Origin of the sequence: Bradyrhizobium sp. CCGB12 (genome assembly GCF_024199845.1) — a bacterium.
In the GTDB taxonomy this organism is placed as follows: domain Bacteria; phylum Pseudomonadota; class Alphaproteobacteria; order Rhizobiales; family Xanthobacteraceae; genus Bradyrhizobium.
Genome location: NZ_JANADO010000001.1, coordinates 3619673 through 3676088, shown reverse-complemented (window position 1 = coordinate 3676088; position 56416 = coordinate 3619673). Strand labels below are relative to the sequence as shown.

Below are 56416 nucleotides of genomic sequence, written 5' to 3'. Positions count from 1 at the left end.
CGCGCTCAACTCGGTGTCGAAAGATGTCCTTCGGAGGCTGCACTTGGCGTGCAGCCAAATCGAAGGTGGAATGTCCGAGAAAAATGCGCGTAGTCGCGGAAGCCGCAGGCATAAGCAATCTCGGTAAGCGGCTGGTCGGATTTTAGCAGGTTCCGTCTATTCAGAAGCCGCGCCGCGTGGTCTAGGCGAAGCGACTGTATGAACCGGCTGCACGTTGTTCCGCGCGCGGTAAAAAGCTTCTGGAGATAGCGTCGTGAAATTCCCGCTTCACCGGCCACATCTCGGAGAGAAAATTCGGGATTGGAGAAGTTGTTCGTGGCGATGCGGCATATGCGTGTGAACAACTTGTCGGTATGAGAGGTGGCGGACGGTAAATCGGAGCTAGCGAACAGAGCGCCGATAAGATCGTAGATCGCGAGCTGCATAAAGGCATCAGCTGCGCCGGCTGAAATATCGCCTTCGCCAAGCGCGTCGGAAACAAGACGGAACAGGCTGCGGCTCGCGGGTGTTGCACCGTGGCAGTGCATCCCGCCGTGCGGCTCCCGACCCAGGTGGGAAATTAGCGCACGTCGTGGCAGGGACAGAGAAAGCCATCGGCAGGACGGGTCACCGGAGATCAGACTTACTGGTCTGGCCACATCGACAAACCCGATGTCACCTACAGAAAGCGTCATTACGCGGTCTTTCTGCATCAGGGTCGAGCGGCCAGAGATCTGAAACACTGCGTTGGAGTAGTCACTACATTCTAGGCGGGGGTCCCGATGCATCCGTTCGAACCGGCAGACGCTGAGGCTTGCAAACGTAGTTTCGAGTGTAGTGATCCCCCACAGGCATGAGCCACGCACCGAGCCTCTAAACCCTTTGGAGTCGACGCGCTGAGAGCTGAGAACGCCGACTGACCGGATGCCGGTCAGCCATGTCTCGCAATCGGATGTTGGCCCGATGAGAAATTCGCTTCCGCTGGTCATGTTTCCGTCCTTAGCGCACCGAGGAGCAAAACGACCTGTTTACTCCAAGTCGGCGCAAGGCTGAACGCTGCAGCAGCGGTACACTAAAATGTGTTTCCAAGTCGCTGCCAAAAACAGGAGCTCCGGCTCGTTCAAAGAGTGCGCATTACCGCATTGGAAAGGGCGCGCCAGCCACTCCAGAGTCATGCTCCATTGTTCTAAATATTGGTTGCCCGGGAGAATGGTTGGACCGGCACAGCGGTCCCAGCCTGATGGCTCTCTGGCTGCAATAGAGTCAAACTGCTGCGGTCAACACGTTGATCGTCACCTGCAAGTGTTTGGTCTGCAGCATCATGCAAGAGGCCTCCGACGATGTCTGACAATCTCACTCCGAATAATCCTCGTTCGAAGAACACACCCGATGTCCAGGAGGTGTTCTCGCCGCAGGAGCACGTGCGTCCGACGAACGAGTATCTCACGGAAATTTCCGGCAGTGCGGGAGACTACTGTCTCATTCGATGTACCCTGCCGGCGGGCGTGGTGGTGCCGATGCATAGTCACGCCGATCGAGAGACGTTTTACGTGCTGTCCGGGAAGATAGATGCTCTGAGGGAAGATCGGTGGGAGGTGCTTGGACCAGGCGACGTTTTCGACGTGCGAGACGGGGCCAAGCATGCGTGGAAAAACGCGTCGCAGGCGGCCGCTTCGATCATGTGCGTGACGACGACGGAGATGGCCCGATTTCTGCAGGAGATATCGATCTCACCCGCCGGCTCGTCGCCGGAAGAACAGGCTCAGCGTTTCCTCGACCTTGTCCATGCAAAAGGATATTGGTTGGCAAGTCCAGCTGAGAATGCGGCGGTCGGGCTAGACGTCAACTGGGGTGGGCATCGCGATTGACGGCGGTGCTCTCCTAACACCGCAATCCGGGAATGGCGCCGTGAGCGGCCGCGATGGAGTGCATTTGCGTTCAAACCTTCGGCGCGCTCTCGGTCCAGCGCGCCATCATCGTGTTGGAAGGTAGGGACTCCTCGACGAGCTTCCTCGCGGTCTCCACCCCCGCCACGGGAAGCGTCTTTGGATCCAGCAACCCGATCTGCACCAGCACCGAGGCTTGGTCCCAGTAGATGTGCTCATTGTAGAGCTTGTCGCCACGGAAGCGTACGATCGCAACCAGTGGAATCTCGACATACCTGCCTGTCGGGGGCACGCCGGGGAGCATCCAGTCGATTTCGACGTCATGGGTGAAGCAAAACAGCATCTCGTCGACGACCCTGTCGGCGCCAATGGTGCGCGAGATGGGGGTGAGCCTGGTGTCCTTGGGCGTCTTCGGGATGAAATGATTCTTATAGAAGCGCAGGAGATCGTGGTAGCCAACACCGCCGGTCATGGTCGGGATGTGGTTGACGTAGGGCTGGGCCACCATAGTGCTCATGGTCGCTTCCGCCGAGCGGGTCGCAAATTCCAGCTCGGTGTGCTTGTCCCACAGTGACGAAAGATCGTAATGGGGGCCGAGAACTTTTCGGAACATCGCGATCGAGCGCGAGTACGCGATCGAGGTCGCCGATTTGTTGAAGCTCGCACGTTCTGGTGCCGCAAAGGCATGGTCGCAATCGGGATAGAGATACAGCTCGACATCCGGACGATTTGCAAAGATTGCCGTGATCTGCATTCGCACTTCGGCAGGGACAAGGCGATCGAACTCGGCGAGGTGAAATACGACCGGTCCCTTGATCCTCATGGCCTCTCCAAGTTCGGCCTCGATACCGACGCCATAGTAGGAGACTGCGCAGTCGACGTCTGCGCGCGCTGCGACGAGATAGGCGAGCTTGCCGCCAAGGCCAAAGCCGAGCGCGCCGACCTTGCCAGTGCATTCGGGTCGCGCCCGCAGTGCCTTCAATGCGTCGGCGGAATCCTTGATCGACTGGTTGGCGTCGAAGTCGTGATAGCGGTCCATCGCCCTGTCGAAATCGCCGTCGCGGTCGGCAAGCTCGATGCCCGCTCCCATACGCCATAGCAGGTCCGGCGCCAATACCACATAGCCTTCCTCGGCATAGTAGTCGGCGAGGCTCCGCATCGAGGCGTTGACGCCGAAAATCTCATGCAGCAGCAGAATGCCGGGACCAGAGCCTGAAGTGGGAATAGCGAGATAGCCTTTGAAGGTGCTACCATCTGCGGCCCTGATGTCGATCCATTGTTCCGGCATCGCATTGTCCTTCGTGTCAAGTTTTCGCGAAAGTGCTCATAGAGACGTTCACAAGATGAGCTTCTTTGCGGCGTCGCCGCTCTTTACACCAAACTGTGCTTTTCAATTTGCGGCAAGTGACTGCAAAGCCGAGCGTGGTCACGGCCAATGCCTCGGACAGTTCCTGTAGGTCAAATTTGATCGGCTCGAGTCTTGTCCGGCTCAGGAAGTGCGCGCCATCCTCAATGAGGACGAAGCCGCGGCAATCGGCGACACCATCGGCGGTCTCCTTATCATGGAAGTGCGCATAGCGGGCGTCGGCGTTGCTTCGCTCACGGCGATACATCCAGCGTAGATAGTGCACGCTACGACATCACTTCAACGTCGAGCGAACGCGTTACTGTTGTCACAGCACTTGGAAATGACCTTGAGGCTCTCCCGTTCTTCGCCGCTTCAAGTCTCGTCGCTGCCGTAACGAATACGCACGATTGGCTCACTTTGTAGGGGCTCACTTCTGCGTTTGCGGGCGGATCGGCTACGCGATGCTGTATTGGGCAAATCGGCCTCTTGCTCGCTCGTCTGGAACGACCGAACGATTGGCATTTCAATGATCGTTGTAGGGCTGATGGCAAAATGACTTGCGTGAGCCGAGATCGGATCCTTTGCGACAAATTGTGCGGCGCGCGCATACCTTGCTCACGCGAGAAGCTGCTTTATCGCTGGGCCGCTCGCGGCTAGTCTCGTTCGTCTGTCTGGGCGTCATCCACTTTGCTCTCGTCGCGAGACAGGAAATCGGTGCGTCGCTCACTTTGGAAGGAAGATCGGATGAGGGCGGTAATCGTCGGTGCGGGGATGGGTGGCCTGATGACGGCATTGGCGCTGCGACAGTCCGGTGTGTTCTCGTCGGTCGATGTCTACGAGCAAACAAAAGTGCCCAGCACCGCGGGTGCCGGATTGAACATTCCGCCCAACGGGGCGCGGATATGTCGTTGGCTGGGCGTCGACCTCGATGGCGGGGATCCCAAGGGCTCCGATGGGGCGATCGACGGTGGCCGGGCGGCAATTCTAGAATCGACACGGCAGTTCAACGCGGATGGGAGCGTGACACAGAGGCCGTTCGATCATGTCACTGCCGCGGGTGACAGCGCTGGGTTCCATCACATGCACAGGCTGGACCTGTTGATGTGCCTGTACAAGCGGGTGTTCGAATTCGGTCCCGGCAGCGGGGCACCGTGCCCGATCACCTTGCACATGGACTGCAGGCTGACACAGTTGAGCCAGGCCGCCGGCGAGGTGACCGCCACCTTTTCGAATGGCCGAGCCGCCACCGGAGAGGTCCTTGTCGGTGCAGACGGCATCAACTCAGCCACGTTGCAACTGGCGTGGCCGAACCCGCGTCCCAAGCGCTGGACCGAGGTAACCTGCTTTCGTGGCCTCATTCCGCGGGCAGTGGTCGCCTCGCTCCGCAAGGCAGACGGTAGCCCGCTGGGCAACAATCCCATCGACTCCTTCAGCATGGACCGTCACCGGAACGACAGGAGCGGGGCAACGACATATTGGGTTCGCGGCGGCGAGTTGTTGAACGTGTGGATCGCCCGCTATGAGCCCGACGCGGCTGCGTTCGAGCGGGAGGAGGGCGACTGGTTTCCCGTCAGCCGGGAGGAGATCCTTCGCGAGGTGGGAGAGGCATTCGAGGGGAGCACCAGTCGCGAAGACCTGCTCGCACTGGCGGGGGCGATCGTTCGACCGACCAAATGGGGCCTCTACGATCGTGATGCACTCGAAACCTGGGTCCAAGGCCGCATCTGTCTTCTTGGAGACGCGGCGCACCCGATGCTTCCCACATTTGGCCAGGGCGCTGCGCAGTCCTTCGAGGACGCCGCCGCGCTCGCCAGCGCCTTCGCCTTGCATAAGCGAGATGTCGCGACAGCGTTGTTGCACTACGAGCGCGTGCGGCATTACCGCGCCACCCGCTTCCAACTCGGTTCCAAATTCGCCTTCGATCACTTGCGGGCAAAGGACACCGCTGAGCAGAAGGCGCTGCTGGAGAAGCTCGACGAGCGTGTGAGTCCGGCCTTTGCCCACGACAAGCGCGGCGGCGAGGACGACTCCTGGATCTACGCGTATGACGCCCGCAATATCGGCGCCGAATTGCCCTACAAGAGATTGGGGCCGTGGGATTTCCGCCGAGCCGCCAAGGCCAACTACGCCACGATGACCGGTGCGCTGTGGAAGCCAGCTTCTCCTGCCAGCGCTCCACGCTCCGTCACGCGGGAAGAGGTCGCCCGGCACAACACGCGAAACGACTGCTGGGTCATTATCTCAGGCAAAGTTTACGACATCTCCGAGTGGGCGCCTCATCACCCCGGTGGCGCCGGAATTGCCCGAATGTATGCCGGCAAGGAAGCCACGGCGGAATTCGGGGACTACCATAGTGCCGAAGCTGTCGCGCACATGGCTCATTTCTGCATCGGCAACCTCATTGAGGCTCCCGCCACCCTACCGTGACCGGGCACGATGACAGCCCGGCATTTCCAGCGTGAGGCAGTGCTCGTCTTCCGCAAGTGACCCACACGGACATTGGTGTCGGAATCGAAAAGAAAGCAATATGCTGATCCGCTAGCGTCGGGGGCCGACATGAATCGCTTTATCGCCGCCGCCTTCTTCAGCCTTTTAGCTGCGCACTCGGTTCAAGCTGCCGACTCCGGCAACACGGTGATGCCAACGGGACAGGCTCTTCTGACATCAAAAAGCGCATCGACGCCGATGAGGCTTTCGATCTTGTTATCGTGGGCGCGCCAGACATCGATGAGTCGAAACAAACGGAACCAGGTATACGAGTTCGGCGGCATACTCGTACTTGACGTACCGCGGGCGACCGATGTGGATGCCGTGCCGTCGTATGAAATTGCCCTTCACAATCACAAAGGATCCCCTCATGCCTGACAAATCTGCAAAGGGCATCGATCGCCGCGATCTGATAATGGCATCCATTGCCACGGTCGGCTCCGCGGCCGCCGTCGCCGTCAACGCTAGTGCTGCGAATGCCCAAGGCGCAGCGACACCCCCTGTCAAGCCGACATCAGGAACGGTCTATACCGGCGATGTTATCGAAGGCAAAAGGGTCGTCAGCGCGCTCGACGTCAACGACCTGGAGTCCGGAAAGAAGCACCTGTTGTATTTTCAGGGCGTTGAGATGCCAACCGGACAGCACTGGTATGTGTCTGTGACGGTCGCGAAGGGAGCAAAGCCGGGCAAGCGCGGCGTCCTGACCAGTGGCGTACATGGCGACGAGATGAGTTCTGTGCACACGGTCCAGACCGTGATGAACCAACTCGACCCGGCGCAGATGTCAGGCACGGTGATTGCGGTCACGGACGTGTCCCGCCCGGCCCTGGAAAGCATGCAGCGCAGATGGCCCAATCAGGGCAGAGGCATCGATCTGATCGATATGAATCGGGAGTGGCCCGGGAACGAGAACAGCGCCACGGCACCCAGCCGACACGCCGGGCTTCTGTTCAACCGGCTGCTGCGGCCGAACGCCGACTTCGCGATCGACTTCCACACTGGGACGACCGGATTCGAAGTCACCGCATTCAATATTGGCGGTATGGATGTGCCCGAGGTCAAGGCGATGGTCGAGCTCTATCCCGTCGGCCAGATCTTCGACAATCATGTATATCCCGGTGTCCTGCACAACGCGTTCATGGACGTGGGCATCCCGTCCTTCACGCCAGAAATCGGCGCTGCGCGCGTCCTGGACCTTGAGATGATCTCGCTCTTCGTGGAAGGCACAATGAACGTCCTCAAGCATCACGGCATCGTTGCCGGGCCACTAGGACGTACAGGCAAGGACGTGGCTGTCTTTGTTGGTAACAGCGCCTACCCAATCCTGGCCGCCGCGGGCGGTCTCGTTGAGCATCTGGTCAAACTCAAAGACAAGGTCGAAGCCGGGCAGAAGGTTGCCATCCAGCGCAATAGCTTCGGCGAGGTGATTGCGGAATATACAAGCGGCGTGGCCGGAGAGATAGCGGGCCAGCGCAGCGATGCAATGTCCGAGCCCGGCAACCCCTTGGTATTCATCCTATTCAACAAGCCGGGGCCGAAGGACGTTCAAGTCTATCCCGAGTAGTTGCCGCGACCTCAAGGCTGGCGACGCGACTTTCACTGTGGCCGTTCACGATGGTTCATTCGTCCTAGGGCAATGTCAAAAATTGGCCCATCGCGTCATTGGCGGTGCGACGGAAATTGGAACGGTACCGCGGCCGCCCATTACGATTGCAACGAACTTCGGCTGTTCGGAAATCGAGACGTAAAACGGGAAGTCTATAGAGGAGAAGTCGCAGTCAGGGACGAGAGGAATGCCAATGGCGGAAGTTATCGGCGCAAGCGATCTGGTCGCTCTCGCCGCTCCTGAGGACCTGCCGGTTCTCAATGTGGCAGACCTCGACGCGGATCCTCACGGCATGTTCCGCAGGTATCGCGCCGACTATCCCTTTGTCGGACATGAAACGGGAGCTTTTCTCGTGCTCCGTCATGCCGACATTGAGCGGCTCGGCAGTGATTCCCGCATAGCCGCATCCGAAACGGTCCACCCAGAATTGTTCGGTGTCACGGAGGGAGCGCTCTTTGATCTCTTCGATCAGGGAATGCTCACCGCCAATGGCGCCGTTCACCGTCGCCGGCGCTCACCGTTCTCAAGAAGCTTTGCGGCGCGAACGATAGCCGGTCTGCGGCCGCATATACGGCGTTCCTCGGAGGAGTTGATCGAGAGCTGGTATGCCGATGGTCAGGTCGAATTTGTCGGTCAGTTCGCAGCTCAGCTTCCCGCCCGCGTCATTGGCGATCTTCTCGGTTTGCCGCGGGCCGACATCCCATCCTTTACAGAACTTGTTTACTCAGTGACACGATTCATCAGCTCCAGCGTACTGCCGGACGAAATCCCTGAAGCAGGGGCGGCGTGCCAACAGTTGCGCGATTACGTGGAAGAGACGCTCGAAGACAGGCGTCGCGCCCCTCGCGACGATTTCCTCTCGGATTTTCTGGGGAGGGCGGACGCAGCGGGTGAACTATCACCTCTCGAGATCATATTCCAGATCGTTCAATTGATCGTCGGCGGCACCGACACGACTCGCGTCGCCATCGTGGTGCAACTGGCGCTTCTGCTCCAGCACAGGGAGCAATGGGAAGCGGTGTGTCGCGATCCCTTGCTCATTCCGGGCGCGGTTGCGGAGGCGATGCGATTCGAGCCGAGCGTGGCGTCGTTCGTCAGGGTGACAACTGAAGACATCGAGGTTGGCGGCGTTGTTCTTCCGGCCCGGCAATTCGTCATCTTGTCAACCATGTCCGCCGCGCGTGACGAAGAGGCCTATGAACGTCCCGATGTGTTTGACATCCGTCGAACCGACCAACCCCGGTTACTTCCCGCCTTTGGTGCCGGCGCCCATCGTTGCATCGGTGAAGCGCTGGCGCGTGTCGAACTCGAAGAGAGCCTGGCGACGCTCGCGGCCCGCATCCCGAAGCTTCAATTGGATGAAGCGCCTGCGATCAAGGGGCACAGCGGCATCCGTCGCGTCGATACTATGCGGATATCCTGGCAGCCGTGAAATCCGGATGAGGCATCAGCGTCAAAGTCCGAAAATGGCCCGTGGCCGACTTCAGCTCTTGGCCTCGTATGGTCCGCTTGCGAGAGCTGAGCGGAACAGCGCCACGATGCCCGTCGTCGGCATCCGGAGGGCCTCACACGCGTTCGCTGAGGATGCAAAATGATGATCGGCGTAAATCGTCCTGCCATAGCAAATGGACGCCGCTCTTCCTTTGAGCCGCGGCTGGCAGACCCCTGGGGGATTTAGGTTAATGGAGGATCCTGGCGGCTTCGGCGATCCGGACCTTTTCTCTCAGATCTTCAAGTTCCTCAATTGCGTCCAACAATCTTAAGAGCTCACGGGCAGTATGTGTCAAACTGGATCTTGGACGTCTTAAGATACGAACTCGTTGTCCCATTGGTGCACGCCTCCATGCTTGGGTAGGTCCAATTAGCAAGGAGCGTGCCTATTCGAGCGCCTCGGTGGGGCCGGTGGCCCGCGGCGGGGCGTAGGCGGTCGGAAATTTCCCATCTGGGGCGAGCTCGTTTGCCAGGGGCCGTATGGGGCTAGTCGAGAAGGCAGTGTCACTCTACTGAACCATGAAACGAGAGTGGTAAGGCAGACTGGCCGCGCCTATGGCTTTCGGCGCAGTCGTGTTTGCACCGAGGAGAAATTGGACGTCCGGCAATTCCTTGCGGAGCCTCTCGCACAGGTCGCGTGCGAGTACGGGCGGCGCGTAACTGGACAGGACGACCGACTTGAAGTTCACAAAGCTCAACAGTGATCGCACCGATTCGAGGATCTGCTGGGAGCAAGCTTGCTGCCATTGTGTGTAGAGCTCGTCGGCCGCGGCCGGAATCTCCGATCCTATGTCGGACAAGGCGAGGCCCCGCTTCTTCAGTCCCTGGTGCAGGGCCAGCAACCCAACGTCGTGGCTGAGGTCGGATCGGCCGCTGTGGATCTGATAGTTCAGGATCAATCGGCTGTGCAGACGTGACCCCAGATAGAAGAAAAGGAAATCGGAGAGTGAGCGCGCCATGCCAAACAGGCTCTCGCCTCCGGCGGCAGCGGTGATCTCGTTCTGGATGTAGACGGATAAACCAAGCTTCCTTTCGATATTTGCTTGCGCGTCCGCCAGATCGCGTCCCAACAGCTTCCTGATGCGACCGCTGACATTGCCATCGTCAGGCACCGCTAGGCCGACGCCAGCAACCCGCGTCCGACTGGCCGGCGGAAGGGTCAATAATCCTTCTTCAATCTTTGCTGCGATTGCAGCCGGCGACTCCTGCAGGGACGAATAGAGATGTGCCGCGTGATAGCGAACCCTACCGACGAAATCGATCAGAGCGACATTTGCGGCATCTTCACCAAAACTCACCCCGACGGAGAACGCGCCTTCCGGATTGAGCGAGAGTGGAATGGTCGGCGGCCCGACGCGTCCTCGTTGGGCTTCACCCTTGGAGACCAAAGCTTCCTGTTCGAGCGAACGCACGATAACCGAGACGGTCTGTGCCGAAAGCCCGGTCTTCTCGCCAATCTCCAGCCGGGAGATGCCCGAACTCTGCAGGAGCAGCGACAGCACCAGACGCTCATTGTAGCTTCGTACCGTAGGCGCGTTAAGGCCACTGGCGCGATCCGCGATCCGTAGCGGGTTGGGGGGCGCAAATCGCATATCAGGCAAGGGAGGTGCTCCTCATATCGGCAGACCGTCGCACGAAATCGTTGTCAGCTCTTGCGCTGTTGGGTCGGCCAGCCGATTGCCTCGATCTCCTGCGCGAGCGCAGCGCCGAGCGCCCGGTGAGCTTCAGCATTCAGATGAAATCCGTCGGCCTCGTCGCAACTGCAGACCGAACCTGCGTTGAAGAAGTGCACGCCGAGCGAGTCCGCCATGATCTCGAATTCGAGCGCCAGTTGTCGCGACTTCTCCGGCGCGCCAGCGAAGATCGATTTCCATTCCTTGACATCGTCGAGGATGGGAGGAGGGGCAACGATCATGATCTCGGGCACGCTACCGCCGGGGCCCGGCGCCAGTTCGCGTAGATCATAGATCAGGCAGCCGATGCCCATTGCCACTTCCGACGCCGGCTTGTTGAAGCGGATCTTGAGGTCGTTGGTGCCAAGCATGATGATCACGAGATCGAGCACGGTATGACTTTGCGCGCACGGTCGCAGATAGCTGCGACCGTTCTTGTGGGCGCCTTCGATCGGATCGTCGTGTACGGTCGTCCGTCCGCTCAGGCCTTCCTCGATGACGTACCAAGACGGTCCCAACTCGGACTGAAGGACGCCCGGCCAGCGCGTATGCCGGTCGTAGCGCTCGAGCGGACCCCGACCAGGAATCTGGCCATGCGTATTGGAGTCTCCGAAACATAGAACGGAGCGCATCGGCATCGCTCTGAATCCTCATGGTTTTTAGGCTTCCGCATCTTTGGTCGCGGCGGCGGGTAGCCGCAAGGGCCAATTGATCATTCAAGATGAATAATTATTGACAGGCGGATTTGGCTATGTGCAAGTAGCGCTCGCTGGTTTGCTGCTCGCAGCGCGCCGGCATCGGGAGATAGGGAACGCCGTTGGCGCAAGCTCTTCGCGAAGAAGAGCTGCTCACCTTTTGATTGCATCACCCCACGTACGTCGCATCAGCGCGGCGGGCGCGCGGCGACCTGCGTCCTTCTCCCCGGCGAAGCAAAAGAACTCGGCACGTCATGTGCGAAAAAGGAGGATTCGATGCAGCAGGGAATGAGGGCACTCAGGCTCGGTTTGATGGCGACGATTTGGCTCGGGGTTGGAGCGGTCCAGGCCGAGGAGGTCAATCTCATGCAGGGCGTGACGCCGCGCCCGGGCGATGAACGCATGACGGCGCCGGACCAGTTTAAGAAGAACGGTCCGTGGAAGATCGGCATGAGCCATTTCGGTGTGAACGCCAACACCTGGACTGTCCAGATGGCGCACGACGCGGAGGCCGCCGCGAAGCTCGACAAGAGAATCGGCCAGTTCATTTTGCTCGACGCCAACATCAGCCAAGCCAAGCAGGTTGCCGACATCGAGGACCTGATCGCGCAAAAGGTCGACGCGATCATCGTGACGCCGCTGACCCCGACCTCCGCCGATGCCGGCATTGAAAAGGCCGTTGCCGCCGGCATCCCCGTCATCGTCCACACCGGCCTGACCGAGACCGACAAATACACAGTCGATATCCAGGGCGGCGGAGTCCATTTCGGCAAGGTCATGGGCGACTTTCTCGTCAAGCAGCTCCACGGCAAGGGCAACATTTGGGTGCTGCGCGGTCTTCCGGCGCATCCCGAAGACATCAACCGCTATAAGGGCCTGCTCGAAGCGATCAAGGGCACCGATATCAAAATCGTCGCTGAGGATGCCGGCAAGTGGCAGTACGATGTCGGCAAGCAGGTCTGCGAGACCTTCTATCTCAACAACCCGAAGGTCGACGGCATCTGGTCGTCGGGTGCCGACATGACCCGCGCCTGTGTCGACGTGTTCCAGCAATATGGCGCGAAGATCCCGCCCATTACTGGCGAGGGCAACAACGGTTTCTTCGCTCGCTGGATCGAGCTGGGCTTCCCGTCGATCTCGCCGGAATACGGTCCAGAACAAGGCGCTGCCGGCGTGCGCGCGGTCATTGCTCTCTTAGAAGGCAAGCAGCTCCACAAGCGCTACATCTACGAGCCAGAAGGTTGGGGTATCGAGAAAGCGAAAAAGTACTATCGCAAGGATCTTTCCGCCAATGCCTGGTTTCCATCCAGCCTGACTGAGCAGGATCTCCAGAAGTATTACGGCAAGCGCTGATCGCGACAGCGCCGGCGGGATGGCGGTACTATCGCCGGCGCTGCGTCTTTCTGTACTTCCTTGCGTCGGATCGAGACGATGACGATTGAACCACTGGTCCAAATGACGTCGATTTCGAAGTCATTTGGTGGCATCGCCGCGCTTGAGAGTGTCGACTTTCAACTGCAGCCGGGCACTGTTCACGCCCTCATGGGCGAGAACGGCGCCGGTAAGTCGACGCTGATGAAAATCCTGGCCGGTGTCGTTCAGCCGGATGACGGCATGATTCGGAAGGCCGGTCGAACCGTTCACTTCGCGTCACCGCGCGAAGCGCTCGATGCCGGCATCTCCACCGTCTTCCAAGAGCACTCGCTGCTCGCCAATCTCTCCATCGCCGAGAACATGTACCTCGGCAAGGAGCCGCTCACCATCCTCGGATCAGTCGACGACGCGCGCATGGAGCGAAATGCGCGCGACACGCTCCGTCGCCTCGGCCTGAACCTCGACCCGGCGACGCTGGTCGGCAATCTCTCGATCGCGGAGCGGCAGTTCGTGGAGATTGCGCGCGGCATCTCGGCCAATGCGGACGTCGTCATTCTGGACGAGCCGTCGGCCGCGCTTAACGCCGCCGACGTCGAGATTCTCAACGCGCAAATCCTTAACCTGAAGCAGCAAGACAAGGCGGTCGTCTACATTTCGCACCGCATGGAGGAGATCTTCAAGATCTGCGACACCATCACCGTTCTGAAGGACGGACGGAACGTTGACACCATTCCTGTGGCTGCGATCACGCCGAAGCGATTGATCGCGATGATGGTCGGGCGCGAGCTCGCCGAGCTGTTTCCGCCTAAACCGCCCCGGGGAGAGGGCGATGTCGTTCTGTCGATCGAAGGTCTCCGCCTGACGTCGGACTCGGTGCCGTGCTCGATCCTGCTTCGCCGTGGCGAGATCGTCGCGTTGGCCGGGCTCGAAGGGCAGGGCCAGCGCGAGCTGGTGAGATCGCTGGTCGGACAATATGCGGCGCACGAGGGCCGGATGCGGATCGGCAGCCGCGAGCTCGCCTTGCCGTTGCCGGAAGACCATGGCATCCGCCTGTTACAAGCGCTCGGCGTCAGCTTCGTGCCGGAGGATAGGAAGCTCGAAGGTCTATTTCTCGATCTGTCGCTTGCGCACAATCTCACCATCGGCCTGCACAGCCAACATTTCGAGCTGGCGTCCGCCGGCAGCCATCGCGACGTGATCGCGAACTCGATCAAGAACCTCTCGATCAAGGCGGCCACGCCCTATACGCCGGTCGGCACGCTTTCCGGCGGAAACCAGCAGAAGGTGTTGCTCGGGCGCTACCTCGCGCTCGGCGCCGACATCCTGCTGATTGAGGAGCCGACGCGCGGCGTCGACGTCGGCGCCAAGGCCGAGATCTACAAGCTGCTTCGGTCCTATGCGAATGCCGGCGGCTCGGTCATCGTGCTCTCGCGCGAAACGCTAGAGTTGATCGGTCTCTGCGACCGGCTTTACGTCATCCACGACAAGCATGTCGTTGCCGAATTGTCGGCCGAACAGGCCACCGAGCACGCCATCCTTGAAGCCGCGCTCCATCGCTGAAGGATCGAGACAGATGTCGAAAGTCGGTCAGATCTTCGTCCGCGCCAATTCGCGGCACGGCCTTTGGACAATTCCGCTGCTAGTCGCTGTCTTCTGTTTTGCAGGCCTTGCGGCATCGGCAGCCGATTTCGTCAGCCGGCAGAATATTCTCAATCTGTTTGCGCAGGCGACCCCGTTGATTCTGGTCAGCATCGGCCAGATGATCGTGATCCTGGTGAAGGGACTTGATCTCTCTGTCGGCTCCGTCGTCAGCCTCACAACCGGAATCCTGTCCCTGAATGCACCTGTTTACGTCACAGTGCCGGCAGCGATGCTGACCGCGGCGGTGGTGGGGCTTCTCAACGGCGTCGCGGTAACGCGCTTCCGGGTTCATCCGATCATCGCGACCCTCTCGATCACGGGCATTACGCAAGGCGTCGCCATGTTCGTGCGGCCGTCGGCCGGCGGCACGGTGGCACCCGAGATCGTCGCGCTCGTCAGCGGCCAGCTGTTCGGCGTCTACATGCCGGTGATCTGGACGATCGCCGCGATCCTTGTCGGATGGAAGATTGTACATGCGTCGCGCTTCGGCTTGCACCTGTTTGCCATCGGCGGTGGCGAGACGGCAGGCACATTTGGCATCGCCGAGCAGCGCAATACGCTAGCGGCCTATGTGCTCAGCTCCTGTTTCGCCGCGACCGCCGGCATCTTCCTTGCGGGCCGGATCGCCTCGGGCGATCCCAATATCGGCACGCAATATGCGGTGGATTCGATCACGGCGGTGGCGCTCGGCGGCACGCAGCTCGCCGGAGGCATCGGGAGCCTCCACGGCACACTGATCGGCTGCGGGCTACTCGCGCTAATCGCGAATGGCATGAACCTGCTCAACGTGTCGGCCTTCATCCAGACGGTCGTGAAAGGCGCGATCTTGCTTCTCGTCATTGCGCTCCAGCCGCGCAAGAACATCGGCCTGTAGATCATGACCTCCCGCTCGAGCCTGTTCCGCGCCACGCTCCGGATCCCGCCGTCCTGTATTGTCTTCGTCGTGTTGCTGGTCACTCTCTGGGTGCTGCGGCCGAACATGATGAATCCCGCGATCCTGGGCACGTTCGCCCGTCAGGTGGTGCCGCTCGGCATCGTCGTGCTCGGCCAATTGCTGGTGATCTCGTCGCGGTCGATCGATCTGTCGGCCGGCGGCATTATCCTGCTCGTCAACTATCTGATCTCGTCCGGGCTGCTCTACAGCTGGCCGCTACCGCCGATCATTCTGCTTTGCCTCGGCGTCGGACTGGCGGTCGGTCTTGTCAACGGGCTCTTTGTCGGTAAGCGGCGCGCGTCGGCCGTCATCGTCACGCTCGCGGTCAACATCGTGCTGATCGGCCTCGTCGAGTATCTCGCCAACGGCAAGCCACCGGGCGACGTGCCTGCTGAATTCCGCGCGCTCTACAATCTGCGACTCTGGACGATCCCGGCACCGGTGCTGTTCTGGGTCGCGCTCGCCGGTACAATGAGCGCGTTTCTCGGTGCCTTCGTGTTCGGGCGCTTCGTGTGGTCGATCGGCAGCAATCCGACGTCGGCACATTTCTCCGGCGTGCCGGTCGAGCGGGCCGTCGTCATCGCGCACGTGATCTCCGGGCTGATGTCCGCGGTGGCAGGCCTTGTGCAGACCTCGTCGATTGCCGTCGGCAGCGTGCGGTTCGGGCCGGAGCTCATCATGAACTCGATCGCGGCGACGATCCTCGGCGGCGTCGTGTTTGGACGGCCCGCGGAGGTCTGGGGCCCGTTCGTCGGTGTTCTCTGCTTTGCGCTGCTGTTCGTCGTCATGACGACGATGGGCGTGCAGGAGCCGGGCAAGCTGATCGTGCAAGGCCTGATCATCCTGCTTGCCGCGATTTTCTACGGTCTTCGATCCAAATCCAACTGAGCGAGGTCATGATGACGCGACGTATTCTGTGCTTTGGCGATTCCCTGACCTGGGGATGGATTGCCGTCCCGGAGAGCTCCCCGACGACTCGTTTTCCCTTTCACGAGCGCTGGACCGGCGCGATGGCTGCGGCTCTCGGCAATGGATACGAGATCATCGAGGAAGGCCTCAGCGCCCGTACGACGTCGATCGACGATCCCGTCGATCCGCGCCTCAACGGGTCGGCCTACCTTCCGGCCGCGCTTGCGAGCCACATCCCGCTCGATCTCGTCATCCTGATGCTCGGCACCAACGACACCAAGAGCTACTATCATCGCACGCCCTATGAGATCGCGGTCGGTATGTCGAAGCTGGTCGCCCAGGTCCTGACCTCCGGCGGCGGCGTCGGAACGAGCTACCCGGCGCCGAAGGTTCTGGTCGTGTCGCCGCCGCCGCTTGCCGATTTACCGGATCCCTGGTTTCAGGGCATGTTCGAGGGCGGCCGCGAGAAGACGGTTCAGCTCGCGGCACAGTACAAGGCGCTCGCCAGTTTCATGAAGGTCGAGTTCTTCGATGCCGGCAGCGCGATCACGACGGCAGGCGTCGATGGCATTCATTTCACCGCGAAGAACAATGTGGATCTTGGGGCGGCCCTAGCGAGAAAGGTGACCGCTGTCCTCTCGAACTGATTTGAATAGACCAGTCTCGATACCTTAGCGACCGCCTGCGTGTCTCTGCGCGTATCCAGCGCGCGGTAGACCGCTGGTGCCGCCTCGCACCGGGCTTTCCCTGTAAACTCTTCTTCTCTAGAGAGGGGCGTTCATCGACCGACGCAGACCCAAGTGCCATTGCCCAGCGTGCCGCACGGTGACCTTCCGCGGAATGAGCGCTTCAAGAGTGATCACTCTCAGCTTTCTGCGATCGCGCGATGGACAAGCGCGACAACCTCGTCGGCTTCCTGTTCGGTGCTGTCAAAGCGGGCGACGAACCGGATAACTTCCTGGCCCCGTCGCGCGAATTGCAGCCCGCTCGCCGCGAGCCTATTGATGGCCAAAGCCGGCAGGCTGACGAAAACTAGATTGGCTTCCACTGGCGCAATGAGCCGAACGTCGGGCAACGCAGCGAGACCCGCTCCAAGACGCACGGCCGCGGCATTGGCCTTCGCCGCGAGCCGCAGATAAAGCCGATCCTCGACGTAGGCGAGCAGCTGTGCAGACGCAAAGCGCATCTTCGACCAAGTCTGGCCCGCGCGGCGAATCCGATAGGACAGGGATTCGACAAGATCCTGGTCGAACACCACGATCGCATCCGCCGACATCGCCCCGTTCTTGGTCGCCCCGAAGGACAGGATGTCGACGCCGGCGCGCCAGGTCATGTCGGCCGGGTTGCAACCGAGCCGTGCCAGCGCGTTGGCGAACCGGGCGCCATCCATGTGCAGCGACAGATTCCTGTCGTGAGCGATTGCTCCGATCTCGGCGATCTCGGCGAGGGGATAGATCGTTCCATATTCGCTGGCCTGAGTGATCGACACCGCATCGGGCTGGGAGCGGTTGCGAACTCCCCAGGCCGCCCGGCCCAGCGCTTCGCGCAGGCTCGACGGCTCGATCCGAAAGTTTCGGCCGGACATGGCGATGAGCTTCGCGCCACCGGTGAAGGCTTCGGTTGCGCCGCCTTCCGCCGTGTGGATATGTGCCTCTTCGTGGCAATAGATCGCGCCATAAGGCCGTGCGCAGGTTGCGAGCGACAAGGCATTGGCCGCCGTACCGGTCGAGACCGGGAATACGGTGACATCGGTCTCGAACAACGTCGAGAAGCGCTCGTTCAACAGCCTCGAATAATCGTCGTCGCCATAAGCGGCGGCCGGGCCGCGATTGGCCTCGCCGATTGCTCGCAGAATCTCGGGGCTGATCGGCGCGACATTGTCGCTGCGGAAATTCGGGAGCGTCGGGGCTGCTTCGTTCATACCGTCCTGTCCTGCCGTCATATCACGGTTGATTCCTGCTTGTTGATGCGCCGGTTGATCAGCAGCAACGGGATTGCAGTGACGAGGATAAGCACCGCAGCCGCGGCGGCTGCCAGACCCGCGCCGGTGCCCTCGATGGCATGGTACATCACGACGGTCGTGGTGACCCAGCCGCTCGTATAGAGCACAATGGTCGCGCTCAACTCGGATGCCGCGGTGATCCAGACCAGTACCAACCCGCCGACAAGGCCGCTCGCCATCAACGGCACGGTCAGGGTCGTGAAGGTTTTGCTTGGCGAGACCCCGAGATTGATCGAGGCTTCCTCGAGCGAGGGATCGAGCTGATGCACGATGGCCGAGGACGACCGGATCGCGAATGGCAGCTTGCGGACGACATAGGCGATGACCAGAATCAGCCAGCCGCCCGTCAGAATCAAAGGACCGCTGTTGAACGCGATGATGAGCCCGATCGCCAGGATCGTACCGGAGACCGCGAACGGCACCATGCCGACGAAGTCGAGTAACCCTGACAGGCGGGAGCGATGCCGGGCGACGACGTAGCCGATCGGAGCACCGATCAGCATGGTCGCGGCGGCCGCGATGCTGGCGAGCGTCAGCGTGTTGAGCAACGGCCGATAGGAGCCCGACAGCAGGGTGGCGTAATTGCCTAATCCGAACTCCCAGGTCAGGACCGGGCCGCGGAAGCGCAGGACGGAGATCATCAATACGGCCGCGAAAGGCAGCAGCGAGGTAATCACAATGCCCCAACTCACGATCGTAGCCACGAGCCGCAATCCCGGCGTCAGAGGCAGCTTCGCGGGCGCGCTGCGGGCACTAGTCGAAAACCGGCGCTTGCCGAGATAGTGCCGCTGAACGAGCAGCGCGATCGCCGTGCAGGCGATCAGGAGCACGCTGAGCGCGCCCGCCGCGGCCGGGTTGGCGTCAGATTCGCCGGCGAACAGCTTGAAGATGTCGACGGCCAGGAAGGGCCGGTCCTCAGCCAGCACCGCCGGCACTCCGAAATTCTCCAGTGCCTCAATGAACACCAACAGTCCGCCGGCAAGGATCGCCGGCATTACGATCGGCAGCAGCACGGTGCGGATCACATAGGGCCGTGAACCGCCGAGATTGCGCGCAGCCTCCTCCATCGAGGCGTCGACGGCCTGGAAACCGGCCAGGACAGGCATGACGACGTACGGATAGAGCGTCAACGTGAACACGATGACGATGCCGGGCACACCGTAGATCGAGCCGATAGGGATGCCGATCCCGCGCAATGCGGTGGTGACGACGCCGGCATGGCCGAACAGCAGAAGAAGAGCGTAGGCGCTGACGAAGGAGGGCAGGACCAGCGGCAGGGACGCAAGCGTCAGCAGCAGCGCGCGGCCCGGTATGTTGATCCGGGCAAGACAGAAGGCGAGCGGGATACCGATCGCGCATGCGAAGGCTGTCGCGAGCGCGGCACAGAACAGACTGTTGCCGATGCTGCCGAGATAGTAGCGGCTCTTCACAATCGCCGCATAGTTCCCAAGTGTCAGGCCGCCCGTGCCGTCGATCCGTATGCTCGCATCCAGAACGAGCGCCAGCGGGTAGAGCAGAAACACCGCGAGCAGCACCAGCGCCGCCAGCGTCACGATGGTGGCAAAGCGTTTCATGGCGCCGGATACGCCGTGATCTGGGCAGGGTCGTAGGCAAGGGTGAGCGGCGCGCCGGGTAGGACATCGAGCATTTGGCCGCCGAGCGCGGAGATCCGAATCTGGGTGCCGTCCGGCAGGGTTGCGTGGAGGCGTTGCATCGGGCCGAGAAATTCACGGAGCGCCAGACGTGCCTGGACGAGCGGGCCACCGGTGCCGTCTCCCAGCCGCAGGGCCTCCGGCCTGACCGACAGCAACACCGGTGCGCCCGGCGGTGCGATCTCGCCTCTGACTGAGAACTCCGTTCCGGCTGCCGCGACATTGGTGTTGCGGCCGTCGAAAGCTCCAGCGATGCCCGGCACCATATTGGTCGAGCCGAGGAACTCGGCGACGAAGGCAGTCTGCGGCATCCGATAGATACGTTCGGGTGTATCTACTTGCTCCATCTTGCCGTGACGCAAGACGGCGATGCGATCGGAGATGGCAAGTGCCTCCTCCTGATCGTGCGTCACGTAGATCGCGGTCAAACCCAGCGCCTGCTGCAGCTGTCGGACCTCGATCCGCATTTCGGTGCGCAGCTGCGCGTCGAGGTTGGAGAGAGGCTCGTCGAACAGGAGCACGGCGGGTTCGATCACGAGCGCGCGGGCGATTGCCACGCGTTGCAGCTGACCACCGGAGAGCTGGTGTGGCGAGCGGGGACCGTAACCTGCAAGGCGCACCCGCTCGAGCGCCTTGTCGACGCGCGATGCGATCTCGGCAGCCGGGACCTTCCTGGCCTTCAGCCCGTAGGCCACGTTTCCGGCGACGGTATGGTTCGGGAAGATCGCGTAGTTCTGAAACACCATGCCGGTGTCGCGGCGATGCGCGGGCAGAGCATCGATGCGCCGCTCGTCGAAGGAAATGGAGCCGGATTCGACATCGACAAAGCCGGCTATCATGCGCAGCAGCGTCGTCTTCCCGCAGCCCGAGGGCCCAAGCAGGGTGAACAGCTCGCCATGCCTGATGTCGAGCGAGATGTCGTCCACGGCCCGCACCGCGCCGAAGGTGCGGGTCAGGTTTTCAATCCGGATCCTGGTCATGGGATCAGCGCGTGTTCTGGATCGTGGTCTTCAGCCGCGCGAGCGTGTCGCGCCGGGCCGCTTCCCATTTGGCCTCGTCGTAGGGCAGCACTTTGATCGCCGAGAAGGGCAGCATCCCGGGTGCTACTGCCTCGAGCTCGATATCCTGACGGGCTGGGCGCCTGAAGGTCGCCTTCAGCAACATCTCCTGGACTTCCTTGCTGGCCAGATAGTCGATCAGCTGTTTGGCAGGCTCGGGGTTCGGCCCGCCTTTCAGGACGGCCGCGCCCTCGACGCCCGCATATGTGCCCTCGGCCGGATAGGCGACGCTCACCGGCGCACCATTATGGGCCCACAGGAAGCCGGCATATTCGAGCGTGATGCCAAGCGGATATTCGCCGCTGCCGATTCCGTCGAAGACCTGGGTCGAGCGGTTGAGCACCTTCGCATTCGCAAGCAACCCGTCCATCTTGGTCCAGGCTGCGTCGTCCGCGCCCCACAGCGAGAGAAGCGTGGTCGCGGCCGCATATGAGAATCCGGAATTGGCCGGATCGGTAAAGGCGAGTTTGCCTTTCCATTTTGGATCGAGGAGGTCTGCCCAGGCTTTGGGCCCGCTGGCCTTGTCGATCGCCTTGGTGTTCTGGCCGATCACAACGACCTGGATGTTGGTGCCCAGCCAAAGCTCGTTTGGATCGCGAAATTGCGCCGGCACGGCTTCGCGGCCCTTCGCCGCGTATGCCTGAAGGTGTGGGCTCGCCAGCCGCAACAGCGTCGCACTGACGCCCCAGATCACGTCGCCCTGCGGATTGGCGGCCTCGGAGGCAACGCGGCGCACCAGGACACCTGATCCGGTCGAGACCACGTCGACCTTGATTCCGGTCGCCTTGGCGAAGCCTTCGGCGACAAGCTTGTTCACGGTGTCGTCGTTGGCCGAATAGAGCACGACGCTCTGTTGGGCCGAGGCCAGCCCGGCCGCGAACAGCGATGCCGCGAGCGTCACGACTCGGGCGAGGACGGAGGCAGGACATCTCATCGTGGTTCGCCCTTGTAGGTTCAGCGGTTGCTCATGCGGTTGCAGCGAGATACTCGGTGGTCGCCCTGAGCCCGGCGCCGGGTTCGATCGGCAGGCCGAACTTCGTGAGTGCGTCCTCGAGATGCAGAAGGTCGGTCAGAATGGTCCCCGCGCTCAACGCACCCATCGTGCCAAACCGGATGACACGGCCGGAGAGACGGTTACGGGCGCCTGCGATCACCGTGCGGTGATCCTGGTAGAGCCGCCGCACGATCGCTCCGCCTTCGAGCCCGTCAGGGACCTTGAAAACAACGACCGTGTTCGAGCGTGGCCCATCATTGCAAAAATCTGCGAGTCCGAGCGCCGCGCCGCCGGCGCGCAGCGCGCCGGAAAGCTTCTTGTGGCGCGCGAGCACATTGAGGAAGCCTTCCTCATGCATCATCGTCAAGGCTTCACGCAGGCCGTAGATGAGGCTCACCGGTGCCGTGAATGCGGTCTCGTTCTGCTCCGCGGATTTCAGCGCGCGACGGAAATCCCAGTAGAAGGTCGATCGCTGCTCGTCCTGCCCCATCACGTGCCACGCTTTGGCGCTCACGCTGGCAAGAGCGAGGCCGGGCGGGCACATCAAGGCTTTCTGCGAGGCCGAGACCACGATGTCGACACCCCATTCGTCCTGCCGCATCTCGATGCCGCCGAGACCGCTGACGGAATCTGCGATCAGCAGCGTTGGCCGGCCGCGCACGAGTGCGCCAAGCGCCGCGAGATCGGCCACGATCCCGGTCGAGCTCTCATTGTGCACGACGACGACGGCGCGATAGGCGTGCTCGCGCAACCGAGCTTCCACCGCGGCGACATCGATCGGCTGGCCCCATTCGATCGCGACTGTGTCGACGGTGATGTTCATGGCCTTGGCGATCGCGGTGAAACGCTCACCAAACTGACCATGCTCGACTACGAGGATCCGATGGCCCGGTCCGGCCACGTTGACGAGCGCAGCCTCCATAACGCCGGTTCCGGAGCTGGCGAAGAACAGGACGTGGTTCGTCGTGCCGAGAATCGGGCGGATCATCTCCTCTGCCTCGCCGATTGCAGTCCGGCATTCGGGTCCGCGATGGTTGACCATCACCCGAGCCATCGCCTGCCGCACCCGCTCGGGCACTTCGGTTGGACCGGGAAGCCGCAGACGGTAGCCCGTCGCGGCGATGGCGGAAGGTTCTGTGGTGGTCATAGCTTGAAGTCACCGTTCTGACGCATGTAGGGAACGAGGCCGCCCGCGCGCAGGATCGCCAACATGATCGGCGGCAGCGGCTCCGGGCTGAGCGTCTCGCCGCTGCGTTCGTTGCGGATCGCGCCGGTGCCGTCGGAGATCAGGATATCGCCCTCGTGAATCCCGCCGGTATCGCAGACGAGCGGCAGCAGGCCGTTGTTGATGGCGTTGCGGTAATAGGTGCGCGAGAAGCTTCGCGCCAGCACCACCGGAATGCCGGCGCCGAGCACGGTCGTGACGGCGACTTCCATGGCCGAGCCGCAACCGAAATTCTTGCCCGCCACCAGGATGTCTCCGGGTTGCACAGAAGCTGCAAAGGTCGGATCGACATGCTCGAACAGGAATTGCCTGAGAACGGCGGGGTCGAGGCTCTCACGCTTGCGGGTCGAACTGATGATCGAGTCGGTGTTGACGTCGTCGCCGACCAGTCGCGCGCGACCTCGCAGAGCTGTCATCGCGACACCTCGCGAGGATCGGTTACGGCACCGCGCGTTGCGGCGGCTGCGCAAGCAGCCGGGGAGGCGAGGTAGATCGATGCCTTGGCGTTGCCCATGCGGCCTTTGAAGTTGCGGTTGGCGGTCGAGATCACCGAAACCCCGTCTCCGGGGATCACCCCGCAGGTCCCGCAGCAGGAGCCGCAGCCCGGCTCGACCACGGTGGCGCCGAAGCCGACCAGGGCGTCGAGCGTGCCATCGGCCGTCAAGGCGTCGCGGACCTCGCGCGATGCCGGCGTGACCACGAGCTGCACGCCGGGTGCAACGCCTCCACCCGCCTCGAGCACCGCGAGAGCCTGATGGAAGTCGCGTAGCCTGCCGCCCGTGCAGGTGCCGAGATAGACCATCTGTACCGGCGTGCCGGCCGCATCCTCGAGCGCCACGACCTGATCCACCAGATGCGGCAACGCGATCCGCGGCGCGAGGGCGTCGAGCGCGATCTCCACGGTCCGGTTGTAGTGCGCGTCCGGATCCGCTGCGACCGGTTCGAAAGCCTGGCCGGTGCGGCTCTGCAGATAGGCGACGGTTTCAGCATCGGCCGGGAAAATGCCGGTCTTCGCGCCCATCTCGACCGCAAGATTGCTCAGGACGAGGCGGTCCTCCAGCGTGAGCGTGGCGACACCCGGTCCTGCGAATTCGAGTGCCTGATAGGCCGCACCGTCAGCGCCGAGCATGCCCGCGAGGGCCAGTGCGATATCCTTCGCATAGACGCCGCTCGGCAGTTGTCCGGTCAAGACGACGCGGATCGAATCCGGCACGCGCAGCCAGATCCGGCCACACAGCATAATGGCGGCGAGATCGGATGAGCCGATCCCGGTCGCAAAGCAATTCAGCGCCCCGTATGTCACGGCATGGCTGTCGGCTCCGACGACCAAACCACCCGGCAGAGCGCGGCCCGTCTCCACGATGAGCTGATGACCGATTCCTTCGCCAGCTTCATGCAGCGTGACGCTGAACCGCCTGGCGAAGTCCCGCATCACGCGGTGCAGCTCGATCGTCTGTGGGCTTGTCGGCGGCACGTAATGGTCGAGCGCAAAGACCAATCGGGCGGCATCGCGCACGTTCTCTCCGCCCATCGCCTTGAAATAGTCGAGCGCCATCGGGACCGAACCGTCTGTGCCGAGCGCGCAGTCGACCTCGCAGACCACGAGGTCTCCGGCGTGCGCATCCTGCCCGGATTTTCGAGCGAGGATCTTCTCGGAGATCGTACGCCCGGCCATCGCTAGACCTCCGGCATCTCGCAGCCGAGACGGCGGAGCGAGGCGTCGACCCAGCTACGATCGAGGGTGCCGGCTTCGATCGCCGCCATTTGCTTAGTCTCGGCAGCCTGCTTGGCTTCGGCTGCCTCGATCACCGCTCGGCAATCGTCGATGGCGACGGCCAGCACGCCGTCGTCGTCGCCCAGCACCAAATCACCGGACTGGATGACCATGCCGCCGATCGCGATCGGCCCGTTGATCTCGCCCGGACCGTCCTTGTATGGACCACGATGGGTGACACCCGCCGCGAAAACGGGAAGGGGGTTCGCCCGGATCGCAGCGGCATCGCGGATCGCGCCATGGATAACGATGCCGGCGACGCCGCGCCGGGCGGCCTGCGCGAGCATCATCTCGCCGAAGATTGCGTTGCTGAGGTCGCCGCCCGCATCGACCACGATGACGTCGCCTGCAACCGCGATGTCGAGCGCCTTGTGGACCATCAGATTGTCGCCGGGGCGCGTCTTCACGGTCAAAGCGGGACCGGCCATGCCGCCAGCCGCATGCATCGGCCGGAGCGTGGCGCCGCCCGCGGCCATGCGCGACATCAAATCGCTGATGTTGGCGACCGGAAGGGCGCGAGCCCGTTCGACCCATTCGCCTGCGACAACACGCTTGCGGGAAAGGATTCTGAACCCTACGGCCATATCAACCCCATTGAAAATGGAACGCCGTTACGCATAGTGTAACGGTGACGAGCCGAGGTCAACCGAAAATCGGCAGGACAGGGATTTTCGATGCCCAAGACGCAAGGGGTCGCCGCCGTGCAACGGGCGTTGGCGATCCTGGATACCTTCGCTGGAGCCGGGTCGCGCAGCCTGGCCGACATCGCCAAGATCACGGGCCTGGCGAAACCGACCGTGATGCGCTCGCTGGTGTCGCTGGATGAAGCCGGCTACGTCGTCCGCTTCAGCGACGGCCGCTACGCACTCGGCGCAAAGACATTCCAGCTCGGCACCACCTATCGGGCCAATTTCAATCTCGAACAGCATGTGCTGCCGGTCCTTCAGGAGCTAAGCCAGGAGACGTTGGAGAGCAGTGCGTTCCATGTGCGTGAACGCGATAGCCGACTCTGCCTATTTCGGGTGGATTCGCCTCAACTCGTACGCGACGTCGCACGGCCCACAAATCTCGCGCCGCTCGATTTGACCTCGACGGGACAGGTGCTGAAGGCGGCGCATTGGGCAGACCGAATGGATGACGGTGCGAAGGTCTTCGTCAGTTCCGGTGTCTACGACGCTGTGACGGCCTCCCTGTCCACCGCGGTCTTCGGCCACGACGGAGCGCTGGTGGGTGCCATGACCGTGAGCGGTCCAATCGAACGCATCCGCCAGGCCGACCTCCGGGCGCTGGCATCCCGGCTCACCAACGCATCGCATCGGCTCTCACTTGTGCTCGGTGCGCCATTGCCCCGGGAGGTCGGCACGCCGCGGATCATCAGCCTGCCCTCGGCCGAAGCAGTCTCTCCTTAACGCCGCCCGGTCCGGGGTCTCGGCGGACGGACGTGTTCGCCGTCAGGTGCCGCGTCGGCGGCGAGGTGGCGCAATTCGCAGCATGGTCGCGACCGGTATGGAGATCACCATTCTCTCGGACATGTTCTACCGGCCCTGGTCACTCGAGGAGCATCGCATCGATCTCAAGACGCTCGATGACGATGTTCACACCATGGATGTCGGGCTCGCCTGGAAGAGTATGGCAAAACTGTCTCCGGCGGCGCGTGCCTTCTGCGCGTTCGTCGCTCATTCCTATCCCGGATCGGAACCGGTCCAGTTCGACTGACGGGCGGCTCGTGCCCAGCGAGAATATGCTCGGCATCTTCAGATCAGCGATGGCCCACGGATTGAGGCGGAGCCTTGTTGCAACGGGATCGCCGGGTGCCACGCCAGCCTGCTGAAGCTGCCACCCCCTCAAATTATTTTTTGTGCCGCGACCCCGGAGCCGGGTTTGCGCCCTCTTGTCTGGGTGAATGCGCCATAGCGGCGCGTCACGAACCGGAGCACAGAACCATGTGGTATAGGAAGAACGTTGGCGGGCGGGAGCGCGCGGCCAGGCTGATCGGCGGGGGCTTGATGCTCATCTGCGGCGTGGTTGCCCTGCACGCTTCGCCGCTCGGGCTATTGCTCAGCGGCGCGGGTGTCGTCACGCTGGTCACCGGCGTGTTCGGCTATTGCCCTGCCTGCGCCATCGCCGGGCGCGAGACACTGAAGGGGTGACTGCCTTGGCGCGCGTATCAGACGATCTCTTGCTCGCGGCACAGTCGGGTGACCGGCACGCGCTGACGCAGCTCTTGGTGGCGCTGCAGCCGGACATTCGACGCTACGCCCGGCGCCTTTGCTACCGCGCTTCGGTTATCGAAGATGTGGTGCAAGAAGCACTCATCGTCGTGTACCGGCGCGTGGGCACGATCCGCAGTCCAGCCGCACTCGCCGGCTGGCTGCTGACCGTCATCGCGCGCCTTTGCATGCTGCCGGCGCTGATGCTGATGCGCGGAGTCGAGGAGCTCGCCAGCCTGGAAGAGTCACGCGAGCTCGCAAAGGTCCCGCCGGACGAGTTGCGCATAGACTTGGTCAATGCGATCGAGTCGCTTTCGCCGTCACATCGCGAAGTGCTGCTGCTGCGAGATCTCGAAGATCTGACGATTTGGGAAATCGCCGGGCGGCTCGGCGTGACGCGCGAAGCGGCCAAAAGCCGCCTGCGCCGCGCCCGCGCACTGGTGCGCGAATACCTGCTCGGCACAAAGGACAGCGGACGAGAGAGTACATGAATTACTTTCGTGGAGTTGGCATGTTCGGGAGCGCCTTCCTGGGCGCACACCTGATGCGCGGCGCAGCGGCGGCGGCGCTACTCGCTTGGGCCATCGTCGACCAGACCGCGCACCCTTGGCTATCCCTGGGCGCGGGCGTTGCCGCCCTCGTTGCGCTACGCGGATGCCCGATGTGCTGGACAATGGGCCTGGTCGAGACGCTTTCGCAAGGACGTCGCGATTCAACCGCTGAACGCGCTGACCGGACATAGCTGCATTAACATTGCGACCGGACGGGAGGACGCATGTCGAAGATCACAGCAATCCTGGGTTCCGCGCTGTTTTTCCTCGTTGCACCGGCGATGTTGGCGGGCGTCATCCCATGGTCGATCACGCATTGGGAATTTCGGCCACCCTTTTTAGCCGCCGAAGCGTCACGCTTGGTTGGGCTCGCGTTGATTATTGCCGGCGTGCCTGGATTGTTAGATTCGTTTGCGCGCTTTGCGTTGCAGGGTCTGGGCACGCCCGCGCCGATCGCGCCACCACGCAATCTCGTGGTGAGCGGATTATATCGCTATGTGCGCAATCCGATCTATGTTGCAGTCGTTGCCGTCATTCTTGGTCAGGCGGTGTTATTCGCTGACTGGCATCTCCTCGGCTACGGCGCGTTGATCTGGCTCTTTTTTCACATTTTCGTAATTGCCTATGAGGAGCCGACGCTCCGCGAAAGCTTCGGAGCCCAGTATGAAAACTATTGCGCCAGTGTGCCGCGCTGGCTTCCCCGACTCACTCCGCGAGCCGTCTAACCGATTTGATGCTCGGTGAGGTCGAAACGTCTGACGCCTGGGGACCGCAGCTCGCAAGTTTTTTTGCTCTATCGCCTCCAAAACTACGACTGCACCTGTTCTGCCCTCGGCGTGGCGAGAGCGGCTCAATATCTTGCGGCCGAAGCGAACGGGATCGGTAAAAGGGTCCAAAGCAGCACGGTACTGCGGAAGCTCATTCGGTACCGCAACGCAGTACCGAGAAGAGGTGCCGTGTTCTAGATGGCTGGGAAGCCTTCCGAATAAGTACTTGAAATAAAAGGAAAATGCCTAGAATGTTGGATTGAAATCTCTGTCGGCCCAAAAACAGCAACCACTTATCGAGAACGAAAAGCGAAATAACATCAATATGTTATCGCATCGATTTGCATTGCCCCATGATGGATTGGCGCGAGACTTCAAGTTTTTCAGTGGTTTAAGAGGCGTCGTGTGCACGACGTGTGCACCGGGAGATCAAGAAAAATCCAGTATCAGCCAGCATCTGCAGTCTTTGTCGGGTGTCGCGCGATGTCTGCGTGAGAGCGGGCGATGCGCACAAAATGAGAAGCCACGACATCTCATCTCGGTGATCTCTCGTCTAATAGGTCGCCCGCCCTCCGGACAAGTCGAACACGGCTCCGGTTGAGAACGAGCACTCGTCGGAGGCGAGCCAGGCGACCATGGCGGCCACTTCTTCGGGGCGACCGGCGCGCCCCAACGGAATCTTGGCCAGCACGTTTCGGTAAGCGTCCTCCGACATCTGCTTGACGAGATCGGTGGCGATCACGGCCGGCGCGATGGCGTTGACGCGAATATTGGTGTTCGCCAGCTCCTTGCCAAGAGATTTCGTCAGTGCGATCACGGCGGCCTTGGCTGCGGAGTAGCCGGTCATGCCGGCATTGCCTTCCTTGCCGGCGATCGATGCCAGGTTGACGATGTGTCCGGCATTCTGCCGTCGCATCGGCGCGATGGCCGCCTTGCAGCACAGAAAGGTGCTGGTGAGATTGACGTCGAGCACGCGTTTCCAATCAACGAGACTGTAATTCTCGATGTTGACTGTGGGGCCGGTGATGCCCGCGGCATTGACCAGCACGTCGATCCGGCCGTAACGAGCGAGCAGGCGCGCCATCGCGCCATCGACAGCGGCCTCGTCGGTGAGATCGAGGCGTTCGTCGGCACGGTCAGCCAGATCCCAGACGACCACGGTTGCGCCGGCGCCAGCCAGCCGCGCGCCAACGGCCTGACCGATGCCGCCGCAGCCGCCCGCGATGACGGCGACACGCGATGAGAAATCGAGTCCGGTCATGCTGTGGCTTTTCCTTCCGCGGCCTCGGCCACGATCCGGCGGGCCGCAGCAAGCGCACGCCGGCTCCATTCTTCCGCACCGAGCTTGGGCAGCCATTCGTCATTCGGGATTTCAATGCTCAGCGGCAGGTCGCCGGGCAGTGCACGCACGATTCCGCGCAAATCGATGCCGCCGTCTCCCGGCAGCAGCCGGGCGCATCGCGCGGTGCGGATCAGCTCTTCATTAGTTGCAGGAATGCCAGCCGGCGCGTCGCAAAGCTGGGCATAGCTGAGGAGCTGTCGCGGCAGGCTTACGATGTCGTCGAGCGAGGTCGCCGAGCGTGCGGCGTGCAGCGAGTCGACCAGGATGCGTCCGTTCGGCTCGCCGGCATTGGTCACGATGCGCAGCGCCGCCTTTGCGTTTCTTACCGCGGTCCACGGCATGAATTCAAGATCGGCGGTGAGGCCATAGGGCGCCGCGGCACGGCAGAACGAGGCGAACGACTCCGTCAGGCGCGCTTCATCCGGATCGTCACCGGCGACCAGAATGGCACGCGCCTTCAGTCTGCCGGCGGTCTCGAGGAACGGGGCGAAGTGATCGGCCTTGAAGTCGGCACCTAACCGCGCGATCTCGACGTCGAATATGGGCACGCCGGTGTCGTCGATCCGGCGAATGGTCTCGCGCAGCATCGCGGCGTCGGTCGGGAGCGGCGAGAAGTCGCCGCCGGGCGCCGCGGGCGCGATGCGAACGCCGATCGCCTGGTAGCCGAGCTCGTTGGCCAGCATCACGGCGTCGGGCGGCGCCAGTGGGGTCGAGGTGAGATAGGCGAGCGAATAAATGTGCGTCATGGCGATCGCCTCAGGCCAGCGGCGAGATGGCGGTCGGCAGCGCGATGACCGAGCGCATGTCGCCGGTCAGCCAGTCGGGCCCGCCCTTCGGCGGCCAGACACCCTTGGCGACAGACTCGGCGCGCACCGCGGCGCGGGCATCGAGGCTCGCGAACGGCCAGATATGGGTGAACCGCGGCGGCCCGTCGAGCGAATACATGGCAATCGAGAGCGGCGACAGCCTGACGCGCTCGGGTATTGCGGCTTCCCATGCCGCGATCGTCGGCGCGACACCGCCATGCTTGAGCCGATAGGTGCGGATTTCATAGACGCTGCCATACTTACCCGGCGTCACCTGAGGCAGGAACGGGAACGGCGCATAGGTGTCGAAGTTCATTTGCGTGATGGCTTCGCCGGCGCCAAAGGGATTGGACGAGCGCAGCGCGCGTTCGCGCTCGCTGCGCCAGGCCTCGTGATCGGCAAAGGAGCGCAGCACCAGGAGCTGATTGAGGTCGCTGAGCTCGCTGGCCCAGCAGCCGAGCAGGGTGCCCTTGGCCTCGGATGCTTCGACATATTCGCCAATACCGGCCACGGCCTTCGCCGCGGCTCCGAGCTTCACCGTCAGTGTTGCGATTTCGTAGAGCATGTTGTCTCTCCTTTCGGTCATGCGGCTGCCGACCTGTTGTTCTTGAGCGGAATTCCACTGGCGTGATGCGCGGCGATGTAGCCGAATGTCATGGCCGGACCGAGCGTGATGCCGCCGGAGGGGTAACGGCCGGCCATGATGCTCGCCATGTCGTTGCCGACGGCATAGAGGCCGTCGATCGGCCTGTGTTCGGCATCGAGCACCCGGGCGTGCTCGTCCGTGTCGAGGCCTGCGAACGTGCCGAGACTGCCGGCAACGATCTTCACGGCGTGGAACGGGCCGGATTCAATCGGTGCGACACACGGGTTCGGCTGATGCGCCATTTCGCCCTGCACACGATTATAAGGCGTGTCGCCGCGGCCAAAGGCGGGATCCTCGCCGTGCGCGGCAAAGCCGTTATAGCGCTCGATCGTCGCGCGCAATCCGGAAGCCGAGATGCCGCAGGCAATGGCAAGCGCCTCGATGCTCGCGCCTCGCTTCAAATAGCCATTGCGCAGCCAGGGCGTGATCGGGAACGGGATCGGTCGAACGCGGCCGAGCCCGTAACGCCTGAGAAATTTTGCGTCGCAGATCGCCCAGGCCTCCGCCGACTGGCCCGCGGGCGTGGCGGCAAACAGCGCCTTCATCACGTCGTGATAGGAATCGGCCTCGTTGGCGAAGCGCGTTCCGTCGCTGCGCACCATGATCAGTCCCGGCTTGGCGCGCTCGATCAGATGTGGGAAGCGGCCGACCGAGCCGTCGCGATGCGGCACCAGCGACACCGGCGCCCAGGCGCCATTGTCGGACAGATCGGTTCGCGTTCGTCCGCCGGCGGTCTCGCCGAGGTGGATGCCGTCGCCGGTGTTGCTCTCCGGCGCCGCCGACCAGTGTTCGCGGCCGGTCGGCGCATGCGGAAACATGACGGCCTTGCGTGCGGTGTCGTGCGGGAAGCCGCCGCAGGCGAGGACGACGCCGCGCCGAGCGCGGATGTCGAGCGGGGTGCCGTCATGGATGACACAAGCGCCAGTGATGCGAGCTCCCTCGGACAGCAGCGTCTGTGCCGGAGCCGCAGTCATGATCCTGACGCCGAGATCGTCGGCGGATTTCACCAGCCGCGCGATCAGCGCATTGCCGTTGACGAGATGCATGCCGCGGCCGAAGCGCAGCATGTCGAGCAGGTGACGGGCAAGGCGGCGCGCGACGTGGAGGAACGAGGTCAGCGACGAATGCGCGTTGAGGAAGTGCCGCAGATCCGAGCCTGAGGCGATCCCCATGCCGAAAGGCGAGGTCTCGTCGAGCGGCGGCTTGAGATCCCGGATGCGCGGGCCGAGCGCGCGGCCGTCGAACGGCGCGGCGCAGACCGAACGCCCGCCGGTGGCGGCGCCCGGTGTCTTGCCGTGAAAATCCGGGATGGCATTGCCGTCGATGAAGGCAAGCTGCGTCTCGCTGCTGAAGAAATCGACCATGCACGGGCCCTGATCGAGAAACATCTCGATGCGGCTCTGGTCATATCCCTCGGCCAGCTCGTTGCTCAGATAGCGCTTCGGCTGGTCATGCGGTTCGACGATGCCGGCGCCCAGCGCGAGCGGGTTGCGCGGAATCCACATCCAGCCGCCGGACCAGGCGGTGGTGCCGCCGAGCTGCGCCTCTTTCTCGACCATCACGACGTCAAGGCCGAGCACGGCGGCAGTGACCGCCGTGGACAGGCCACCGGCGCCCGAGCCGATGACGAGCAGATCGCAGTCGAGGCGTTGACCGTTGTCCATGAAGGTCTGTCTCTCGCCCCGCTCAGGCGGCGTTGCGCGCTTGCGCATCGCCGAGGGCATGGCGCACCGCGCGATACGCGAAGGTGATGGCCGGGCCAATGGTGATGCCCGGTCCGGGATAGGTCCCGCCCATGATGGAATTCGCTTCGTTGCCACACGCATAGAGCCCCGTGATTGGCCGGCCGTCGTCCCGCATCACTTGCGCCCATTCGTCGATGACAAGCCCGGTCGCAGCACCGATATCGCCGGGATAGAGCCGCACGGCGTAATAGGGCGCAGTCATGATCGGACCAAGCGTCGGATTAGGCCCGACCGAGGCATCGCCGTTGACCCTGTGATAGGGCGTGGTGCCGCGGCCGAATTCGTCATCCTTGCCGCTGGCGGCATAGCGGTTCATCGCGGCGATGGTGGCTTCGAGGCTGGCCGCGGGCACGCCGATCTTGCTGGCGAGTTCCGCAACCGTCGCGCCCTCGGTCAGGTAGCCGTCGGCGAGATAGGGGGCGAGGTTGCCCGTCCCCATGCGCACCATGCCGAGACCGTACTTCTTCAGGCCGACCGCGTCGGTAATGATGAAGCAGGGGATGCAAGGCACGGTCTTGTTGTGCTCGAACATCGCGCGCCCGAACAGGTGATAAGAGACGGATTCGTTGACGAAGCGTCGTCCGGTCTGGTCGACACAGACGGTGCCGGGCTTGCTTCGGTCCATGACGAAATGCGGAAAACTCGCCGTGCTGCCGTCGGCGCGGCGCCGGATCGAGACAGGAGCCCAGAACGCGCTGTCGAGATTGCCTTCGCCAAGACGCGCCCCAAGCCGCAACGCGATGTCCTGCATGGCGCCGGTGTGGCCCGGTGCCGCCGGGCTGTGGCTCTCGCCTTGCGGCAGCAATTCGCCGCGTCGCTGCGGGTGCCTGTTGAACCCGCCGGCGGCCAGCACGACGCCGCGTGTCGCAGCGACCTGCCGCGTTGTGGTCCCCGAGCTGAGCTTCACGCCGGTGACGGCGCCGTTCTCGGTCACGAGGTCCTGCACTTCGGTCCGGAGCAGAATGTCCACGCCGCGGGCGTTCAGCGATGCGAGGAAACGGCCGATCAGCGCGTTGCCCATGACGAGGCGCGATCCGCGCCGGCCCTTCAGCTTGTCGCCGGCGTAGTGTGCTAAGATCTTGGCCGCATGAGCAAAGGAACGCGCCGACTTCTTGATAGCGAGGAGGTGGCCGATGTCGGTGCGATCGACCATCATGCCGCCGAAGATCGTGAACTCCGGAATCGGCGGGCGAATCTTGTCGAGGTCGGCGCCAAGTTCGCGGCCGTCATACGGGACCGGTTCGAGTGCGCGGCCGCGCATGGTCGCGCCCTCGAACTGCTGCTCGTAATCGGGATGGGTCGCATAGGGACGGAACTTGACCTCGCTGTTGGCCTCGAGGGTCGCGACCGCCTCCGGCGCGCTGTCCAGGAACGCCTCGCGCATTGCGGCGGGCGAATGGTTGCCGACAACGCCGTCGAGGAACTTGCGGACCTTCTCGCGGCTGTCGTCGGGATTGACGGTTTTGGAGTGATGCGAGTTCGGCATCCACGTGGTCGCGGCCGACAGCGCGCTTGTGCCGCCGACATGTTCGGTGCGCTCCACCATGAGCACCTTGCGGCCCTCGATCGCTGCGAACAGGGCGGCCGCCATGCCGGCCGCTCCGGAGCCGATCACGATGAGGTCGTAGCTTTGTGAGATTGCGTCGATGGTCTTGAACATGGCGCTCAACTCGATCCGTCGCGTACAAGCAGGAAGTCGATCATCGAGCTCTGCAGTGCATTGTACATGTCGGTGCCGGTCGAGGTTGGACACCCCAGACCTCGCGCCGCCGCGACAAGCGGGGAGACCGCGGGGCTGGTGATGACGCAGCCGACGAACGTGCCGGGATTGAGCTTCGAGACGTCGACCGGCAGCGGATCGCCGGCTTTCATGCCAAGCGGCGTTGCGTTGGCGACGAGATCAAAAGCGGACGGATCTGCCGAGCCGGCATGGATCTCGGCGCGGCGCAGGGTCGCCAGCTTCGCGATCAACTGGTCGCGGCGGGTGATGTCGTTGTCGTGAATCGCGAGCGAGCGAACCCCGGCCTCGACCAGCGCCATGGCGATGGCCGAACCGGCACCGCCAGCGCCGACCAGCAGCGCGCGCTTGCTGGAGGGATCGCCGCCATTGGCGCGCACCGCGCCGACGAAGCCGAGCCCGTCGACGATGTCGCCATGCCAGCCGCCTTCGGGCCGTCGGCGCATGATGTTGACGGACCCGAGCAGGCGGGATCGTTCGGTAGAGCTGGCACAGAACTCGAAGCAGGCGAATTTGTGCGGGACCGTCACGATGATGCCGTCTAGATTGCGGATCTCCGTTGCAGCGGTCAGAAGGCCCTTCAGATGGACTCCGTCGACCTGAACGGGAACGAGAATTCCGTCATAGCCGCGATCGACGAAAGCCTTGGTGACGCCGCCGGGCGACTTCACCTGTGCGATGGGGTCACCGACAATGATGTTGAGGCGGGTTGCCCCGGTCAGGTTCAGGCTGATCATCTTTTTTCTCTTGTTGTTAAGCCGCTCCGCGGGCCTGAGCTGATTCGGTCTGGACGACGCCAAGCAGCCGGGCCTGCAATTCGTGATCGCGTTCGAGGATCATCGCGTCGCCGCTGAAGGAGATCTGGCCGTTCACCAGGACATAGGCGCGATCGACGATGGGAAGGACGAGCTCCGCATGATGCTCGACAATGACCATGGCCACCTTGCCGCGCAGCTTGATGAGCGCATCCATGACCTCCTTGACCACGGCCGGCGCAAGGCCTTCGAAGGGCTCATCGAGCAGGATCAGCTTGCTCGGAACCATCAGCGCACGCGCGATCGCGACCATCTGGCGTTCGCCGCCTGACAGGCTTTCGGCCTTGGCGGAACGACGTTCGCGCAGGCGCGGAAACAGCTCGAACACCGCATCCAGTCCGAGGCCGCCCGGGCGCGCCGCGAGCTGCAGGTTTTCGATGACGGTGAGGTTGGGGAACAGTCTGCGTCCCTCCGGCACCAGCGAGATGCCGAGCCGGTTGATCTCATAGGGCTTGAGGCGTGCAAGCGGCCTGCCTTCTAAGACGATATCGCCGTTGCTGATGGTCAGCGTCCCGCAGAGGCTGCGGAGCAGCGTTGTCTTGCCGACGCCATTGCGGCCGAGCAGGGCGACGGCTTCGCCAGCGTGCACGGTGAGGTCAACGCCTTCGAGCACCGTGCTGCCGCCGTAGCCCGCGGAGACGCGGTTAGCCTCGAGTAGGACCGCGGCGCGGGCATGCGCGATGCGCTCGATCGCCGGAGGCGCGGCCTGCGCGCCGTCCTTGGCAGCTCCGAGATACGCCGCGATGACGTCGGGATTGGCGGCGATTTCCGAAGGCTTGCCGTCCGCGATCATGCGTCCCTGGTGCAGCACCGAGATGCGGTCGGAGATCGCGAGCACGCGGTCGATGTCATGCTCGATCAGCAGCACGCCGTGGGTCTGCGCGAGCTTTTTGATCAGGTCGGCGACGATGACGCGGTCGGCCTCCGCAAGCCCCGCCAGCGGCTCGTCGAGCAACAGCAGCTTGGAATCGATCGCAAGCGTGATCCCGATCTCGAGCAGCCGTTTGGCGCCGTGCGGAAGATTGACGCATTGCTCGGCTGCAACGTCGGCAAGACCGACGGCATCAAGGATGGACCATGTCCGGGCGTTGATTGCGTCCAGGGCATAGGCATCGGCGAGCAACCGGCCCGATCCCTTGCGCTGGGCCTGCACTGCCACGCGGACATTCTCGAAGACGGTCAGGTTCGGGAAGATCGACAGGATCTGGAACGAGCGTCCGATGCCGAGGCGGGCACGCGCATGCATCGGCAGTTGGGTCACCTCGGTGCCATCGAACACGATGCGCCCGCCGCTGGGCTTGAGCGCGCCGGATAGCATGTTGAAGAACGTCGTCTTGCCGGCGCCGTTCGGTCCGATGATGCTGTGAAGCACGCCGCTGCGGACCTCGAGGTCGATGCTCTTGGCTGTCACCAGGCTGCCGAAATTCTTGCTCAGCCCGAGCGTCTGAAGCAACAGCTTGCCGCGCTCGAACCCTGCCGCGCTGCTGGCAAACGGGGCGATGACGGCAGGGCGCGGCGGGATATCGGGGCGCACGAGCGTCCAGCGCTGCCGGCCGAACAGCCGCTGCCAGAGACCCTGCATGCCCTCGGGGGAGGTTAGTGCGAACAGCATCAGGATCGGCGCGAACACCAGCCACCAGTTCTCGGTGATGGCCGACAGGCGGTCTTCGAGCAGGATGAAGGCGATGGCTCCCCACAGCGGCCCTAGGGCGTGGTGAACGCCGCCGAGCACGGTCATCAGCAGGGAATCGCCGGCGTGTTGCCAGCTCAGATTGTTGGCGTAGACGCCCTCCAGCATCAGGGTCAGCAATGCGCCGCCGAAGCCGACGAAGGTGCCGGTCAGGATCAATGCGCCGTGACGGAAGCGGTGGACGTCATAGCCGAGACTGCTCGCGCGCTGTTCATTATCGCGGATCGCCTGCAAGACGCGGCCAAAGGGGGAATGCGCGATCCGCCACAGCAGCCAGATACAGGCCACGGTGACCGCCACCACGAAGACGTGAAACGACCACGCGCTGGTGAAGCTTGTGCGCTGAACGCTCTGCAGGCCGTTCTCGCCGCCGGTCACGGCCGTCCATTTGAACGCGATCTCGAAAGCAATCTGGGAGAAGGCGAGGGTGAGCAGCGAAAAATACAGGCCCTTGCGGCGCAGGATGATTGCCCCAATCGCGAGCGCGAGCAGGGCCGAGAATGCCGTTGCGAACAGCAGCGAGACGAGGTCGTTGCCGTAGCGTCCCAGGACGAAGAAGGCTGCCGCATAGCTCGCGCAGCCGAAGAACACCGACGCGCCGAACGGCACGAGGCCGGTGTAGCCGACGAGCAGGTTCACGCCGGCACCATAGAGGGTGTAGATTGCGATCTGTGTGATCAGCGAGATCGGCGAGCCGAGCAGCGACCAGAGCGCGGTCAGCGCCGCAAGGACGAGGGCGGCGACGAACGCCGGATGACGTAGCGCAGACAGATATGTCACTCGAACCTCTCCCAGCGTTCACCGAACAGCCCGCGCGGGCGGATCAAGAGGATGGCAGCCATCAGGATGTACATGGCGGCTCCCGACCATTCCGGCTGGAACTGGATGGTCATGGCCGTGGTGATGCCGACCAGGAGGCCGGCGACGATGGCGCCGAGGAACGAGCCGAGACCGCCGATGGTCACGATCACGAAGGCGGGCATGATAGCGCCGGCGGCCATCGACGGCGTGATGGTCCAGAGCGGCGCCGCCAGCAGTCCGCCGAGGCCGGCGAGCAGACAGCCGATGCTGAATACACCGGTGAAGACGATAGGCAGGTTGATGCCGAGCAGGCCGACCATCTCCGGATCGCGCGATCCGGCGCGGATGATCCGGCCGTAAGGCGTGTAGGCGAGAAACGCCCAGAACAGCACGAGTACGAGGACCGTTGTGGCCAGCACGAACATCCGGTACTTCGTGATCAGGATAGGACCATATTCGACAAAGCCTGCGAGGAACTTCGGCGCGGCGAATGGCACGGGAGCGCCGCCGAAGACCAGCCGCAACACCGCCTCTGCTAACAGCGCGAGGGCGAAGGTCAGGATCAGTCCGAGCAGCGGCTCCTTGCCGTAGAGATGCCGGATCAGGACCATCTCGACGACCACGCCGATCAGGCCGGTGAGGAGGGGAGCCGCGAGCGCGGCCCACCAGCCGAATTCCTTGTTAAGAGCATAGGCGAGATAGGCTCCGATCGCGAAGAAGGCGCCATGGGCGAAATTGACGATGCCGAGCATCCCGAAGATGATCGACAGGCCGATTGCGATCAGCACGTAGAGAAAGCCCAGCACCAGGCCATTGACGGCTTGCGACAGGATCATATCGAGCATGGCGTCATCCGTTGTTGGGTCGCCTCGCACGATGCAGCAGCCATCGGCCGCGACACCGCGCGAGGCTTTGAAACGACGTCAGAGCGTGTCCATCTTGCAGGCGCTATCGGCCTTCGTACCAAAGGCCTTGGCGATATCGTCCGGCGTCTTCGGCAGTTCGGCCTTGACGTCGAAATAGTCCCACTTGTCGGTGATCTTCGGATGGATGCCGGCAACCAGGAGGCGGCTGATCATCTGGTGATCAAAATCCCGGTAAGCGAGATCGATGTCGCCGCGGTGGTACTTCCAGTTCTCGAGCGCCTGGACGATGGCGCCCGGGTCGGTCGATTTCGCCATCTCGATGGAATCGAGCAGGCTCTTCATGCCGAGCCAGCCCATCCAGGCCTTGTCGGCGGCCGGCCTGTTGTACTTCTTCTCATAGGCCGCCGCCATCGCCTGTTCCTCGGGCGTGTTGCTGGGGTTTTTGTACCACCAGCTAAGAGTGAACAGGCCGTCGGCAGCTTCGGGTCCCACGCCCCACAAGTCGGTATTGCCGACCGCGATCTCCGCAAAAGGAATCTTGCCCTTCATGCCGAGTTCGTTCCACTGCTTGAGGAACGTCGTGAGGTCGCTGGCGGCAATGCCGCCGATCACGACGTCGGGCTTCGCAGCGCGAATCTTCAGGATGAACGACGAATAATCCGGTGTACCGACCGGGACTTCGTCGGCGCCGACCACCGTGCCGCCATTGGCGGTGATGTAGTCGGTGAAAGAGCGCTTGATGTCCTGGCCGAAGGCATAGGACGCGGTCAGCAGGTACCACTTCTTGCCGATCGACGCGCAATAGGGCGCGAGGACGCGGGCATGCACGTCAACGGGCGGCTGGAGGCGGAACGTATACTTGTTGCAGGACTTGCCGGTGAGGTCGCCGGTGGCGGCATTCGCGGCGACGTAAGGAATCTTGGCCTTCTTGGCGACCGACGAGATCGCAAGTGCGAATGAGGACAGCGCGCCGCCGACCATGCCGACGACCTTCTGCTCGCCGACCAAGCGCTCCGCGCTCTGCTGGGCGCCCTGCGGATTGGGCTCGTCCAGCCAGACGATCTCCGCAGGCCGTCCCAGCAGCGTGTTGTTGCGTTGTTCCAGCGCGAGCATGCCGCCCTGGGCGAGATATTCCGCTTGATCGACGATCGAGCCGGTCTTGGCCCAGATCATGCCGATCTTGATCGGCTCGGCGGCGGCGGCATTGCCGATATAGGGCATGCCGAGGCGCGATGCGGCGAGCGATGTGGCGCCCAACAGCAATCCGCGTCGGCCGATACGTAACCCGGTCGTTGCGAGCGTCTTCTTTTCAGTCATTTTCGATCCTCCCCTTTCCCAAAAACCAGTCATTGCCGGTCGGCCGTACATGCGGCTCTTGCCGAAGGCCCTAACACGACTGGAATTGAATTCCAATATCCAAAATTGAAAATTGGAATCCAATTCCAATTTTGGAATGCGCGTGCTAGAAACCGGTCCGAAGCAAAGCCAGTGATGGGAGGGCGTGGAATGTCTGAGGTCGCGGTGGCAGTGTTCGGCGCTGGCGCGATCGGCCGGGCCCATGTTGAAACCCTGCGCGGTCTGGACTCCTGTGCGCTCGCAGCAATCGCCGAACCTTCAGTTGCGGGAAGGGCTTACGCGGAGGGCCTCGGCGTTCCCTACTATGCGGATCCACTCGATCTGCTGCGTGAGGTGAAGCCGCAGGCAGCGGTCATCGCCACGCCGAATGCGACGCATCGGGAGCTCGCCATTGCCTGCATCGCGCGCGGCATCGTGCCGCTGGTCGAGAAGCCGATCGCGAGTACGCTGGAGGATGCGGCGGCCATCGCGGTCGCGTCCGAGCGTGCAAACCTGCCTGTCCTGGTCGGGCATCACCGGCGGCACAATCCGATCATTCGCCGCGCGCGCGCGATGATCGCCGAGGGCGCGCTCGGCCGCCTGACCAACGCGACTGTGCTCTATACCTTTTACAAGCCCGCCGGCTATTTCGAGATGGCTTGGCGGCGCGAGCCCGGCGGCGGGCCGGTGCTCATCAACCTCATTCACGAGATTGACCTGATCCGCCATCTCTGCGGCGAGATCGTATCCGTTCAGGCGATTGCGTCCAACGCGGTCCGCGGCTTCGATGTCGAGGACAGTGCCGCCGTTCTGCTGCGCCTCGCCAATGGCGCGCTGGTGACGCTGAACCTCAGCGACACCGCGGCCGCGCCCTGGAGCTGGGATCTTGCAAGCGGCGAGAGTCCGAATTATCCGCCGCAGCCCGTCGCGGTGCAGACGCATTTCCTGAGCGGCACCGAAGGCTCGCTCGCGCTGCCGACGCTCGACCATTGGCACTATGCTTCGGGCAAGAGCTGGTTCTCCCCGATCACGCGTGACAGCTTGAGGTTCGAGCGTGGCGATCCTTACCGTGCCCAGCTCGACCACCTGGCGCGGGTGGTTCGCGGCGAGGAGCGGCCGCTGATTACCGCACGCGATGGCGCGCTGACGCTGCGGGCCACAATGGCAGTTCACAAAGCCGCCAAAACCGGCCAGATAGTGCGCCCTGATCAGGAGATCGAATTGTGAATCAGGAAGCCCTGATGCTGAAAAACCCGGAATCCGGCGAGGCGCCGAGCGGCCTTCTGGAGCGCACCCTCGGCGTGCTCGAGCTGCTCGCGACCAACGCCCATGGCATGCTGCTGTTCGAGATCGCCGATTCCCTGCACATCCCGCGCAGCGCCACGCATCGCGTGCTGACCAGTCTGATCGAGCACGGCTACGTCAAGCAGGAGCGCGAGCAGGGCGCCTATCAGCTCACTGCCAAGATTGCCTCGCTTGCCTTCACCTTCCTCGCCGGCAGCGGCATCACCGATTTCGCCCAGCCGCTGCTCGATCGCCTGGCGCGGGAAAGCGGCGAGCTGGTGCGCCTGGCCATGATCGACGGGCGCGAACTCGTCTGGGTCGCCAAGGCGCAAGGTTCGCCCGCCGGGCTGCGCTACGACCCTGATATGGGACAGGTTGGCCGGCTGTCCTGCTCGGCGAGTGGTCACGCCTGGCTGTCTTGTCTCTCCGACGATGACGCACGCGCGCTCGTCGAGAAGCAAGGCTATGGATTGCGCAAGGACTATGGGCCACGTGCGCCGGAAAGCTGGCCCGCCTTGCAAAAATATCTGCGTCAGACCCGCAAGCGTGGCGTGAGCCTCTGCCTGCAAACCTATACGCCCTGGATGAACGCGTCCGCCGCACCAATCCGCCATCCCAAGACCAAGGAGGTGACCGGTGCCGTCGTCATCGCCGGCCCGCATATCCGCCTGACCGAGGAGCGGATGATCGAACTGGCGCCGGCGCTGGTTCAGACCGCGCAGGAGCTTTCGATGGCGACACTCGCCTCGCCTGGCCTCCAGGGCGGACGGCCGCACGGCAGTTTCTTCGACACGAATGCTTCCTGAACAATGTGAGTCCCGAGTACGATGCGAATCCTGATTACGGGCGGTGGTGGCTTCATTGGTGCGTGGCTGACGCGCCGTCTTGTCGATGGCGGGCATCAGCTTCGAATCTTTGAGCCGGTCGATCGTACGGCGCTGTTCAGCGCGATCGTGGGAAGCGCCGCGGCTGCGGTGGATTGGCGTCTCGGTGATATCGCCGATGCGCAAGCGGTGCGCGCGGCTGCCGAGGGATGCGATGGAATCATTCATCTGGCCGGCGTCCTGACGCCGACATGTAAGGCCGATCCCGTTCGCGGCGCGATGATCAATCTGGTTGGAACGCTGAACGTCTTCAATGCGGCGCAGGCGCTGGGCATCCGGCGCATTGTGTTCACGAGCAGCGCCGGTGTCTACGGTCCCGACGACGCCACGACGCCGCGTCCGATCACCCATTACGGCACCTTCAAGCTGGCCTGTGAGGGCAGCGCGCGAGCCTATTGGGCCGATCACGGCATCGCCAGCGTCGGCTTCCGGCCCTACATCGTCTATGGCTTCGGCCGCGAGACCGGCTCGACCGCAGGGCCATCGCTCGCCTGTCGCGCGGCAGCGCGCGGAGAGAGCTACGTGATCCCTTATGCCAGCACCGCAGGCCTCGTGTTTGTCGACGACGTGGTCGCTGCCTACGAGGCCGCATTGTTGCGCGAGCCTGACGGCGCGCACGTCTTCAACTTGCCTGGCGAGGTGGTATCGAACGACGACGTCGTGGCTGCCGTGAGGGCCGTGGTCCCGGATGCGAAGATCGGCATCGATGGTCCCGAGCTTCCTTTCGCCGAGGATATCGGAGAGGGCGATCTCAGGCGCGTGTTTCCGAACCTGTCTGCGACTTCGCTGCGGGACGGCATTCGCCGCACCATCGAGCTTTATCGGACGACGTCATGACGGTCCCGGTTCTTGGCGCTCACACGTTCGGCTTCGCCTGGGATCGCGTCGCGGAGGAAGCCGTGGCGCAACTCGCCAATGCTGGCTATCGCACCGTTCAACTGATGGCGACGCCGCCGCATTTCGATCCCTGGCGACAGGACGCCGGGCGCACGCGGCGGATCGGCGCGCTCATCGAGCGCCACGGTCTCTCCTTGCTGGCGCTCGATCTCGCCAGCAGCGACATCAATCTGGCGAGCCCGTCGGCCGACGTGGTCGATTTCGCCGTCGAGGCCTACATGTCTGCGATCGATCGTGCCGCCGAACTCGGCGCGCGCTGGATCTGCGTCGGCTCGGGACGGCGGCATGCACTGCTTGCCAAGGCGAACGATCGCCTGATGACGAGCTTTCGCGCGGCCTTTGCCCGCATCCATGATAAGGCGCAGCGCACTGGAATCCCGATCATTCTCGAAAACCATCCGCAGGGGCTTCTGGCCAGCGCGAGCGATATCGTCCGCTTCCTCGATGCCGAAGGCTATGGCGATATGCCTGTCATCTACGACGTCGCCAACGCATTTGCGATCGGTGAAGATCCGGTCGAGGGCCTGAACAGCCTGTGGCCGCGCCTTGGCATCGTTCATCTCTCCGACAGCCCGAAGGGGCAGTGGCGGCATGATCCGATCGGCACAGGCGACATCGACTTTGCGGCCATTGCCGCGCTGTTGAAGCAGCGGAGCTACGGGGGCAGGATCGTCCTCGAGATCCTGTCGGACCAGCCGCTCGCCGATCTCGAAACGGGAACTGTCAGGCTGAAAGAACAAGGGCTAGCCTTCACGCTCGGCTCTTGACCACTCCAGCCGGCGGTGCGGACATGCCATTGCGGGTGGCGCGTGTCGTGCCTGGCAGCAGACTCTCACGAAAGCGGCCGGGGGGTATCCCGACATTGCGCGAGAAGAACCGGTTGAAATAGGCCGGATCCTCATAGCCAAGGATGGCGCCGATCTCGTTCACGCTCATGTCCGAATAGAGCAGATTGCGCTTGGCCTCGGTGAGCAGGCGATCGTGGATGAGCTCGAGTGACGACCTGCCGGTGGTCACCCGGCAACAGGCATTGAGGCGAGCTGTCGTCACGCCGAGCTTGAGGGCGTAGAGGTCGAGCGGGGTGTGATCGCGATAGTGCTGCTCCACCAGCTCGCGAAAGCGCATCACCGTGTCGGCATCGCGTGCGAGGGCAAGGGGGCGGGCGCGTTCCTGCTCGCGCAGCCTGCGCACCGCCACCGCGAGCAATTGCAGATAGGCCTTGATGGCCGCGCGCCGGCCCGGCGCGGACCAGACGAATTCATGTTCGAGCGAGGCGGCCATGCCGACAAGGTCGATATCGTCGCCGATTTGGTGCGGAAGAAACCGGGCCGGGAGGTGAAAGCCGTCGACGAGTTCAGGATCGTCGTCGAGCGCGGACTGCAGGAAGGGCGGGGCCACGGTGATGGCGTAGCCGTCGGTGTCGGGCTTGAAGCGGATGGCGTGGATCGTGAGCGCGGGGATGATCACAAGCGCCGGGGGCTTCAAGTCCCATCGCTCGCCTTCGACCTCGATCGCCCCGCCGCCCTTGCTAATGACCAGGACCTGGTGATGACCCGGGTGGGCATGCGTCCGAATTGTCCAATTGTGTCGGCTGCTTCGCACCGGGATCGGCTCGATATGGAGGAACGAGGGTTCGACCTTGGCGGCGGCCTCCTCGTACAAAAAATAGTGCGGGATCATGCCGGTGGTTCCTTCTGCGGCATCGGGCGCGTGCCGTTCCCTGCGCCGCACTTTCGAAAAGTACAATGCGAAACAAGTTTCGTCCATTGGCGTCGCGGTTGAGCGCGTCTATCCAGAACGTGCGCATCCACAACGCCTGCAGCAAGCAGCGCTCCGGGATGTCGCGGGAGGGACTGCCAATGCCGGGACAGGAGCGTGATCTGTCGTGCGACGTGCTGGTCGTGGGCTCCGGCGCCGGCGGGTTGTCCACCGCGATCACCGCGCGCAAGGCTGGGCTCGATGTGATCGTCATCGAGAAGGATCAATATTTCGGTGGAACCACCGCGTTCTCCGGCGGCGTGCTCTGGATCCCCGGCAACCGTCATGCTCGCGATGCCGGAGTGTCCGATAGCCGTGAGGCGGCGCGGACCTATCTCAAGCACGAGACCGGCAACCATTTCGACGATGCGGCGATCGATGCCTTCCTCGACGCCGGCCCGCGCATGCTCGATTTCTTCGAGCGCGAGACCGAGGCGAAATTCATCCTCTCCGGCTATCCCGATTACCATCCTGATGTCGAGGGCGGCGCACAGCTCGGCCGTTCGGTGACGGCGGCGCCTTACGACGCCCGTGCGCTGGGGGACGACATCAGGCGGTTACGACCGCCGCTCGAGACGATCACCTTCATCGGGATGATGTTCAACTCGTCCAACGACGAGCTGAAGCATTTCTTCCGCGTGACGCGCTCGCTGACCTCCGCGGTCTATGTCGCGAAGCGGCTCGCCAGCCATCTCTGGGATCTCCTGCTGTATCGTCGCGGCGTCAAGATCACCAGCGGCAATGCACTCGCGGCGCGCCTCGCCAAGACGGCACTGGACCTTCGGATTCCCTTGCTCACGGCAACGCCGGCCCAGCGGCTGATCGACGAGGGTGGCACCGTGACCGGCGCGGTCGTGAGCGATGCAAGGGGGGAGTACCGGATCACGGCGCGCCGTGCGGTGGTGCTGGCGAGCGGCGGTTTCCCGCACGATACCGCGCGTATCGCCCGTGCCTATCCTCACCTTGCCAGGGGCGGCGAGCACCTGTCGCCGACGCCTGCGGCCAACACCGGCGACGGCATTCGCATGGCAGAGCAGGTCGGAGGCACCTGCGATATCCGCTTCAGCAATGCCTCGGCCTGGATGCCGGTGTCGCGCGTTCCGCTGGGGGAGCGCACCGGCGTCTTTCCCCATCTCGTCGATCGCTACAAGCCTGGGGTCATCGCCGTGAATCGGCAGGGACGCCGCTTCACCAACGAATCCGAGTCCTATCACGATGTCGGCGCGGCCATGATTGCCGATGGCGCTGGTGGCAAGGAGACCGCGGCCTGGCTCATCTGCGATCACGCGACCATCCGGAAATACGGCCTCGGCTACGCCAAGCCGGCACCGGTGCCGGTCCGGATCTTTGTGCGCAATGGCTATCTGAAGTGTGCCGCGACCCTGCGCGCACTGGCGGAGGCAGCGGGCGTCGATGCCGATAGTCTGGAAGAGACCGTGCGCGCCTATAACGAGAGCGCGGTCCAGGGGATCGACCGTGCCTTCAAGCGCGGTAGCACCGCCTTCAACCGCTATCTTGGCGACGCCGAGCACCAGCCGAACCCGAACGTCGCCGCGATCGGCGCCGGGCCATATTACGCGCTCAAGATCATCATGGGCGATCTTGGGACATTCGATGGATTGGCCACCGACGTCGTCGGCCGGGTGCTGCTTCGCGATGGCTCCGCCATACCGGGGCTCTATGCGGTCGGCAACGATCGTGCCTCGATCATGGGCGGCAACTATCCGGGCGCTGGCATCACCCTCGGGCCGATCATGACATTCGGTTACATCACCGGCCGCCATCTGGCGGGCCAGCAAGCCTGAAGGATATCCGATGACCGAACCCGCGATCGTCGATTTGCGTGTCTACACCATCCGCTTGCGCAAGATGGCCGAGTTCATCGATGTGTTCGACCGGCTCGCAATGCCGGTCCAGCTTCGTCATCTCGGCCGGCCGCTCGGAATGTTCACGAGCGCGGTCGGGCCGTTGAACCAGATCGTGCACCTCTGGGGCTTCCCCGATATGGGCGAGTTCGAGCGCCGACACGCTGCGCGCGACAAGGACCCGGATTGGCCGACTTACCTGAAGGCGTCAGAGCATCTCATCACGGCGCAGGAGAACCGGCTGATCCGCAGGATCGAGCTGCCGTCGCTGGCTGGCTCGCCGACCTGACGCGCCGGCGTCCTCAACTCCCGGAGAATTGCATGACATGGATCGATCTCACCGCAAAAATTGCGATCGTCACCGGCGGCGGTGCCGGCATCGGGCGAGGCATCGCGCGTGGTCTTGCCGCGGTCGGAGCGAATGTGGTGGTGCTCGATCGCGATGAGGCGGGAGCTTCCGTCGCGGCGGAGATTCGCCAAGGGGGAGGACAGGCAGAGTTCTTCGTCTCCGATGTCACCAGCGATGACGATGTCGCGCGCATCGCCGAGCATGTCAGGACAAAGATCGGTTCGCCCGATATTCTGGTCAATAATGCAGGCACCATGCTGCCTGGCGGTCTCGACGCCGTGAGTTTGGCTGACTGGGACAAGATTCTTGCGCTCAACCTGACCGGCTATCTGCGTTGTGCGCGAGCGTTCGGCGCGCCGATGTTGGCGCGAAAGGCGGGCGCGATCGTCCATGTCGCCTCGATCGCGGCTTCTTTTCCGCAAGGACATAGTGGCGCCTATAGCGTCAGCAAGGCAGGCGTCGTCATGTTCTCCCGTCAGCTCGCGACCGAGTGGGGACCACGCGGCGTGCGCAGCAACGTCGTCAGTCCAGGCATGATCCGCACCCCGATGACCGAAGCTATCTACCGGGCGCAAGGTGTCGAGGCCGCTCGGCAAAAGCTCGTGCCGTTGCGCAGGATCGGCCGGCCCGAAGATATCGCCGATGCGGTGGTGTTTCTGGCGAGTGAACGCGCGGGCTACATCACGGGCGAGGAGATCGTCGTCGATGGTGGCTTCACCAGAACGATGATGGGAATCGTTCCGCGACCAGGGTTTGAGGACAAGTGACAAGGAGCGCGGCGATGCTGCTGGAGGGAAAGATCGCGGTAGTCACCGGCGGCGGATCCGGGATCGGTGCGGCCATCGCACGGCTGTTCGTTGCGGAGGGCGCGAAGATCGTGATCGGCGATCTCGCCGAAAGCGGTGCGGCCCTCGCGGCGGAGCTTACCGGCGACGGTTTCTCCGTTGCGTTCCAGCGCGTCGACGTGACCGACGAGGCCGATGTTGCTGCGCTGATGCAATTTGCGACATCCCGCTTTGGCAGGCTCGACATTCTTGTCGCCAATGCCGGCATTCCCGAGCGCAAGTCGCCGATCCATGAGCTCGATCTTGCCGATTGGCGGCGCGTGATCGATGTTGATCTCACCGGCGTCGCCCTCTGCAACAAGTTTGCGGCCGGCGCCATGCTGGCGGCAGGCGGCGGGGCGATCGTCAACATGGCGTCGATCCTTGCCCATGTCGGCCAGGAGAACAGCAACGCCTATTCGGCCGCAAAGGCCGCCGTCGTCAATCTCACCCGCTCCGTCGCACTGACCTATGCAAAGCGCGGCATTCGGGTCAATTGCGTCTCGCCGGGCTATGTCGATACGCCGCTTCTTGCCAAGCTTCCCGAGGCGACCCGGCAGGCGATGCTGGTGCGCCAGCCGATCGGTCGGCTTGCACAACCCGAGGAGATTGCCGAGGTCGTTGCCTTTCTCGCCAGCGACAAGGCATCGATTATCACCGGCGCATGCATCAACGCCGACGGGGGCTATACGGCGATCTAGTCCGTTCATTTGCGCGACTGCTCCCTCTGGTGCTTGCTGAACCAAATTGGCTCGAATTGGCCCATGCTGAGTACAAGCTTTACAAATCGTTAGAGGGGTGGCGTGTGCGCCGCGTGTGTATCGGGAGATCAAACAAAATCGTAAGAGAGAACGCCCACAGCACTCGGGCTGGTCAAATCATCGGCGCGGCGGTGTGCAGAATCGCCGGTTGCAATCGGACGGCACGTTCTTGCTTGATCGCCATCAGGCGATCAAGCTTGGGGCCGAGCGTCAGCTGACTGTGATCAACGCACGGTGGATGGCGGCGAAGATTTCCTCGATCTGTTCTCCCTCGATGATCAGGGGCGGAGAGATCAGGAGCGTGTCACCGCTGCTGCGGATCAGGATGCTGTCCTCCTCATAGCAGCGGCTGGCGCATTCGCTGCCGCGCGCACCCGGCGCGCCCTCGCGCGCCTTCAGGTCGATTGCGGCGAGCAGCCCGATGTTGCGGATGTCGACGACATGCGGAAGGTCGCGCAAGGCGTGCGCATGGTTCTCCCACACCGGCGCGAGGCGGCGCGCCCGCTCGAACAGGCCGAGGTCCTGATAGACGTCGAGCGCAGCAAGACCGGCCGCGCAGGCGAGCGGATGCGCCGAATAAGTATAGCCGTGGAACAGCTCGATCGTGTTGTCCGGCCCCTGCATCAGCGCGTCGTAAACCTTGTCGCTGGTGATGACGCCGCCCATCGGCACGGCGGCGTTGGTCATGCCCTTGGCGCAGGTGATGAGATCAGGCGTCACGCCGAAAGCGTTGGCGCCGAACGCCGCACCGAGCCGACCGAAGCCAGTGATCACCTCGTCGAAGATCAGGAGAATGCCGTTCTGGTCGCAGATCTGGCGCAGCCGCTCGAGATAGCCGACCGGCGGCGGCAGCACGCCGCCCGAGCCGGTGACGGGCTCGACGATGACCGCGGCAACGGTCGAGGGATCGTGGACCTGCAGCAGCTTTGACAACTCGTCGGCGAGATGCGCGCCCCATTGCGGCTGGCCGCGCGAGAACGCGGCGTGCTCCGAATTATGCGTATGCGGGAGATGATCGACCTCCGGCAGCAGCGGGCCGAAATCCCGGCGGTGGCGGACGATTCCGCTCACTGACAGGCCGCCCCAGCCCATGCCGTGATAAGCCTTGGCGCGCGAGATGAAGCGGATGCGGCTGGCCTCGCCGCGGGCGCGGTGATAGCCGCGCGCGATCTTCAGCGCGGTGTCGACCGATTCCGAGCCGGAATTGGTGAAGAAGACATGATCGAGGCCGTCGGGCGCGATCTCGGTGATGCGCCGGGCGAGCTCGAAGGCGGCGGGATGGCTCATCTGGAACGAGGAGACGAAGTCGAGCTTCGCTGCTTGTGCCTGGATCGCTTCGACGATGCGTCTTTGCGCATGTCCCGCGTTCACGCACCACAGTCCCGCCATGCCGTCGAGAATGCGCCTGTTGTCGTCGGTGATGTAATGCATGCCCTCGGCGCCGACGAAGATGCGCGGCTTCGACTTGAACTGTCGGTTCGGCGTCATCGGCAGCCAGAACGGCTCCATGGCCTCGCGGGTGAGGGGGCTGTTGGAGGAGGCGAACGCATTCATGGTCATGACAACTCTTGTCCGTCGTTAGGCGGTCTTTGATGGGGCGGTGGAATGGGCCGGGCTGCGCTTGAGCTTCGCCGCGCCTTCGAGGTGCCTGCGCAGTAGCGCGGCGGCGGCCTCGTTCTGGCCGGCTTCGAGCTGGTCGAGAATGGCGAGATGCTCGCGGCAGTTCACGATCACGCGCTCATGGCCGAAGGTCCAGTCGTAGTTGCCGAAGCGTCGCAGCCGGTTCTGCTGCTGAACCGCGACCAGCAGGTAGCGGTTGCCTGATGCGGCCGCGAGGCCCTCGTGGAAGGCCGCGTTCATCTCGTAGAGCGCGATGCTCGCTGTGTCGCGCCACGGCATCGCCAGCATGTCCTGATGACGCTGGCGTATCTCGGCGGCCCACGTCGCATCGAGCTGGAAGCCCGGCTCGAGCAGGCCTGCGGGCTCGATCAGCAGACGGTAACGATAGCTTTCATCGCGTGCCTGCGTATCCGCAAGTGTCGGCTGAAAGCGCCAGCCATGTCCCGGCTTGCGCTGGACCGCGGCAACCTCGGCAAGCCTGGTGAGCACACGCTGCACGATCGGCCGCGTCGCATCGTAGCGCTGCATCAAGTCGCGCTCGGACACCTCATCGGGCAGCCGGCCGGCGCGGCGATCGCGCGCGATCGCGAGGAACAGCCGGTCAGTATCGTCCGGGCTCGGCTTGGGCGGCGCCTGGCGCTGGGCAGTGGTTGTCTCGGCGACGAAATAGCCGCGGCTGGCACCTGCATGCACGAGCTTGCTACGCGCCAGCAGCTTCAGCGCGGCGCGTACCGGCGTGCGCGAGACCTGGAGGCGCTCGGCCAACGCGACCTCGGCAAGCCTTGTTCCGGGCGCAAGTCCTTCACTCCGGATCAGGTTGATGATCCCGGCGGACAACTCGCGCTGGAGTCGGCTTGGGGGCGTTTTTCCCGAGGCAGATTTCAAGGCCAAAGATTTTTGTTTCATGTCATCACAAAATACATTAGGCTTCATGAGATAGCAAATGGAACTTGGCGTCCCATGGTCGAACCCTTTCCCCTCATCGAAATCTCCGGTCCTCCGCACGAGCGTGGACGTCAGTACGGACAGAAGGCGGCGAGCCGCATCAAGAAGGGGACCACGCATTACTTCGCGCAGTTGAAGGAGCTCTCGCTCGACGCGAAGGGCGTCGCCGAGCTGGTGCGTGACTATCTGCCCGTCATCGAGGGGTTCGACCCCAGCTATATCGAGGAGATGCGCGGCATTGCCGAAGGTGCCGACATTCCGTTCGAGGATGTCGTCCTGCTCAATGCCCGCACCGAGATCATCAAGCTCGCGAACCCTGCGATCCGCGCGCGCCTGAAGACGCCGGAAGATCCGGACGGTTGCACCGGCGTCGTCGTGCTGCCGCAGGCGACCGCCGATGGCCGCCTGATCCACGCCCAGAACTGGGACTGGAAGCGCGAATGCGCGGAGACGGCAGTGGTGCTGAAGGTCCGGCGCGACGACGGCCCGGATCTGATGACTTTCACTGAGGCCGGCGCGCTCGGCCGCTGCGGCTTCAATGCCGTCGGCATCGCAATCACCGCGAACTATCTCGAGAGCGATCGGGACTATCGTCAGGTCGGCGTGCCGCTGGCGCTGATCCGCCGCAAGGTCCTGGAGAACGAGCATCTGGCGCTCGCCATGCGCGCGGTCTATTGCACGAAAAAGTCGGCGGCCAACAACATGATCGTCAGCCATCGCGAGGGCGTGGCGATCGACTTCGAGTGTGCTCCGGATGAGACCTTCCAGGTGCATCCGCAGAACGGCCTTCTGGTCCACGCCAATAACTTCCTCAGCCCCGTTGCGCTCAGCAAGCTGAAGGACACCGGCATCTTCAACACGCCTGATAGTCTCTACCGCGACATTCGCGTCCGCGATCTGCTCCAGCCGCATATCGGCAGCATCACCTTCGACACCGTCAAGAATGCACTGTTCGACGAATTCGCCTATCCCTGGTCGGTCTGCCGTCCGCCACGCCGTAACCTCAGCAACAATCTCAGCGCCACCGTGGCGATGATCCTGATGGAGCCGGCAGGCGGGCTGATGCAGGTGGCGCCGCTGCCGGCGCTCAATCGCGAGTTCACCACCTACCGGCTCGAGATCGACGAGATCGGGCGCGCGGCGTTCGAGCGTTCTGCCGCGGCAGGGTCGGCGTGATGCGGCGGCGTTGCCCATCGCCGTCATGGGCGGTCGGTCTGGCCGCGCTGGCCCTGTGGGCGATGCTGGGGACGGCCGGCGCCGAAACATTATTGAGGACGCGGCTCAACGCCGATATCCGCTCGACCGATCCCGGCACCAACCGCGACGCCAACACGGATGCCGTGGTGGCGCATGTCGTCGAGGGGTTGGTCGCCTTCCGCGACGACACCTCGATCGGCCCGATGCTGGCTGACAGCTGGACCGTTTCGAACGAGGGCAAGACCTATACGTTCCGCCTGCGCCAGGGCGTCAAGTTCCACAACGGCGCAACCATGACCTCGGATGACGTGGTCTGGTCGCTGAAGCGCTGGCTGGACCCTACGACGCAATGGCGTTGCCTGTCCGAGTTCAGCGCCACCGGCATCGCGCGGATCGAGAAGATCGAGGCGCCTGATCCGCAGACCGTCGCCATTACGCTCGACCAGCCGACGGCCTTGTTCCTGCCGACCCTGGCGCGGCCCGATTGCGGCCAGACCGCGATCATCCATCGCGATTCCGTCGGCCCTGACGGCAAGTGGATCGCGCCCATCGGCACCGGTCCGTTCAAGCTCGGCGAGTGGAAGCGGGGACAGTATATGGATCTGGTCCGTTTCGACGGCTACGTCTCGCGCAGCGAGCCGCGCACCGGGTACACCGGCGCCAAGGACGTCAAGGTCGATCGTGTGCGCTTCAACGTGATCCCGGACAGCTCGGCCGCGAAAGCCGGGCTGCTCAGCGGCTCGCTCGATGTCATCATGAGCCTGTCGATCCCCGACCTCGAAGAGCTGAAGTCGCGCCCCGAAGTGCAGCTCAGCATCACGCCCGCTCTCGGCCTGACCGGCATCCTGTTCCAGACCAGAGATCCCCTGTTGAAGGACGTGCGGATCCGCCGCGCCATCGCGCTGTCCATCGACACCGCCCAGATCGTCGATGCGGTGATGCAGGGCACCGCGCGCCCCAACAATTCCGCACTGCCGATTGGCAGCCCTTTCTACGGAGAGGTGCAGTCGCATGGTTACGCACAGAACATCGCGGAGGCAAGGAAGCTGCTGCTGGAGGCCGGCTATCGCGGCCAGCCGATCAAGATGATCACCAACAAGCGCTACAGCTTCGTGTTCGACTCTTCCGTTCTGGTGCAGGCAATGGCACAGGCTGTCGGTATCAATATCGAGCTCGAGGTGATGGATTGGGCGGCGCAGCTCGACCGCTACAACCGTGGCGATTACCAGTCCATGGCCTTCGTCTATTCGGCGCGGCTCGATCCTTCCTTGAGCTTCGAGATGCTGACCGGGCCGAAGGCGACGCAGCCGCGCAAGGTCTGGGACAATCCGGAGGCGCAGGAGATGCTGCGCCAGTCGATGATAACAGACGATACCGCGAAGCGGCAGGCGCTGTTCGACGAGATGCACAAGCGCTTCATCGCCGACGTGCCGATGATCGTGCTGTTCAACGGCGCCGAGCTGACGGCGCTGCGCAAGAGCATCAAGGGCTATGCCGGTTGGCTCTATCCGGAGCCGCGGTTCTGGGGCGTCACGGTCGAGTAGGGCGGCGCCATGTTGAGTTACCTCGCAAGACGGTTGGCGATGACGATCCCGACGCTGCTGCTGGTCGCGATTGCCGTGTTTGCGCTGGTGCGGCTCATTCCGGGCGACCCGGTGCAGGTGATGCTCGGCGATGCCGCCGATCCCGCGCAGGCGGCGCAGCTCCGCGCGCAGCTTGGCCTCGACCAGCCGATCCCGGTCCAGTTCATGCACTGGATCGCAAAGCTTGCCGCCGGCGATTTTGGTCGCTCCATCACCAATGATCTCGCGGTCCTGCCGCTGATCCTCGAGCGCTTCCAGGTCAGCGCCGTCATCGTGCTGGTGGCGGTCGCTGCGGCTGCCTGCATCGCGGTCCCGGCCGGCCTCGTTGCGGCCTGGAAGCAGAACAGCCTGCTCGATCTCTCGATCGTCGGCGGGGCCACATTGCTGCTGTCGATCCCGAGCTTCTGGCTTGGCCTGCTGCTGCTGCTCCTGTTCGGCCTCAAGCTGAAATGGCTACCGGTGATCGGCTACGTGCCGTTCGCGGAGAACTACTGGCAGGCAGCGACCTTCATCGTGCTGCCGATTGCGACCTTGACCATGGTCGAGATCGGCGTGCTCACGCGCATGGCGCGCGCGGCTTCGATCGAGGTGCTCAGGCTCGAATATGTCACGCATGCGCGCGCCAAGGGCGTTCCGGAATGGCGGGTGCTTGCCCGGCATGTTCTGCCCAACGCGTTCGCGCCGACCTGGACGCTGATCGGCCTCGTGCTCGGTCATCTCCTCGGTGGCATCGCCGTGATCGAGACCGTCTTCACGCTGCCGGGCCTCGGACGGTTGCTGGTCGATTCCATTTTCGCGCGCGACTATCCGGTGGTACAGGGCTGCCTCTTGTTCACCGCCGTGATCTACGTCGTCGTCAACCTCATCGTCGACCTCTGCTATCCGCTGTTCGATCCCAGGGTGACGGTGGCATGAGGATGCGCGCCAACACCGCGATCGGCGGGTCCCTCATGGCGTTCCTCCTCGGTGCGGCCGTCACCGCGGCGTTCTGGACCCCGTTCGATCCGCTGCGCATCAATTTGCGCGCGCGGTTGCAGGCGCCGTCGTCGCTGCACTGGCTCGGCACTGACGAATTCGGACGCGACGTACTGAGCCGCATCATGGTCGGGGCCGGCGCAAGCGTGATCATCGCTTTGGTCACGGTGCTGGTCGCCGTCACTGCCGGCATGGTGATCGGCTGCGCGGCTGGTTACATCCGCGGCTGGGCCGACCGCATCATCATGGCTGTCAACGACGCCTTGCTTGCGTTTCCCGGGATTCTGCTAGCGCTGGCCGTGATGATCGTCGTCGGCGCGAACAAGGTCGGACTGATCCTGGCACTTGGGCTCGCCTACATCCCCTCGGTCGTCCGTGTGGTGCGCGGTACCGTGCTGTCGATCCGCGAGAAGGAATATGTCGAGGCCTCGCGCGTCATCGGTAATTCCGAGGTCTATTCGATGCTCCGCCACGTCATGCCGAACGCGATCGCGCCGGTTGCGGTGCTCGCGACCAGCATGTTCGGCTGGGTGCTGCTGGCCGAGAGCGCCCTGAGCTTCCTCGGCCTCGGCGTGCCGCCGCCGGCGCCGACCTGGGGCAATATGCTGGCGGCAAGCCGTCCGTTCATGGAGACGGCGGCTTGGCTCTCGATCGCGCCGGGCCTCTGCATCGCGCTGACGCTGCTCGGCATCAATCTCCTCGGCGACTCCTTGCGCGATCGCCTCGACCCCAGGATGGCGCACGGATGAGCCTGCTGGCGGTCGAAAACCTGCGCATCGAGGTCGCCGCCAGCAAGGCGGTGATCGTCGACGACGTCTCCTTCGCGGTCGAGCGTGGTGAGTTCCTCGCTGTCGTCGGCGAATCCGGCAGCGGCAAGACCGCGGCCGCTCGTGCGGTGCTCGGCCTGCTGCCACCGGGCCTGCGCAAGGCCGGCGGCCGCATCGTGCTCGACGGTGTCGATCTCGCCAATGTCTCCGCGCGCCAGATGCGGACCTTGCGCGGGCCGACCGTCGGCATGGTGTTCCAGGAGCCGATGGTCTCGCTCAATCCCGCCATCAGTGTCGGTGCGCAGATGGCGGAAGGGCTCGGCCTGCATGAGCGGCTGGGCAAGCGCGCGATCAGGCAGCGCTGCCTCGACATGCTCGCGCGCGTTCAGATCCGCGACCCCGAACGTACCTTCGACGCCTATCCGCACGAATTCTCCGGCGGGATGCGTCAGCGCATCATGCTGGCCTCGGTGATGCTGCTGAAGCCAAAGCTGCTGATCGCGGACGAGCCAACCACGGCGCTGGATACGCTGACCCAGCGCGAGGTGCTCGACCTCATGGTCGGGCTCGCGCGCGACCATGGCACCTCGGTGATGCTGATCACCCACAATCTCGGCCTCGTCTCGCGCTATGCGCAGCGCGCGCTGGTGCTGCGCCAGGGCAAGAT

Annotated in this window: 53 protein-coding genes (1 of these 53 only partly in view); 28 read left to right on the top strand and 25 right to left on the bottom strand. The window is 63.4% G+C overall.

The window, feature by feature from the left end:
• Positions 1 to 5: 5 nt before the first annotated feature.
• Positions 6 to 767 carry a helix-turn-helix domain-containing protein gene (locus NLM27_RS17645; RefSeq protein WP_254148852.1) on the bottom strand — a complete coding sequence of 254 codons (762 nt, stop codon included), beginning with the start codon at positions 765 to 767 and terminating at the stop codon, positions 6 to 8.
• Positions 768 to 1319: 552 nt separating this feature from the next.
• Here NLM27_RS17645 and NLM27_RS17640 point away from each other — a divergent pair.
• The gene (locus NLM27_RS17640) at positions 1320 to 1847 is read left to right on the top strand and encodes a cupin domain-containing protein (RefSeq protein ID WP_254144515.1); all 528 of its coding nucleotides are present in this window, start codon (positions 1320 to 1322) and stop codon (positions 1845 to 1847) included.
• 70 nt (positions 1848 to 1917) lie between these two features.
• Here NLM27_RS17640 and NLM27_RS17635 read toward each other — a convergent pair whose 3' ends face one another.
• The gene (locus tag NLM27_RS17635; RefSeq protein WP_254144514.1) at positions 1918 to 3153 is read right to left on the bottom strand and encodes a dienelactone hydrolase family protein; all 1236 of its coding nucleotides are present in this window, start codon (positions 3151 to 3153) and stop codon (positions 1918 to 1920) included.
• A 16-nt stretch (positions 3154 to 3169) separates the two neighbouring features.
• The gene (locus NLM27_RS17630) at positions 3170 to 3496 is read right to left on the bottom strand and encodes a hypothetical protein (protein ID WP_254144513.1); all 327 of its coding nucleotides are present in this window, start codon (positions 3494 to 3496) and stop codon (positions 3170 to 3172) included.
• Positions 3497 to 3957: 461 nt separating this feature from the next.
• On the opposite strand from NLM27_RS17630, the gene NLM27_RS17625 reads away from it, so the two are divergent.
• The 4 genes from NLM27_RS17625 to NLM27_RS17610 all read left to right on the top strand — a co-directional run bounded on the left by NLM27_RS17625 (position 3958) and on the right by NLM27_RS17610 (position 8738).
• Entirely contained in the window at positions 3958 to 5640 is a 1683-nt protein-coding gene (locus NLM27_RS17625; RefSeq protein WP_254144512.1) for a cytochrome b5 domain-containing protein, read from the top strand.
• A gap of 129 nt (positions 5641 to 5769) precedes the next feature.
• Positions 5770 to 6078 (top strand): hypothetical protein, encoded by a 309-nt coding sequence (locus NLM27_RS17620; RefSeq protein ID WP_254144511.1) that lies wholly within the window; start codon positions 5770 to 5772, stop codon positions 6076 to 6078.
• A complete protein-coding gene (locus NLM27_RS17615; RefSeq protein WP_254144510.1) occupies positions 6071 to 7264 on the top strand; it encodes a succinylglutamate desuccinylase/aspartoacylase family protein in 1194 nt (397 codons plus the stop codon). Before NLM27_RS17620 ends, NLM27_RS17615 begins: the two co-directional genes overlap by 8 nt.
• 235 nt (positions 7265 to 7499) lie before the next feature.
• Positions 7500 to 8738: a cytochrome P450 gene (locus NLM27_RS17610; RefSeq protein WP_254144509.1), complete on the top strand. Its 1239-nt coding sequence runs from the start codon at positions 7500 to 7502 to the stop codon at positions 8736 to 8738.
• A 568-nt stretch (positions 8739 to 9306) separates the two neighbouring features.
• Here the strand turns inward: NLM27_RS17610 and NLM27_RS17605 are convergent.
• On the bottom strand, positions 9307 to 10389 hold the full coding sequence (locus tag NLM27_RS17605; RefSeq protein WP_256570252.1) for an ROK family transcriptional regulator: 1083 nt from the start codon (positions 10387 to 10389) through the stop codon (positions 9307 to 9309).
• Between the two features lie 53 nt (positions 10390 to 10442).
• Positions 10443 to 11102, bottom strand: coding sequence for an SGNH/GDSL hydrolase family protein (locus tag NLM27_RS17600; RefSeq protein WP_309144798.1), 660 nt, complete (start codon positions 11100 to 11102; stop codon positions 10443 to 10445).
• Between the two features lie 339 nt (positions 11103 to 11441).
• Between NLM27_RS17600 and NLM27_RS17595 the strand changes: the two genes are divergently transcribed.
• The 5 genes from NLM27_RS17595 to NLM27_RS17575 all read left to right on the top strand — a co-directional run bounded on the left by NLM27_RS17595 (position 11442) and on the right by NLM27_RS17575 (position 16670).
• Complete coding sequence (locus NLM27_RS17595) at positions 11442 to 12518, top strand: ABC transporter substrate-binding protein (RefSeq protein WP_254144506.1); 1077 nt, start codon at positions 11442 to 11444, stop codon at positions 12516 to 12518.
• An 84-nt stretch (positions 12519 to 12602) separates the two neighbouring features.
• On the top strand, positions 12603 to 14099 hold the full coding sequence (locus tag NLM27_RS17590; protein ID WP_254148851.1) for a sugar ABC transporter ATP-binding protein: 1497 nt from the start codon (positions 12603 to 12605) through the stop codon (positions 14097 to 14099).
• A gap of 13 nt (positions 14100 to 14112) precedes the next feature.
• On the top strand, positions 14113 to 15054 hold the full coding sequence (locus tag NLM27_RS17585; protein ID WP_254144505.1) for an ABC transporter permease: 942 nt from the start codon (positions 14113 to 14115) through the stop codon (positions 15052 to 15054).
• 3 nt (positions 15055 to 15057) lie between these two features.
• Positions 15058 to 16002 carry an ABC transporter permease gene (locus tag NLM27_RS17580; RefSeq protein ID WP_254144504.1) on the top strand — a complete coding sequence of 315 codons (945 nt, stop codon included), beginning with the start codon at positions 15058 to 15060 and terminating at the stop codon, positions 16000 to 16002.
• Between the two features lie 11 nt (positions 16003 to 16013).
• A complete protein-coding gene (locus tag NLM27_RS17575; RefSeq protein ID WP_254144503.1) occupies positions 16014 to 16670 on the top strand; it encodes an SGNH/GDSL hydrolase family protein in 657 nt (218 codons plus the stop codon).
• A 218-nt stretch (positions 16671 to 16888) separates the two neighbouring features.
• On the opposite strand, the gene NLM27_RS17570 is transcribed toward NLM27_RS17575, so the two are convergent.
• The 8 genes from NLM27_RS17570 to NLM27_RS17535 are packed head-to-tail and all read right to left on the bottom strand — an operon-like array spanning position 16889 to position 25312.
• Positions 16889 to 17944: a low specificity L-threonine aldolase gene (locus NLM27_RS17570; protein ID WP_254144502.1), complete on the bottom strand. Its 1056-nt coding sequence runs from the start codon at positions 17942 to 17944 to the stop codon at positions 16889 to 16891.
• 17 nt (positions 17945 to 17961) lie between these two features.
• Positions 17962 to 19599: an iron ABC transporter permease gene (locus NLM27_RS17565; protein WP_254144501.1), complete on the bottom strand. Its 1638-nt coding sequence runs from the start codon at positions 19597 to 19599 to the stop codon at positions 17962 to 17964.
• Complete coding sequence (locus NLM27_RS17560; RefSeq protein WP_254144500.1) at positions 19596 to 20657, bottom strand: ABC transporter ATP-binding protein; 1062 nt, start codon at positions 20655 to 20657, stop codon at positions 19596 to 19598. The genes NLM27_RS17565 and NLM27_RS17560 overlap by 4 nt, the downstream gene beginning before the upstream one ends.
• A 4-nt stretch (positions 20658 to 20661) precedes the next feature.
• The gene (locus NLM27_RS17555; protein ID WP_254144499.1) at positions 20662 to 21669 is read right to left on the bottom strand and encodes an extracellular solute-binding protein; all 1008 of its coding nucleotides are present in this window, start codon (positions 21667 to 21669) and stop codon (positions 20662 to 20664) included.
• A 31-nt stretch (positions 21670 to 21700) separates the two neighbouring features.
• Positions 21701 to 22876 (bottom strand): alanine--glyoxylate aminotransferase family protein, encoded by a 1176-nt coding sequence (locus NLM27_RS17550; protein ID WP_254144498.1) that lies wholly within the window; start codon positions 22874 to 22876, stop codon positions 21701 to 21703.
• A complete protein-coding gene (locus NLM27_RS17545; RefSeq protein WP_254144497.1) occupies positions 22873 to 23370 on the bottom strand; it encodes an alpha-IPM isomerase in 498 nt (165 codons plus the stop codon). The genes NLM27_RS17550 and NLM27_RS17545 overlap by 4 nt, the downstream gene beginning before the upstream one ends.
• Positions 23367 to 24629 (bottom strand): aconitase/3-isopropylmalate dehydratase large subunit family protein, encoded by a 1263-nt coding sequence (locus NLM27_RS17540; RefSeq protein ID WP_254144496.1) that lies wholly within the window; start codon positions 24627 to 24629, stop codon positions 23367 to 23369. The genes NLM27_RS17545 and NLM27_RS17540 overlap by 4 nt, the downstream gene beginning before the upstream one ends.
• A 2-nt stretch (positions 24630 to 24631) precedes the next feature.
• Positions 24632 to 25312 (bottom strand): RraA family protein, encoded by a 681-nt coding sequence (locus tag NLM27_RS17535; protein ID WP_254144495.1) that lies wholly within the window; start codon positions 25310 to 25312, stop codon positions 24632 to 24634.
• A gap of 90 nt (positions 25313 to 25402) precedes the next feature.
• On the opposite strand from NLM27_RS17535, the gene NLM27_RS17530 reads away from it, so the two are divergent.
• The 5 genes from NLM27_RS17530 (at position 25403) to NLM27_RS17510 (ending at position 28214) form a co-directional block, all read left to right on the top strand.
• On the top strand, positions 25403 to 26137 hold the full coding sequence (locus NLM27_RS17530; RefSeq protein ID WP_254144494.1) for an IclR family transcriptional regulator: 735 nt from the start codon (positions 25403 to 25405) through the stop codon (positions 26135 to 26137).
• Positions 26064 to 26444 carry a LysR substrate-binding domain-containing protein gene (locus tag NLM27_RS43585; RefSeq protein WP_309144750.1) on the top strand — a complete coding sequence of 127 codons (381 nt, stop codon included), beginning with the start codon at positions 26064 to 26066 and terminating at the stop codon, positions 26442 to 26444. The genes NLM27_RS17530 and NLM27_RS43585 overlap by 74 nt, the downstream gene beginning before the upstream one ends.
• Positions 26445 to 26671: 227 nt before the next feature.
• A complete protein-coding gene (locus NLM27_RS17520) occupies positions 26672 to 26878 on the top strand; it encodes a DUF2892 domain-containing protein (RefSeq protein WP_254144492.1) in 207 nt (68 codons plus the stop codon).
• Between the two features lie 5 nt (positions 26879 to 26883).
• Positions 26884 to 27429: an RNA polymerase sigma factor gene (locus tag NLM27_RS17515; RefSeq protein ID WP_254144491.1), complete on the top strand. Its 546-nt coding sequence runs from the start codon at positions 26884 to 26886 to the stop codon at positions 27427 to 27429.
• 284 nt (positions 27430 to 27713) lie between these two features.
• Positions 27714 to 28214, top strand: coding sequence for an isoprenylcysteine carboxylmethyltransferase family protein (locus tag NLM27_RS17510; RefSeq protein ID WP_254144490.1), 501 nt, complete (start codon positions 27714 to 27716; stop codon positions 28212 to 28214).
• 595 nt (positions 28215 to 28809) lie between these two features.
• On the opposite strand, the gene NLM27_RS17505 is transcribed toward NLM27_RS17510, so the two are convergent.
• The 9 genes from NLM27_RS17505 to NLM27_RS17465 all read right to left on the bottom strand — a co-directional run bounded on the left by NLM27_RS17505 (position 28810) and on the right by NLM27_RS17465 (position 40022).
• Positions 28810 to 29517 carry an SDR family NAD(P)-dependent oxidoreductase gene (locus NLM27_RS17505; protein ID WP_254144489.1) on the bottom strand — a complete coding sequence of 236 codons (708 nt, stop codon included), beginning with the start codon at positions 29515 to 29517 and terminating at the stop codon, positions 28810 to 28812.
• The gene (locus NLM27_RS17500; protein WP_254144488.1) at positions 29514 to 30344 is read right to left on the bottom strand and encodes a sugar phosphate isomerase/epimerase; all 831 of its coding nucleotides are present in this window, start codon (positions 30342 to 30344) and stop codon (positions 29514 to 29516) included. Before NLM27_RS17500 ends, NLM27_RS17505 begins: the two co-directional genes overlap by 4 nt.
• A 10-nt stretch (positions 30345 to 30354) precedes the next feature.
• The gene (locus NLM27_RS17495; RefSeq protein ID WP_254144487.1) at positions 30355 to 30969 is read right to left on the bottom strand and encodes an NIPSNAP family protein; all 615 of its coding nucleotides are present in this window, start codon (positions 30967 to 30969) and stop codon (positions 30355 to 30357) included.
• A gap of 17 nt (positions 30970 to 30986) precedes the next feature.
• Positions 30987 to 32714, bottom strand: a complete 1728-nt coding sequence (locus tag NLM27_RS17490) for an FAD-dependent oxidoreductase (protein ID WP_254144486.1) — start codon at positions 32712 to 32714, stop codon at positions 30987 to 30989.
• 22 nt (positions 32715 to 32736) lie between these two features.
• A complete protein-coding gene (locus NLM27_RS17485; RefSeq protein WP_254144485.1) occupies positions 32737 to 34455 on the bottom strand; it encodes an FAD-dependent oxidoreductase in 1719 nt (572 codons plus the stop codon).
• Between the two features lie 5 nt (positions 34456 to 34460).
• Complete coding sequence (locus tag NLM27_RS17480) at positions 34461 to 35270, bottom strand: shikimate dehydrogenase (protein WP_254144484.1); 810 nt, start codon at positions 35268 to 35270, stop codon at positions 34461 to 34463.
• A 16-nt stretch (positions 35271 to 35286) separates the two neighbouring features.
• Positions 35287 to 37818 (bottom strand): ATP-binding cassette domain-containing protein, encoded by a 2532-nt coding sequence (locus tag NLM27_RS17475; RefSeq protein ID WP_254144483.1) that lies wholly within the window; start codon positions 37816 to 37818, stop codon positions 35287 to 35289.
• Positions 37815 to 38684 (bottom strand): branched-chain amino acid ABC transporter permease, encoded by an 870-nt coding sequence (locus NLM27_RS17470; protein WP_063675901.1) that lies wholly within the window; start codon positions 38682 to 38684, stop codon positions 37815 to 37817. The genes NLM27_RS17475 and NLM27_RS17470 overlap by 4 nt, the downstream gene beginning before the upstream one ends.
• Positions 38685 to 38762: 78 nt before the next feature.
• Positions 38763 to 40022: an ABC transporter substrate-binding protein gene (locus tag NLM27_RS17465; protein WP_254144482.1), complete on the bottom strand. Its 1260-nt coding sequence runs from the start codon at positions 40020 to 40022 to the stop codon at positions 38763 to 38765.
• 189 nt (positions 40023 to 40211) lie between these two features.
• Here NLM27_RS17465 and NLM27_RS17460 point away from each other — a divergent pair, with 189 nt between their 5' ends.
• The 4 genes from NLM27_RS17460 to NLM27_RS17445 are packed head-to-tail and all read left to right on the top strand — an operon-like array spanning position 40212 to position 43872.
• Positions 40212 to 41267: a Gfo/Idh/MocA family protein gene (locus NLM27_RS17460; protein WP_254144481.1), complete on the top strand. Its 1056-nt coding sequence runs from the start codon at positions 40212 to 40214 to the stop codon at positions 41265 to 41267.
• Positions 41264 to 42130 carry an IclR family transcriptional regulator C-terminal domain-containing protein gene (locus NLM27_RS17455; RefSeq protein ID WP_254144480.1) on the top strand — a complete coding sequence of 289 codons (867 nt, stop codon included), beginning with the start codon at positions 41264 to 41266 and terminating at the stop codon, positions 42128 to 42130. The genes NLM27_RS17460 and NLM27_RS17455 overlap by 4 nt, the downstream gene beginning before the upstream one ends.
• 21 nt (positions 42131 to 42151) lie before the next feature.
• Positions 42152 to 43045, top strand: coding sequence for an NAD(P)-dependent oxidoreductase (locus tag NLM27_RS17450; RefSeq protein WP_254144479.1), 894 nt, complete (start codon positions 42152 to 42154; stop codon positions 43043 to 43045).
• Entirely contained in the window at positions 43042 to 43872 is an 831-nt protein-coding gene (locus tag NLM27_RS17445) for a sugar phosphate isomerase/epimerase (protein WP_254144478.1), read from the top strand. The genes NLM27_RS17450 and NLM27_RS17445 overlap by 4 nt, the downstream gene beginning before the upstream one ends.
• Here NLM27_RS17445 and NLM27_RS17440 read toward each other — a convergent pair.
• A complete protein-coding gene (locus NLM27_RS17440) occupies positions 43856 to 44836 on the bottom strand; it encodes a helix-turn-helix domain-containing protein (RefSeq protein WP_254144477.1) in 981 nt (326 codons plus the stop codon). The genes NLM27_RS17445 and NLM27_RS17440 overlap by 17 nt on opposite strands.
• Positions 44837 to 44964: 128 nt before the next feature.
• On the opposite strand from NLM27_RS17440, the gene NLM27_RS17435 reads away from it, so the two are divergent.
• From NLM27_RS17435 to NLM27_RS17420, 4 genes are read left to right on the top strand one after another with little or no spacing between them, the layout of a single operon-like run.
• A complete protein-coding gene (locus tag NLM27_RS17435) occupies positions 44965 to 46668 on the top strand; it encodes an FAD-dependent oxidoreductase (protein WP_254148850.1) in 1704 nt (567 codons plus the stop codon).
• Between the two features lie 10 nt (positions 46669 to 46678).
• The gene (locus tag NLM27_RS17430; protein WP_254144476.1) at positions 46679 to 47017 is read left to right on the top strand and encodes an NIPSNAP family protein; all 339 of its coding nucleotides are present in this window, start codon (positions 46679 to 46681) and stop codon (positions 47015 to 47017) included.
• Positions 47018 to 47049: 32 nt separating this feature from the next.
• Positions 47050 to 47844, top strand: a complete 795-nt coding sequence (locus NLM27_RS17425; RefSeq protein WP_254144475.1) for an SDR family NAD(P)-dependent oxidoreductase — start codon at positions 47050 to 47052, stop codon at positions 47842 to 47844.
• A 14-nt stretch (positions 47845 to 47858) separates the two neighbouring features.
• Entirely contained in the window at positions 47859 to 48602 is a 744-nt protein-coding gene (locus NLM27_RS17420) for an SDR family NAD(P)-dependent oxidoreductase (RefSeq protein WP_254144474.1), read from the top strand.
• A 270-nt stretch (positions 48603 to 48872) separates the two neighbouring features.
• On the opposite strand, the gene NLM27_RS17415 is transcribed toward NLM27_RS17420, so the two are convergent.
• Both NLM27_RS17415 and NLM27_RS17410 read right to left on the bottom strand, forming a co-directional pair.
• Positions 48873 to 50222 (bottom strand): aspartate aminotransferase family protein, encoded by a 1350-nt coding sequence (locus NLM27_RS17415; protein ID WP_254144473.1) that lies wholly within the window; start codon positions 50220 to 50222, stop codon positions 48873 to 48875.
• 18 nt (positions 50223 to 50240) lie between these two features.
• The gene (locus NLM27_RS17410; protein ID WP_254144472.1) at positions 50241 to 51188 is read right to left on the bottom strand and encodes a GntR family transcriptional regulator; all 948 of its coding nucleotides are present in this window, start codon (positions 51186 to 51188) and stop codon (positions 50241 to 50243) included.
• 54 nt (positions 51189 to 51242) lie between these two features.
• Here NLM27_RS17410 and NLM27_RS17405 point away from each other — a divergent pair, with 54 nt between their 5' ends.
• The 5 genes in view from NLM27_RS17405 to NLM27_RS17385 are tightly spaced (at most 9 nt apart) and all read left to right on the top strand, a layout consistent with a single transcriptional unit that may run on beyond the window.
• Entirely contained in the window at positions 51243 to 52403 is a 1161-nt protein-coding gene (locus NLM27_RS17405; protein ID WP_254144471.1) for a C45 family peptidase, read from the top strand.
• The gene (locus NLM27_RS17400) at positions 52403 to 53968 is read left to right on the top strand and encodes an ABC transporter substrate-binding protein (RefSeq protein ID WP_254144470.1); all 1566 of its coding nucleotides are present in this window, start codon (positions 52403 to 52405) and stop codon (positions 53966 to 53968) included. Before NLM27_RS17405 ends, NLM27_RS17400 begins: the two co-directional genes overlap by 1 nt.
• Before the next feature lie 9 nt (positions 53969 to 53977).
• A complete protein-coding gene (locus tag NLM27_RS17395) occupies positions 53978 to 54922 on the top strand; it encodes an ABC transporter permease (protein WP_254144469.1) in 945 nt (314 codons plus the stop codon).
• Positions 54919 to 55731, top strand: a complete 813-nt coding sequence (locus NLM27_RS17390; RefSeq protein ID WP_254144468.1) for an ABC transporter permease — start codon at positions 54919 to 54921, stop codon at positions 55729 to 55731. Before NLM27_RS17395 ends, NLM27_RS17390 begins: the two co-directional genes overlap by 4 nt.
• On the top strand, positions 55728 to 56416 hold the start of the coding sequence (locus NLM27_RS17385) for an ABC transporter ATP-binding protein (protein ID WP_254144467.1). It continues 919 nt past the right edge of the window; 689 of the gene's 1608 nt are visible here — the first part of the coding sequence; it begins with the start codon at positions 55728 to 55730; its stop codon lies off the right edge, out of view. Before NLM27_RS17390 ends, NLM27_RS17385 begins: the two co-directional genes overlap by 4 nt.

What these genes read in the sequence shown, in the direction of transcription:
- NLM27_RS17565 (WP_254144501.1), bottom strand. Translation starts at nt 19,599, where the DNA reads ATGAAACGCTTTGCCACCATCGTGACGCTGGCGGCGCTGGTGCTGCTC.
- NLM27_RS17575 (WP_254144503.1), top strand. Translation starts at nt 16,014, where the DNA reads ATGACGCGACGTATTCTGTGCTTTGGCGATTCCCTGACCTGGGGATGG.
- NLM27_RS17545 (WP_254144497.1), bottom strand. Translation starts at nt 23,370, where the DNA reads ATGACAGCTCTGCGAGGTCGCGCGCGACTGGTCGGCGACGACGTCAAC.
- NLM27_RS17430 (WP_254144476.1), top strand. Translation starts at nt 46,679, where the DNA reads ATGACCGAACCCGCGATCGTCGATTTGCGTGTCTACACCATCCGCTTG.
- NLM27_RS17395 (WP_254144469.1), top strand. Translation starts at nt 53,978, where the DNA reads ATGTTGAGTTACCTCGCAAGACGGTTGGCGATGACGATCCCGACGCTG.
- NLM27_RS17490 (WP_254144486.1), bottom strand. Translation starts at nt 32,714, where the DNA reads ATGGACAACGGTCAACGCCTCGACTGCGATCTGCTCGTCATCGGCTCG.
- NLM27_RS17530 (WP_254144494.1), top strand. Translation starts at nt 25,403, where the DNA reads ATGCCCAAGACGCAAGGGGTCGCCGCCGTGCAACGGGCGTTGGCGATC.
- NLM27_RS17500 (WP_254144488.1), bottom strand. Translation starts at nt 30,344, where the DNA reads ATGACGCACATTTATTCGCTCGCCTATCTCACCTCGACCCCACTGGCG.
- NLM27_RS17420 (WP_254144474.1), top strand. Translation starts at nt 47,859, where the DNA reads ATGCTGCTGGAGGGAAAGATCGCGGTAGTCACCGGCGGCGGATCCGGG.
- NLM27_RS17580 (WP_254144504.1), top strand. Translation starts at nt 15,058, where the DNA reads ATGACCTCCCGCTCGAGCCTGTTCCGCGCCACGCTCCGGATCCCGCCG.
- NLM27_RS17540 (WP_254144496.1), bottom strand. Translation starts at nt 24,629, where the DNA reads ATGGCCGGGCGTACGATCTCCGAGAAGATCCTCGCTCGAAAATCCGGG.
- NLM27_RS17620 (WP_254144511.1), top strand. Translation starts at nt 5,770, where the DNA reads ATGAATCGCTTTATCGCCGCCGCCTTCTTCAGCCTTTTAGCTGCGCAC.
- NLM27_RS17425 (WP_254144475.1), top strand. Translation starts at nt 47,050, where the DNA reads ATGACATGGATCGATCTCACCGCAAAAATTGCGATCGTCACCGGCGGC.
- NLM27_RS17635 (WP_254144514.1), bottom strand. Translation starts at nt 3,153, where the DNA reads ATGCCGGAACAATGGATCGACATCAGGGCCGCAGATGGTAGCACCTTC.
- NLM27_RS17570 (WP_254144502.1), bottom strand. Translation starts at nt 17,944, where the DNA reads ATGAACGAAGCAGCCCCGACGCTCCCGAATTTCCGCAGCGACAATGTC.
- NLM27_RS17410 (WP_254144472.1), bottom strand. Translation starts at nt 51,188, where the DNA reads ATGAAACAAAAATCTTTGGCCTTGAAATCTGCCTCGGGAAAAACGCCC.
- NLM27_RS17510 (WP_254144490.1), top strand. Translation starts at nt 27,714, where the DNA reads ATGTCGAAGATCACAGCAATCCTGGGTTCCGCGCTGTTTTTCCTCGTT.
- NLM27_RS17535 (WP_254144495.1), bottom strand. Translation starts at nt 25,312, where the DNA reads ATGGCCGTAGGGTTCAGAATCCTTTCCCGCAAGCGTGTTGTCGCAGGC.
- NLM27_RS17610 (WP_254144509.1), top strand. Translation starts at nt 7,500, where the DNA reads ATGGCGGAAGTTATCGGCGCAAGCGATCTGGTCGCTCTCGCCGCTCCT.
- NLM27_RS17450 (WP_254144479.1), top strand. Translation starts at nt 42,152, where the DNA reads ATGCGAATCCTGATTACGGGCGGTGGTGGCTTCATTGGTGCGTGGCTG.
- NLM27_RS17615 (WP_254144510.1), top strand. Translation starts at nt 6,071, where the DNA reads ATGCCTGACAAATCTGCAAAGGGCATCGATCGCCGCGATCTGATAATG.
- NLM27_RS17595 (WP_254144506.1), top strand. Translation starts at nt 11,442, where the DNA reads ATGCAGCAGGGAATGAGGGCACTCAGGCTCGGTTTGATGGCGACGATT.
- NLM27_RS17400 (WP_254144470.1), top strand. Translation starts at nt 52,403, where the DNA reads ATGCGGCGGCGTTGCCCATCGCCGTCATGGGCGGTCGGTCTGGCCGCG.
- NLM27_RS17495 (WP_254144487.1), bottom strand. Translation starts at nt 30,969, where the DNA reads ATGCTCTACGAAATCGCAACACTGACGGTGAAGCTCGGAGCCGCGGCG.
- NLM27_RS17435 (WP_254148850.1), top strand. Translation starts at nt 44,965, where the DNA reads ATGCCGGGACAGGAGCGTGATCTGTCGTGCGACGTGCTGGTCGTGGGC.
- NLM27_RS17485 (WP_254144485.1), bottom strand. Translation starts at nt 34,455, where the DNA reads ATGTTCAAGACCATCGACGCAATCTCACAAAGCTACGACCTCATCGTG.
- NLM27_RS17555 (WP_254144499.1), bottom strand. Translation starts at nt 21,669, where the DNA reads ATGAGATGTCCTGCCTCCGTCCTCGCCCGAGTCGTGACGCTCGCGGCA.
- NLM27_RS17470 (WP_063675901.1), bottom strand. Translation starts at nt 38,684, where the DNA reads ATGCTCGATATGATCCTGTCGCAAGCCGTCAATGGCCTGGTGCTGGGC.
- NLM27_RS17445 (WP_254144478.1), top strand. Translation starts at nt 43,042, where the DNA reads ATGACGGTCCCGGTTCTTGGCGCTCACACGTTCGGCTTCGCCTGGGAT.
- NLM27_RS17465 (WP_254144482.1), bottom strand. Translation starts at nt 40,022, where the DNA reads ATGACTGAAAAGAAGACGCTCGCAACGACCGGGTTACGTATCGGCCGA.
- NLM27_RS17625 (WP_254144512.1), top strand. Translation starts at nt 3,958, where the DNA reads ATGAGGGCGGTAATCGTCGGTGCGGGGATGGGTGGCCTGATGACGGCA.
- NLM27_RS17560 (WP_254144500.1), bottom strand. Translation starts at nt 20,657, where the DNA reads ATGACCAGGATCCGGATTGAAAACCTGACCCGCACCTTCGGCGCGGTG.
- NLM27_RS17640 (WP_254144515.1), top strand. Translation starts at nt 1,320, where the DNA reads ATGTCTGACAATCTCACTCCGAATAATCCTCGTTCGAAGAACACACCC.
- NLM27_RS17480 (WP_254144484.1), bottom strand. Translation starts at nt 35,270, where the DNA reads ATGATCAGCCTGAACCTGACCGGGGCAACCCGCCTCAACATCATTGTC.
- NLM27_RS17605 (WP_256570252.1), bottom strand. Translation starts at nt 10,389, where the DNA reads ATGCGATTTGCGCCCCCCAACCCGCTACGGATCGCGGATCGCGCCAGT.
- NLM27_RS17390 (WP_254144468.1), top strand. Translation starts at nt 54,919, where the DNA reads ATGAGGATGCGCGCCAACACCGCGATCGGCGGGTCCCTCATGGCGTTC.
- NLM27_RS17505 (WP_254144489.1), bottom strand. Translation starts at nt 29,517, where the DNA reads ATGACCGGACTCGATTTCTCATCGCGTGTCGCCGTCATCGCGGGCGGC.
- NLM27_RS17415 (WP_254144473.1), bottom strand. Translation starts at nt 50,222, where the DNA reads ATGACCATGAATGCGTTCGCCTCCTCCAACAGCCCCCTCACCCGCGAG.
- NLM27_RS17645 (WP_254148852.1), bottom strand. Translation starts at nt 767, where the DNA reads ATGCATCGGGACCCCCGCCTAGAATGTAGTGACTACTCCAACGCAGTG.
- NLM27_RS17550 (WP_254144498.1), bottom strand. Translation starts at nt 22,876, where the DNA reads ATGACCACCACAGAACCTTCCGCCATCGCCGCGACGGGCTACCGTCTG.
- NLM27_RS17600 (WP_309144798.1), bottom strand. Translation starts at nt 11,102, where the DNA reads ATGCGCTCCGTTCTATGTTTCGGAGACTCCAATACGCATGGCCAGATT.
- NLM27_RS17585 (WP_254144505.1), top strand. Translation starts at nt 14,113, where the DNA reads ATGTCGAAAGTCGGTCAGATCTTCGTCCGCGCCAATTCGCGGCACGGC.
- NLM27_RS17460 (WP_254144481.1), top strand. Translation starts at nt 40,212, where the DNA reads ATGTCTGAGGTCGCGGTGGCAGTGTTCGGCGCTGGCGCGATCGGCCGG.
- NLM27_RS17405 (WP_254144471.1), top strand. Translation starts at nt 51,243, where the DNA reads ATGGTCGAACCCTTTCCCCTCATCGAAATCTCCGGTCCTCCGCACGAG.
- NLM27_RS17520 (WP_254144492.1), top strand. Translation starts at nt 26,672, where the DNA reads ATGTGGTATAGGAAGAACGTTGGCGGGCGGGAGCGCGCGGCCAGGCTG.